Source organism: Mariniradius sediminis (assembly GCF_021491425.1).
Lineage (GTDB): Bacteria > Bacteroidota > Bacteroidia > Cytophagales > Cyclobacteriaceae > Mariniradius > Mariniradius saccharolyticus.
Map to the genome: position 1 here is coordinate 1 of NZ_JAKEVZ010000020.1, position 57,671 is coordinate 57,671.

Consider the following 57,671-nt stretch of genomic DNA (forward strand, 5'->3'; position numbering starts at 1 on the left):
TCATAGCTTTAAGTGTGTGAAGGTATCCCGAAAAAGTTATTTCCGTAATTTTTCCAGGCCTTTCAAGGGGCCGAAAAATTCCAGAATAACTTTTCCCGCCAATTACACACTTATCGGGACGCTACCCAAGGGATGAGGTTGGCCCATTTTTACCACCAAGAAAAGAAAACTGAATTCAGTGAACAGACAAAAGGCATATAACTTAATCGCCGTTGTTTCGATTATGGGAATACTGGCATGGATGGTGACCGACTATCTCGGAGGAATGATTATTTTCCTTCTTTCTTATGCGCTTTTTATTGTTCCCATTTTCATCCTTTACATCGTTTCACTTGGCGACACTCTTGTATCAATTGGAAGAAGAGGCTTTAAGCAAAACAAGATCAAAATCATTTTTCATGGACTTGTCATTCTAGCAATTATTATGACCAATGTTTTCCAATCTGACCTTCTCAAATCAAAGAGAATTTTAACAGCGACGTTAAAAGACGATCTATTCCATTATACCCTAGTGTTGAGAGAAAATGGGACTTGTGAAAATGAAGTTTCCGGAATATTCGGTTTTCAAAAGGTCTTTCATGGACGATTTGAATTTCAAGGCGATACAATTGTTTTTACCAAAAAGCCTTATGACAATGATTTCATTCCAGACACATTGCTTTTGGACAGAAATGAAAACGTAATCTTTATCAATAGAGACAGGGATGGAAAATTTAACACGACGAAAGAATGGCTGAACCATTTCGAGATTCAATAAAAACAACCATTTCCCCCTGGGAATAATAAAGGTAAAACAGGAATAAGCCGAGTCTCGACAACTGTACAAACTCGGCTTTTCTTTTTTCAGGAATTCTTAATTCTCCATCCCACCCTTCTACAGGAATCATCAATCAAGAAACCAGCGCCCGAACCACCGAAAGCAGCAACAAGTCCGTCCACAGGAAGGCTCGCCAGCGGTTGACCCGGGATAAATCAAGCGCATTTTGAGCTTTTAGTCTTGGATACTGTTCTCATTCAGGAAACTCATGTCCCGACAAATTTGTATATTTATTTAAAATTCAACGCACTATGATACTGGAACGGACAAAAGACGAAATATTGGTAAGGCTTCCGGCAAATTTAGACCTGACAGAGCTTCAAAACATGATCGACTACCTTGATTACAAGGAACAGACGATGTCATCCAATATAAGTCAGGAGGACGTAGCTGAAATATCCAAGGCGGCAAACAAACGTATTTGGGCAAAATTTAAAGCTCAAAGAGGATTGAAATGAAGATTGTCGTTGATTCCAATATTGTGTTCAGTGCGATTTTAAACTCCGAGGGAAAGATTGGCAACTTGCTTATAAACGGTTCAAAGTATTTTGAATTTTTCACAGTGAACCTTCTGAAGGCTGAAATACTGGAGCACAAGAAAAAAATAATCAAAGCCTCTGGGCTGACAGAGAGTCAGTTTGAAAGGATTCATCAGATAATCACAGAAAGGATAACTTTTGTTGATGAGATATTACTCTCAGACACAGACATCGAAAAGGCAATAGAATTGGTTTCGGAGGTTGATGAGGAGGATGCATTGTTTGTTGCACTAACAAATAACCTAAAATCCAAGCTGTGGACTGGTGACAAAAAACTAATCAATGGACTTAGGAATAGAAGTTTTAACAGAGTTATAACAACTGGAGAACTTTACGATCTATTTCTTGGCAAGGAATTGCAAGAAAGCCTGAGGAGGAAGAATAGATAAAAAACTAAGGATAATCCCCCCTTTTGAGCGTAGGTTGGCGTAGGCGCTATGCGTATCACAATGGCCATCGAGGATGCAACTACCCGTTTCCATCATATTTTGAATTTGTAATTCCTCTCCATCCCACCCTTCCACAGGAATCATCAATCAAGAAACCACCACCCGAACCACCGAAAGCAGCAATAAGGCCGTCCACAGGAAAGCTCGCCAGCGGTTGACTTGGAGGAGTCTCAGGATATTTTTCTCCAGGCTTTCCCCTCGATCGATGGCATTGTGAATGGGAATGGCGATGAAAAAGGTATTGATCCAGATACCGCCCAAAAGCAATCCGTCCACCATATAAACGAGCGGGGCAAAAAGGACCTGCAAAGCGATCACAGCGGTCTGGACAAACAACAAAGGCCCCACGAAGTAGAGAATCTTCCGGGTGTACTGCTGGTGCCAGTAGTTCAGTTTTGTGGGGTCGATATACTTAAAAGACGGATAGATGATGACCTGCACCAACCAAATCAACACAAAAAGCCCCGAGTCAACCGACAGACGAATCCACTCCATATGGTTTGATTATTTCTTCCGGCAATATGAACCCATAAAACCTGAACCTCCATCCGAACAAAAACCTTCTAAAACCGCCAAGCAAACCCTACTTTTCCGGTTCATCTGAGTTGCCATTGGGTTTCGGTATGGACTCTTTGCAGGATCAGAAAGAAAGGAACCCACCAAATCAGGTCGTTGGTATACAAGGTATAGCTGAACTCAAAGGGGACTTCTTTTAAGACAAGGTAATTGAACAGGAATCCCAGGGGTCCGAATATCTTTCCCAGAAACCCGACTGCCACGATTGGCCAGTGCTTGAGGGGGTTGTAGCTGGCCCACCAATAGCCTAAGCCGTATACGCCTACGATCATGCCAGTCCCTTGCCAAATAGTAGGATGCTGCAGGGGTGCCATTCCAGTCCACTCGAAAAAGGTATGCGGCCAAATCACCACCCAGGCTCCCCAAAGTATATTATAAATGGCTGCCAATCTGAGGCAGGTAGACATCCAATCGGGATAATTTTTTTCCATGCCAATAAGGACAATCCGTCAGTCAAAAAGTTTGAAAATATCCCCAATCTTTTTTCATCCGGTGAAACGGATGAGCGGATGACCTTCCCTTTCGGGCGTAGATTGGCGGGATAGCGTTTGTTTCAATCCTTGATTATATTTACTTTTTCAAGAACAAAACCTCATCGAGTTATGAAAGCCGAGTTTACCGCCATCATCGAACCTGCACCGGAAGGTGGATTTTGGGCCGTTTGTACAGAAGTGCCTGGAGCCAATGGCCAAGGAGAAACAGTGGAAGAAGCCAAAGTAGATTTGATTGCTGCGGTTAAGTTATTGCTCGAAGATCGGCTCAGCGCCCTACCGAAATAAAGGAACCTCTCGCAATGAAAATCCTGAAAAGGTTAGGTGCCGAGTAAATGTGATTTTTTCGACAATAAATAAGCACAGATAACCCAATCTACAGATTCACATCTGCCTGATAAGTCAAGTACCACTTTCCATTCAAAAGCTCATATTTTCTTCGAAACACTTGACCGAGAAATTCCTTGGATACAACTTCCTCTGTTACCAAAGCAGGCTGGTATTCTATGCTGTAATTGAATTGGGAGGTATCAATTTCAGCGATGGGGAAGAAAACCCAATCTTCCTTTTTCCAATAATAAACAGTGTCGAGAACCGACATTTCATCCGTATTGATTCCTCGAAGTGGAAATATGATGCGGCTTTTTTGGAATGATTCGTCGGTATTGAATTTCTCATAAAAGGAATTGAAATCCTCCGGCGATGCTTGGTTTCCGTGCCCGCAAGCAAAAAGAATAAGTATCGACAACCAACTTATCGGATTCCAAAATTTTGCTTCTGTTGTCTTCGGCCACCCCGTCTTTTTTCGAAAAGATTTCGGTCCTCTGGCAGCTAATTTTATACCTTTCATCATCAATCCATATTCTTCTTTTCTACCACCCATCCCGGGGATTTTGATAGGCCGGGGGTTTTGCCGGCAAAGAGCTTTCCTGCTTCCTTGTCGCCTTTCAGTTGCCACTTGTACCAATGCGTAGCGACCCGGGCAAATTCGCCTCCGTAGGGCTGGCCATAGGTGCCGCCGTGTCCGACATCGAGATTGCCGACGAAAATCGGCACATGGTTGATCCTTGCAAAATCGTCCATGCCGTTGCCATAGGCGATGTCAGACTTCCCGCCCAAGAGGTAGAGCGTGGGCACTTTGATGTTGTTCAGTTGCGCTTTGGTCACTTGGGGCATGCCCGGCATCCCGCCACCGGGATTGGGCAATACACCGCTGTTGAATACGCCCACCGTGGTAATCCTTGGATCGCCCGCGACTTCGAGGGTTTGTAGCCCACCGCAGGACATACCACTCACGGCGATCTTTTTGGTGTCCAGCTTTTGGTAGTAGGGACTCTTGGGATCGGCGTTTTGTGCAATGGCCCAGTCGATGGCATCGAGTAGCTTTTGGGACTTCGAGCGGACTTCCGTTTGCTTGGGCATGGTGCCGATGGCGATGACCAAGAACCCGTGGGAAGCCACTTCATTCAGGAAATTGACGTGCTCCCAAGGCGAATCGAAGCAAGCGCCATTGCCCCAAGCGATAATGGGAAGCTTGTTTTTGTCGCCAAACTTTGACAAATCCTGTGGCTTGAATACCGTGTGTGTGGGAAGCGAGGCCTCGGATACCATGACGGCGGGATAGCTTCCGGTACCGCCGTTTTCAAGGACTTCAGAAAAGGGTTCGGGTTGGAAGAGGAGGTTTTTGGAGAAAAAGGGAAGTGTCTTTGTCCGAATCCTTTCCGCAATCCGGTTGAGATGGTCGCCCTCATAACTTTCGTAGAAATGCGGGATTTGATAGGATTCCAGGACTTCGTGAAGTTTTTTGGTCGCCTCGCTAATGCCTCGGTCCTGCAGTCCGGCATCGAGTGCGATGGCTTTCAGTTTTTTGAGATTGGGGATGTATTGATCCGCAAAGTTCAGCGTGCGGTTGGCAATGATCTTGTTGATCACATCGGGACGCGGTTCGCCGTTTTTGGCTGGAAGGTCCAAGTAAAAAGGTGGATTCTGTGGATTGGGGGCAAATGCGGCCGAAGTGGCAAGGGTAGCAATTTCGAAAAATGAGGCAGTCTGCAATTGGTCAAGAGTGAAACCCTCCAACTTGGTCATCAACTCGGCATTGGTGCTCGCCGCGCCATCCATGCAGCAGGGGCTGAGGGCGTAGATCGCCGCATAGACATCCGGATATTTCATTCCCAAGCGCAGGGTGCCATAGCCTCCCATGGAGTGTCCCGCCAAGCCACGGCTGCTTCTGTCGGCAAGCGTGCGGTAGTTGGCGTCGATATGCCGGACCAATTCCTTGGTGACGAAGGTTTCCCAGTCACCAATCGTCGCCGAACTTGCGTACATACTGCCCTTGAAGCGGTTGTAGGCATTGGGCATCACCACGATCATTTCCTTGGAAAGGCCCTCGGCGATGGATTGCTCGATGACAGTTTGGAGGTTAATCCAGTGGTTTTCCCAGCCAAACCATTGGGAATCGTTGTCTGTAAAGCCATGCAGCATGTACAGCACCGGAAAGCGCCTGTTGGGATTCGCCTGGTATGAAGGCGGGAGGTACACGGTCACGTCCCGGTCAGCCGGATCTCCGATGAGGTTGCCAGCGAGGGCGGCGCTACGGACTTTGATGCGTTCTTTGGTGCCAGTTTGGGCAAATGCCGTGTAAACGCATAGGAAGATCGGGAGGACAAATACAAAAAGCTTTTTCATAGGTTAATGGGTTCAGGTCAGGTAGATGATTTAAGGATTTTTCGGGATTCAGTCTGCGAACTTGAGGTAAAAATCGAAGAATGGCAGCATTTGATTGGGGACGCGGCCGTCTTCGGTGTAGATGTTGTCTGTGTGGGTACCGATATACTCCTCCGCAAAATGTTTAATGCCCACGTTTTCCAGCCTTTGGCTGAACATCTCACACATGATGGTGAATCTGTCGCCCGCATTTCTCCCCCAATCCATCTTGATGGCCTTGAGTTTTTTGAGGTTTTCCAGGTTGTCGTCGATCATGTGGAGCGGCAGGTTGGCATACCATTTTTCCAACACCAAAGGATCGGTCACCAATTGGTTTCCTTCATACCTGAAAGGTAGATCACAGTAAAATGGCGCTTTGTTGGGATTGGGGGACCAGGATCGCCCGAAGGCAACAATGACTTTTCCAAAATAGGTTTTGTTCAGTTCGTCCAGTGTATTTATTCTGGAAAGTTCGCGGAAAGTATCACTGTTTGGACCATATTCCCGGACGATGGTCAGTGCCCCGGGACTGAGGGCGTAGACAGTGCTGAAAATATCCGGATGGTGCATGGCGATTTTCAAGGCCCCGTAGCCGCCCATGCTGTGTCCCGTGATGCCGCGGCTGTCTTTGTGCGGGATGGTTCGATAAGTTTCATCCACATATTTGACCAGGTCAAAGGCCGTGAAATCTTCCCAATTGCCAAACAATCCCGAATTGCTGTAAAAACTCCCGTCGTAGGTGGTCTTCTGGTCCGGAATCACCAAGATAAAGGGTCGTATTTTTCTGGTTTCAATCGCAAAATCCAACAGCCCGGCCATTTGCTGGAGCATGCGGTTATCCGAAAGGAAGCCATGTAAAAAATAGATGACCGGATACCGCTGCGTGCCGATTTGGTATCCAGGTGGCAGATACACGGAAATAGCCCGATTTGGATTTTCGCCCATGGTGTTTTCGAGGCTTTTGGAATAAAGTGTGGTCGTCACTACCTCCCCTTTTCCAGTCTGGACAAAAACTGTGGTGGGATTGAAAGCCGAGCCCCATATCATTAAGATCAGAGCGAACAGTAGAAAGAAAGGCTTGTGCGTTGATGGGATTTTCATTGGTCTACAGGCAGGAGTCATTTGGAGATTTTATTGTCTCATTTTGTGAAAATAGAAAAGAGAAAAATAAAATCCTACCCTTGGCTAGCTGTACGGACAAGGTTTGGTTTGAAAAACCCCAAAGCTTACGCCAAATTCTCCTGCAGGGAACTGATGCTTTCTACCAAGCTCTCCCAAGTGGCGTTGAGGCTTTTTTCCTCGGCCACTACCTTCGCATAGGCATCATTTACTTTGGCGAGTTTTTGGGAATCGGCATAGACCGATTCATCGGCCATTTCCGCCTCAAGGGCTTTTTTGCGGCTCTCGATCGTACTGATTTTCTCCTCCAAAAGCTCCAGTTCCTGCTCTTTTTTCTTGAGCTCTTTCTTGGTCAGGTTGATTTCCTGTTGGGAGATTTCCCGCTTTTTGACGTTGGGTTTTTCCTTGGGCTGTTCTTTGACGGCCACTTGGTTGGCTTCCTGCTGGGATTTCCAATAGGTATATTCCTCATAGGTGCCCGGGTATTCCTTGATTTGGTTGTTTTCGATGTACCAAATCTTGTTGGCGACGCCACGGATGAAGTGTCTATCGTGGCTGACCGTGATAAAAGTGCCCTCGTATTGCTGCAATGCCTGTATCAGGATATTGACCGACTGCATGTCGAGGTGGTTGGTAGGTTCATCGAGCAGGAGAAAATTGGCTTCGGAAATCAAGGCTTTGGCCAAAGCCACCCGCGATTTTTCCCCACCTGAAAGGACTTTGATTTTCTTGAAGACATCGTCGTTGGTAAACAAAAAGCAGCCGAGGACATTGCGCAGCTCGGTTTCGGTCTTGCCACTTCCCTCCTGCTTCAATTCGTCGAGGATTTCGTTGTCGACATTCAGCGCCTCCAGTTGGTGCTGGGCGTAGAAGGATTTGATCACATTGTAGCCGTGTTCGCGCTTGCCTTGGATCGGTTCGGTACCGTCGATGATGCGCAGCAAAGTTGATTTACCCTTGCCATTGGCACCGATGAGGGCGATTTTATCACCCCTTTCGATGCGGGCAGAGGTATTTTTCAAAATCACCAAGTCCCCGTAAGACTTCGAGACATGGTCCAAGACCACGATGTCGCGGCCCGATTTTTGGCTGAATTTGAACTTGAAGTTGACAGCAATATTGTCATCCACGACTTCGGCTACCCTTTCGAGTCGGTCAAGGGCCTTGATACGCGACTGGACTTGGTTGGATTTGGTGGCTTTGGCACGGAAACGCTCGATAAAGCGCTCCGTTTGTTTGATCATTTGTTGCTGGTTTTCGTAGGCATTTTGCTGGATTTCCATCCGTTCCTTTTTCTCCTCTTGGTAGAAGGAGTAATTGCCCGGGTACACGGTCAAGTTGCCGTTGGACACTTCCACTGTCGTCGACACGCAGTTGTCTAAAAACTCCTGGTCGTGGGAAACCACGATGACCGCCCCTTCATAGTTGCGCAGGTAGTTTTCCACCCATTGGATGGAAGGGAGGTCAAGGTGGTTGGTAGGTTCGTCGAGCATCAGCAGGGCGGGCTTCTCAAGCAGCAGCTTGGCGAGCATCACCCGCATCCGCCAACCGCCGGAGAAGGTCCTTAGTGGGCGTTTGAGGTCCGCGGTGCTGAAGCCGATTCCTTCCAGGACTTCCTCGGCTTTGGCTTTGATCGTGTAGCCTTCGTTGGCTTCGAATTGGTCCTGCAAGCGGGCGAGCTTGTTGATGATGGCCTCCGAATGGTCAGTTACCATCTGGTGGAGCACTTCGTCGATCTCATCCTGAAGTCTCAAGGTATCCTTGAATGCCGCCAGCGCGACATCCAGAATGCTTTCGTCCGATTGGTAAGAAAGCAAATCCTGGTTGAGGAATCCGATGGTACAATCTTTGGCCTTTTGGATATCTCCGGCGCTGGGTTGGTAGTCGCCATTGATGATTTTGAGCAAAGTCGACTTGCCAGTACCGTTGAGGCCAACGAGGCCGATTTTGTCCTTGGGCTTGATATGCAGGGAGGCATTCTCATACAAAGCCCTGCCACCGATAAAGTACGAAAGATTGTTGATGGATAACATGCTGCAAAAATAACCATTCTCCCCATTCATCTAGGTTTGGGGCCGATTATTAGATTGAAGGGGGTTGGTTGGTTTGGGGTGGGGAAAATTGAAGCAAGGTGAAGCCACGAATGCGCGAACGAAAAAAAGAAAAAGCAAAATCAAACTATTCGTGTATTCGTGGCCAAATAAATTATTGGCCACCATTACACTTAATTGTGAGAGAATGATGATCTATTTGCTAATTTGAGGACTTATGAGACCTTTTTGAATCCCAAATTTAAACCCATGAATAAATACCTCTTCCTCGTCCTCCTCAGCCTTTTGACCATTGCCTGCCATGGACAGCGCAACGCCAAAAGCGACATCAAGCTAGAAACGATCAAGTTGCCGGCGGGCTTCTCGATCTCCGTTTGGGCGGAAAATGTCCCTGATGCACGCTCGCTTGCCATGAACGCCGACGGCTCGGTGATTTTTGTGGGCAACCGTCAAGGAAAAAACGTCTATGCGCTCAAGGACACCAACGGCGACGGCAAAGCCGACCAGAAGTTTACCCTTGCCGAGGGCCTGAGAATGCCCAATGGCGTTGCGTTCAAAGATGGCGACCTGTACGTAGCCGAAGTCAGCAGGATCCTTCGATTCAGGAACATCGAGAAAAATCTCGAAAAACCGACTTACGAAGTCGTCTACGACAAATACCCTGACAAAGCGCACCATGGCTGGAAGTTTATCGCCTTTGGACCTGATGGCTTGCTCTATGTGCCGGTTGGCGCTCCCTGCAATATCTGCGAATCGGAGGAAATCTTCGCCTCCATCACCCGCATCGACGTCAAGAGCGCGACGCCCAAACCGGAAGTTTTTGCCCATGGCGTACGCAATACGGTTGGCTTTGCCTGGCATCCAAGCTCCAAGGAAATGTGGTTTACGGACAATGGCCGCGACATGATGGGCGACGATATTCCTGATTGCGAACTCAACCATGCCCCAAAAAAAGGGATGCATTTCGGCTACCCCTATTGGCATGCCGGGGATGTCAAGGATCCTGAATTTGGCAGCAAGGGAAAAGACAAATCCGCTTATACCGCTCCCGCTGCCAAGATGGGCGCCCATACAGCACCCTTGGGCATGCGTTTTTACACTGGAAAACAGTTTCCTTCCGCCTACCAAAACAATATTATCCTTGCCAAACACGGGTCTTGGAACCGCAGCAAAAAAAGCGGCTACAACCTGACACGGGTGATTTTGGACGGCAACCAAAAAATAGTAAAGCAGGAAGTTTTTGCCGAAGGCTGGCTCAACAATGAGACCCAAGACGTCTGGGGCAGACCGGTGGACGTCCTGCAAATGCCCGACGGCAGCCTTTTGGTCTCAGACGATATGGCCAATTGCATTTATAAAATCACCTATTCCGGGAAGTAGTCATGGATAGACGCAAAACACTGAAAAAAATTGGCATCGGAGCAGCCGTCAGTTTGGCTGCCCCCTCGCTTTGGTCCTGTAACCGCCCTACTCAAACCGCCACCAGCACCTTGGAATCCGCAAAACCACTCCGATTGTCTTTGGCCCAATGGTCCCTGCACCGTACTTTCCAAAGCGGGGAATTGAATGCGGCTGATTTTGCAAGAATTGCCAAATCCGAATTTGGATTGGATGCCGTAGAGTATGTGAATGGATTCTATCGAGAAAAGGGCACCGACCAGACCTTTTGGAAGGAAATGTTGCAAAAATCCCAAGATCATGGCGTGAAAAACCTGCTGATCATGGTCGACGAAGAGGGCGACTTGGGCAACCTCAATGATACCGAAAGCCAAAAAGCTGTCGAAAACCACTTCAAATGGGTGGATGCCGCAAATATCCTCGGCTGCCATTCCATCCGTGTCAACGCCTTTGGGGAAGGTGCAAAGGATGAGGTCCGAAAAGCCATGGTCCAAAGCCTCGGAAAGCTCTGCTCCTACGCTGCCGATTCGGATATCCATGTATTGATCGAAAACCACGGGTTGTACAGTTCAGACCCATTTTGGATCAAGAGTATCATCGAAGAACTTAATGCCCCCAATCTTGGCACATTGCCCGACTTCGGAAATTGGTGCCTCTCAGCCAAATGGGGCAGCACTCAGGCGGATGATTGCACGGAGGTTTTTGACAGGTATGAGGGAGTAAGGACGCTTTTGCCGTTTGCCAAAGGTGTCAGTGCCAAGTCCTACAGCTTCGACGAAAAGGGTGAACAGCCCAAGATCGACTACAAGAAAATGCTTGGAATCGTGAAGGAATCAGGTTTTGAGGGCTATATCGACATCGAGTACGAAGGCATGCAACAAACCGAACCGGAAGGAATCAGGCTCACCAAGCAATTGATCGAGCGGATTTGGGAAACGCTTTAGCAAGTTGGAACCAAACCTCTCTTCGTCATCCCGAGGAACGAGGGATCTAATCAACACTTATCATAACAATACCCCCATAGATTTCTCCTTCGTCGAAATGACAAAGAGAAGTCTATCCAAAAAAACAACAAGAATCAAAAAGAAAAGGCCCTCGGAATGTCCAAAGGCCTTTTTCTATTTCAACCACTCCGGCTTCGTCGTATCGACATTGGCCTGCAGCTGATTGAGCAAATTGTAAAGACCAAAATAAGTCCTGTTGATGTACAAGCCATGGCGGGAACCACGTGCCTGTCTTGATTTTCTGAACATTTTGTCATTGGAAATCCTATCTCCCAACCGGAAAATCTGCTCAAAGTAGCTGTCGTCCGCAAAGTCAAACCGCTCGACATGGAAGGGTTTGCCCAATAGGGAAATCATTTCCTTGAACACCCCCTTGAAATAGGACTTTTCCTCTTCGGTATCCTTGTCACTGATAAATTCAAGGCCGTAAAATATCGCATTGAGCTCCTCTTCATTGATAAGGAGATCCCTTTTGATCAATGAAAAATACCCACTGTAGAAGTCTTCCGGAATCACCTTTACACAACCAAAGTCGATGATTCCCAACTTCCCGTCCGTTTGGATAATGAAGTTGCCGGGATGTGGATCCGCGTGTACCTGCTTGAGGTTGTGGACTTGGTGGTGGTAAAAGTCCCAAAGCGCCTGCCCTACCCTGTTTTTTGCCTCTTGGCTTGGATTGGTATCGAGCCATTCCTTGATATGCAGTCCATCAATCCAGTCCATGGTGATAATCCTGTCCGAACTCATATCGTCGTAATACTTCGGGAAAGCCAAATCCGTCAGGTGCGCGCAAGCTTGGGATATTTCCCGTGAACGCTTCACCTCCAACAAATAATCCGTTTCCTCCAGCAGCTTTTCTTCCACCTCCGCCATATAGTGGTCAAGTTCGCGTTCGTTCATATTGAGCAGGCGCAAGGCAAAAGGCCGCACCAACTTCAAATCCGAACTTACAGCGTCCGCTACGCCCGGATATTGGATCTTGACGGCTAGCTTTTTGCCACTTTTCGACGCCTGATGAACTTGTCCAATCGAGGCAGCATTGACCGCTGAGCGGGTAAAGGACTCAAAAAGCTGCTCAGGCGTCTTGCCGAAATACTTCTGAAATGTCTTCACCACCAAGGGATAGGAAAGCGGTGGCGCGGAATACTGCGCCATCGTAAACTTATCCTGATAGGCCCTTGGCAATAGATTTTTGTCCATGGACATCATCTGCGCCACCTTGAGCGCCGATCCTTTCAACTCGCTGAGACTGTTGTAGATATCTTCCGCGTTGTTCTGGTGCAGTTCCTCCTTGGTCAGGGAGGGATTCACGACCTTTTTGGCATAATGCCGCACATAATTCCCCCCTACTTTGGCCCCGGTCGTGATAAACTTCGCGGCGCGCTGTACTTTCGATACTGGAATTTGCTGTTGTTCTTTTACTCCTGCTTTCACTTTCCTCCTTATTTATTCTGGTATAAAAACTTCGCAAAGTCCAAAAAGGTATCCAAGGCACTTTTTCCCATCAGGTCAAAGGCCAAGTTCACTGATTTCTCTATGGCGGCGTCCGTCTTTTCAAAATTGACCGAGCTGTCTTTTAACCAAAACTGGAACACAAACCATACCTGCAGCCACAATGCCTCATCATAGCGCTCGGTGATGACCGGCCTATTGGCAATCTCCTCGGTTTCTTTCCCTTCCAAAATCAGCTCATTGGCGAAGTCTTTGAACTTACTGCGGAACGTCTTGACTTCGGCGGGAAGCAAGTTTTTAAGGTCCCGCTTGCCCCCATATAGGGAAAGCAGGTAGGACCGGTTTTTCTTCATTTCCTCGACGAGGGTAAAGAGGAACCCGAGTAGCTTTTCCCGTGCACTGTATTCCTTGTAGACTTCCTGGGACTCGAGATTATTGATCGTGGTGTCAAACAAATGGCCCCAGACGGCGGATTTGATCGCTTCAAAAGAGGTGAAATAGCCGTAAAACTCTTCCTCTTTCATTTTGAGTTCCTTGGCAAATTTGTAGACGGAGGCAGGTTCCTTGCCGTGTTCCAATAAATAATCGATATAGCCTGCGATGATTTTGGACTTAGGTTCCGATTTGGCAGTTTTCTTTGCTGCGGTCTTTTCCATGTTGGTTTTGTTAACTGCAGACATAACCTCGAAAGGTTGTATGAAGTTTAGGAAAGCAGGAAAAATTGGGTGGGATTTTGGGGAAATAGGTAAACTACAGAAAAAACCCTCCAATATACCTAGACTCGGCTCGGTTGTCGGTTTACCTCGGCCTGAAACGGAGGTGAAAAGGGGCGGCTGCGCCACCTTTTTCCCCTCGCCATTTCTAAAAACCGAACCCGATGCACAAACTAAGCCGAGACCGTTTCAAAAAAAAGCCAGGACTTGTTATTTTTAGATCAAATAAGGTTTCTGCTATTAAAAAAAAAACCATGCCCCAACGCCCACTCTCAGAACTCACAGACTCTGAATTATTGAAGGAATCAAAAAAGCTCAAGTCAATCCAGATTACCAATGCCTTTTTGGTTGGATTCCTGATTGGCATCATCGTTTACAGCGTTATGAACAATAGCCTGGGATTTTTATCCTTGATACCGCTTTATCTGATCTACAAGATAGTGAATGGGGCAAAGTATGAAAAGGAAGAGCTAAAAAGGCTCCTAAAGGAACGGAATCTGAAGTAAAACCGAAGGATACCCAGTGATACTTTTATGTGATTTTCTGACAGGGCACATAACTATCTCTCAGATCTGGGAGTGGAGAGTATTTATCAGAAATCAATACCCTTCCAGTTGATCACTTAAATAACCAAAGATCATGTCAACTTTCTTTCACGATCTGATCTCTGTCGACATAATCCGAAGTCCCTACTTCACCACTTTTTCTACAACCAGATTATGGTTGGTATAGATGCAGACGTCGGCGGCGATGCCGAGGCTTTCGCGGACCATCTGCTCAGCCGTGAGTTGGGGGGCAAATTTCTTCAACGCCCGGGCAGCGGATTGGGCATACATGCTTCCTGAACCAATGGTGGCGATCTCCATGTCGGGCTCGATGACATCACCCGTACCGGAAATAATCAAAATATCCTGACTGTCCGCGACGATCATCATGGCTTCCAAGCGGCTGAGCATCCTGTCCATTCGCCATTCCTTGGCGAGCTCGACGGCTGCACGCTTCATGTTGTTGCCATAGGCGCCTAGCTTTTCTTCGAATTTGTCCAACAAGGTAAATGCATCTGCCGTCGATCCCGCAAAACCCGTGACAATCCTGCCACCCTGAAGTTTACGGATCTTGTTGACTGTACTTTTGGCAACGGTGTTGCCCATGGTAGCTTGGCCATCTGCTCCAATGACCACTTCTCCGTTGTGCTTGATCGCGACGACGGTGGTTGATTTTATTTTTTCCATATTTTCTAGATGTGAGATATGAGACTCCAGACGTGAGACCATCCGTAGTAACATTCAACTTCGTAACGTTTTAACATTCTAACCTTTCAACTTTTCCCAACGTCAACAACCATACTAAACCAAAAAGTCCTGCGAAAACAGGACTTTTTGGCATATATGAAGGTTTTTTTAAACCAGCATTCTAACCGGATCTTCCAAAAGACCTTTGAGGGTTTTGAGGAAGGCGGAACCAACCGCTCCGTCCACTACCCTGTGGTCACAGGAAAGCGTCACTTTCATGACATTCCCGACCTGCATTTGGCCGTTTTTCACAATCACAGTCTCTTTGATTCCGCCGACTGCCAAGATGCAGGCATCAGGCGGATTGATGATGGCCGTGAACTCTTCGATGCCGAACATCCCCAAATTGGAGATCGTGAAGGTATTCCCTTCCCAATCCTTTGGTTGGAGTTCCTTGTTTTTGGCTTTTGCACCTAAGGTCTTGGCCTCGTTGGAGATTTGGGAAAGTGACTTGTTGTCAGCAAAACGGATGACCGGAACCAACAAACCTTCCTCGACAGCTACCGCCATTCCGATATGGATGTGGTCGTTGTAGCGGATTTTGTCGCCGAGCCAAGATGAATTGACTTTGGGATGCTGGCGCAAAGCTGCTGCAGCCGCCTTGATGACCATATCGTTGAAAGAGATTTTCACTGGGGAAACCTCGTTCATGCTGTTTCTTGCCTCTATGGCCTTGTCCATGATGATTTCCATGGTCAGGTAGAAATGCGGCGCTGTGAACTTGCTTTCCGCCAAGCGCTTGGCAATTACTTTGCGCATTTGAGAAACCTTTTCCTCACGGAAGGATTCCTGGCCTATGGCAGGTGCAGCAGCAACAGCTGGCGCAGCGGCGACTTGCGGTGCGGCGACCTTCACAGACGCCGGATCGAAGGTTTCCACATCTTTTTTGATAATTCGACCGCCTTCACCGGAACCCTTCACCAAGGCAATGTCAATCCCCTTGTCCGCAGCCATCTTTTTGGCGAGCGGAGAAGCTTTCAATCTGCCATTATCACTGCTTGAGGAACTTGCATGAACTTCTTGAACGACCGGAGCGGCTGCCTTGGATACTTCCGCCACTGGGGCCACCGGTTCGGCTGCCACGGGCGCTGCCGCCTCAGGCGCTGGGGAAGCACCTGCGCCACCTGCGTGGGCTTCTAATAGCGTCTGATAATCTGCCCCTTTTTCACCGATGATGGCGATGACGCCGTCTACGGCGACAGAATCTCCGGCTTCCACGCCAATATAAAGCAAGGTGCCATCTTCATAAGACTCGAGTTCCATGGTGGCCTTGTCTGTTTCGACCTCAGCCAAAATATCTCCCGACTTTACTGAATCGCCTACCTTCTTCAACCAAGCCGCGATGGTACCCTCTGTCATGGTGTCACTCATTTTAGGCATGGTAATGACCGTGGCATTGATACCAGAGGTATCGATAGTCTCGGTTGCTTTGGCGGCTGGCACAGCTTCCGCTTTAGCCGGCTCTGGTTTGGATTCAGGCTGGGCTTCTACTTTTGGCGTAGGAGCACCGCCGGCAATTTCCTTTAGAATTGCGTCTATATTTTCGCCTTTGTTGCCAATGATTGCAATTACGCCATTGACAGCTACGGCATCTTTTTCTTGTACTCCAATGTACAGCAACACCCCCTCTTCATAAGACTCCAATTCCATGGTCGCCTTGTCGGTCTCCACCTCGGCCAATATATCTCCGGGCTTCACGGTATCTCCAACTTTTTTCAACCACGCTGCAATCACCCCTTCTTCCATGGTGTCGCTCATTTTGGGCATTCGTATGATCTCGGCCATATTTTTTAGTATATCCTGGTCAAATTTTAGGAGTCCAAAAATAGTTCTTAAAATGACTTATTTCAAATTTAAACCTAGTATTTTCAGGTTTTGAAAACACGGGAAACCAGATTTTGTTCGGGAATGCCAATCATCAAATCTACAGAATACGAGTACCCAAAATGGCTTTTCAATGGCCATTTGCAGACGATTGTGCCAGGCTTATTTCGGGACAGCCATCCCTTACCCTTTGAGAGAGAACGGGTTGACACCCCTGATGGGGACTTTCTTGATTTGGACTGGCTACGCAAAAAATCTCAGGACCTCGTGATCATCAGCCACGGCTTGGAAGGAAACAGCAGGAGACCTTATATGTCGGGGATGGCGCGCCATTTTTATACAAACGGCTTCGATGTGCTCACCTGGAACTTTCGGGGCTGCAGTGGAGAATTGAACCGAAAGCCGATTTTCTACCATTCTGGTGCGACTTACGATCTGGATTTTGTAATCCAACATGCGGGAAAAGAATACACAAATATCTTTCTTGTCGGTTTTAGTCTTGGGGGAAACCTCACACTGAAGTACCTGGGAGAAAAACGGGACCGCGGCCCGAAAATCAAAAAAGCCGTAGCGATATCGGTCCCGCTGCATCTCGAAAGCAGCTGCGTGAAGATTTCGACCGGAGAAAACATCGTATACGCGAACCGCTTTCTAAAAACCCTGAAGGAAAAGGTAGTCCAAAAAGCCAAGGTTTTCCCAAACGAGATTCCTACGGGGATCCTTCGGAAAATCAAAACCCTGCAGGATTTCGACGATCATTACACCGGTCCCTTGCATGGCTTTAGGGATGCACACGACTATTATGAGCAGAATTCCTCGCTGTATTTTCTTGAAAACATCGAAATCCCCGTGCTGATCCTCAACGCCCAAAACGATCCTTTCCTAAGCGAACGCTGTTTCCCCGTTTCGCTCGGAAGGCAACTAGACCAAGTTTGGATGGATTTCCCGAGATATGGGGGCCATGTTGGGTTTTCGCCGAGAAAAAAGGAAGACATCTATTGGTCTGAAAAGCGGGCGTTTGAATTTATCACGGGAGAACAGTAATTTTCAAGAAAAATAGGAAACCATGTGCGGCAGATATTCCTTGGGAAAACAAAAATTTGAATTGGAAGACAGGTTCCAGGCGGAAATGTTGGTGGACTTCAAGCCCCGGTACAACATCGCCCCTTCCCAACTGGTGCCTGTGATCACATCCGAGAGCCCCAAGGGTTTTTCATTTTTCTACTGGGGAATTACCCCGGATTTTGCCAAAAACAAGCCCGTAAGCCAGCAATTCATCAACGCGAAAGCTGAAACGGTGCACGAAAAGGTTTCCTTCAAATCCTCCTTCCAACGGAGACGTTGCCTGATTCCAGCCGATGGATTTTATGAATGGAAAAAACTTGGCAAGAAAACCAAAATCCCCTATCGCTTTGCCAGGCCAGATGAAGGCTTGTTTGCCTTTGCTGGTATTTGGGAGGAATACGAAAACGACAAGGGTGAAACAAACCATACTTTTTTGATTTTGACAACGGCCCCCAGCCCATTGGTCTCCGAGATCCACGACCGCATGCCGCTGATCCTAAATCGGGAGGATGAAAAGAAATGGCTGGACAAATACACCTCTGAACAAAGCCTTAAAAGTATCCTTGCAGGTCATAGCGGGGACGAACTGGTGAGCTACACTGTTTCACCCTTGGTCAATTCAGTCCAAAACGACAGTCCGTCGATCATCCGCAAGAGCTCTCCCGCAGATCAATTTGGAAATTACACACTATTCGGCTGATGGCAGACATCAGAATTTTGGACCTTCGATTCCAAGGCGCTTCAGAAGCAATAGCATCCTTTCTTGTTGAAACAGACGCCGGGCCCGTGCTTATAGAGACAGGGCCGGATAGCACGTTTGCCAACCTTGAAAAGGAACTTGCAAAGTTTGGATACCTGCCTGAAGATATCAGGCACGTGCTATTGACCCACATCCACTTTGACCATGCAGGGGCAGCTTGGAGGCTGGCCATAGGCGGAGCGAAGATCTATGTGCATCCTGCCGGTGCGGTTCACCTTGTCAATCCGGAGCGACTTTGGAATTCCGCTTCACAAATTTATGGGGACGATATGGAAAAGCTTTGGGGACAAAGCGGATCCATTCCAAGCGATCAGGTGATCGAAGTGGAAGATGAAGCAGTTTTGGAAATCGGTAATTGCCGCTTCAAGGCCATTCATACGCCCGGCCATGCGGTTCACCACATCGCTTGGAAACTCGGAGAGTCGATATTCACGGGAGACATTGCTGGTGTGAAAATTGAAAATGGTCCGGTAGTACCCCCCTGCCCGCCTCCGGACATTCATATCGAAGCATGGAAATCATCTCTTGGGAAAATCAAGGCTGAAAAGCCCTCTTTCCTATTCCTGACTCATTTTGGAATTATTGAAAACGTGGATTGGCATTTGGATTCGCTTTCATACATATTGGATGATTGGTCAGAATGGATGAAATCACGTTTTGACCAAGGTGTACCCCAAGCAGATGCTGTGACTGATTTCATTTCCTATACCCGACATTTTTTGGCAGCACAGGGATGCTCAGAAGCTTTGATCGAGGTTTATGAAAAGGCAAATCCAAGCTTTATGTCCGTGGCAGGGCTTTACCGATACTGGAAGCTGAAGCAGGAAGGTAGGCTTAGGTAGAGGCATTTTTTTGTTGATCATTCTTTTTCATCACATAAGGTTCCCAAGTTTTGCGAATGCCGAAAGAAGGCAGATATTTGTATGCATAGCATACCAATTTAGACTCAGTTTTTCCCAAAATAACTTTCTGACATGTACAAATCGCGCATCAAAGGCATTGGCCACTACGTACCGGAACGCGTCATCACCAACGAATATCTTTCAACGATCATGGATACCAACAACGACTGGATCGTTGAGCGGACGGGTATCCATGAGAGGAGGTGGTTTGTACCTGGAAAAGACACCGTCACCAGCATGTCCAAAGCGGCCGCTGAAATGGCAATCCAACGGTCGGGGCTTGACACCAAGGAAATCGACTTTATCGTATTTGCGACCATTACGGCGGATTATTTTCTGCCCGGAAATGGGGTTCTTCTTCAAAGGGAATTGGGTCTGAACGGCATCGGCGCACTCGATATCAGGAATGCGTGCTCGGGATTTATCTATGCACTCTCCATCGCCGACCAATATATCAAGACGGGGATGTACAAGAATATCCTTGTGGTTGGTGCAGAGATCCAATCTTCAGCCTTGGACAAAAGTGATGAGGGCAGATCAAGTGCAGTGATTTTTGCGGATGGTGCCGGGGCGGCGGTTGTTGGAAGAGCCAACGAAGGCCACAAAGGAATCTTATCGACGCACCTCCATGCGGATGGGGCACATGCGGAGGAACTGTATTGTATTGGTCCAAGTTCCAGCAAAGAAGTCCGGATTTCCCCAGAATTGATCGAAAGCGGAGAGTTTTTCCTTAAAATGAACGGAAATGCTGTCTTCAAGCATGCGGTCGTGCGCTTCGCCGAAGTAATTCAGGAAGCTTTGGATGCCAACGGCAAATCAAAGGAAGAAATTGACCTCCTTGTGCCCCACCAAGCGAACCTCCGCATCAGCAATTATATCCAACAGAAATTGGGCCTTCCGGATGAAAAGGTCTATAACAACATTCAGCGCTTAGGAAATACCACAGCTGCGACGATTCCGATTGCACTGAGCGAGGCTTTTGAAAAAGGATTGCTGAAAGAAGGGGATTTAGTCTGCCTAGCAGCATTTGGAAGTGGATTTACCTGGGCCTCCGCCTTGCTGCACTGGTAGGCGATGGAAGGAAAGATTGACCTTGACCTCTGCGGCAACAGTCACCTGTTCCAACTAATCAAAACCCAATCGGACCTTTTTGTCGAGATATTTCATCGGCTTGCCGAAGAGTTCCCACATAGTCGTTTGCTCGAATTCCATCATCAAGCGAAAGGAAGCAAGGTTTCAAAAGGCTATCGCCTCGAAAACTGTCCATACGAAGTGTTGGACCTGGTAAGGGACTTTGATCCGAAAACAGGCTTCAATATCAGGATACTTCAGTGGTGGGGCCACGGCTTATATTTTTTTGTCCAGGTCGGATCAGCGAATCCCCGAAGATCGAAAGTGTTTTCCCAAAAACAGGTCGATTTTTTCATTTCAGATCACCCTGACCCATGGGAATATGCCAAAGTACTGTCTACAAAGAAAAAATTGGAAAATCAGGTTTTGCTTGATAAGGGCCCCGCAATGCGACTTTTTCAAATTTTCAAAGAAATCCCGTTGCAGGAAGACCCCGATAAACTACTGGAAGACTTAAAACGTGAAATTTTGTTAATCATGGATAATCATAATTAAACCTTTCCTAATTTCACATTTTAAGCTAATTTAGAACCGCAATCCCAACCATTCGTTATTTATCCAAAATAGCACTCCTTCATCCTATGAAATATATTTTTGGGGTTTTATGCCTCTTCTTTTTATATCAGCAAGCATTCTCCCAAGATACTCCTAACCTTGTTTCTATCTATAATTCAGATTCAACCTTAGTGGGTACTGGAGTACTTAGAAACGGCGCAATGCAAGGCCTTTGGAGATTCCAAAACCCAAAGACAAACGCGCTGATACAAACAATCAACTTTGACAACGGGGTCAGGTCGGGATTAGCCACCTCTTTTTACCCAAACAACAACAAACACATCGAAGCGGAATACCAGATGAATAGGCTCAATGGTATCTACCGACAGTTCGACAGAACGGGGGCCCTGAAAATCGAAATGGTTTATAAAGACAGTCTGGCTGTGGGGCCTTATAGGGAATTTTTTGGACGTGAGGGTCAGGATGATTTTACCAACCCCCGTCAAGTCAAAACAGAAGGCCAGTATTCGAACGGAAGGAAAAGCGGAAAATGGGTCACTTTCTATCCTACCGGTGATTTGGCATTGGTGGAGAATTATGAAAATGGAAATCTATCAGGACCTTATTTGGAATATGCAATCACGGGCGAGCTGATGGTACAAACTTCATTTAAAGATAACCATCCGCATGGCCCTTTTACAAGGTATTCGTTCCAGTCGATCGTAGAGGAAAAGGGCGAGTTTAGCAACGGAGACAGAATTGGACAATGGCTAACCTATTTCCCGGGTACCAGTATTGTTGAATCCGAAAAGTACTACGATAATGACGGCAACAGGACTGGCGAGTGGAAATTCTACTATGAAAACAAGCGAATCGCTAGGATCGAACGCTACGAAAATGATATCCCGGTTGGAGTTTGGGAGGAATTTTTCCCCAACCGCTCCATTGCAAAAAGAAAAACCTATGAATTGGGCCTCCCTATCGGCCAATACATAGAAAACCACTCCAACGGAAAGATTTCGGTAGAGGGACAGTATACCAATGGCATGAAGGACGGTTTATGGAAAAGCTATTTTCCGGAGGGCAATCTCTATTCTATCGGAGAATACAAAAACGATCTCAAAACCGGGCTTTGGAAGTACTTCAACAAAATTGGAATCCTGATTGCTGAAGGTGAATACAGCCTTGGACTGGAAAACGGCCAATGGTTTTACTACTATGATGGAGGACAATTGAAATCCGTCGGAAGCTATTTCCTGGGATTTGAGGATGGACTTTGGGGATTGTTTTATGACAATAAGCAACTCACCCAAGAGGAATCCTGGTCGAATGGAAGACTTTTGAATGTGGGCGACTATTTTTCCTATGATGGAAGCAAGACTTTGGATAAAGGAACCTTAAAGGACGGAAATGGCACCAGAAATACCTACTATGTTACTGGAACCATAGAATCCCAGGGCAATTATGTCGACGGAAAGGCAAATGGGATCTGGACGTATTTCCACGATACGGGCAAAAAAGCTTCAGAAGGCCAAATGAAAGAAGGCAAGAAAGAAGGACCATGGAAATATTACAATGTCAGCGGTCGTCTCGAACAAATTATCAATTACCGCGAGGATGAGATTGTAGAGGAAAATACCCCTGTCAATCCAATGGGATTCAGGTTTGAATAAAACAATTTCTTGAAAGAACGGTTCGGATAATTGGGCAAACAGCACCGGAAGCATTGTCCAAAAATTATTACAAAATCTGAAAACATGTTCGGTCTATTCAAGAAAAAAAGTGAGTTGGAAGTGCTTCAGGATAAGCACAGAGAATTGCTCAAAAAGGCGTTTGAAACTTCCAAAGTCAACAGGCAGGAATCTGACCGGCTGATGGCCCAGGCAGAGGAGATCGCCAAAAAAATCGAAATTGCGAAAAAGGGACAGGGAATCTAGTCCCTTTTTTTATTTCCCGTTGGCCAAAATCCCTTTCGGGATATTTTGGCAAAGGAAACAAAGTCATAATTCACACGATTAGGCACATATTTTGATTTGAATGAAAGGAAGTTGGCTATGAATGGTCTATCAGGCCAAAAATCAAGCAATTCCGTCCATTTTTTGAAGCCCATTCCCCAAAAATAAAATTCTGAAATTCCAGAGTTGAAAATCTATTTTTAGAATATTATTTTGCTAAAACGTTTTTATAATATTTTATATTCTTTATTTTTAATATTTCATAAAACATTATTCTATTTTTTACCGTAGAACTACCCAAGAACTAAACCTCAGAACCATGAAAACTTCATCTATGATTCGCAGCCTCGCTATCTTGGTCGCAATGATCGGGATGCGCATTTCGGAAGCTTCGGCAGCTTCTCCCCCACCCATGTACGGAGTTTCATTTCAGGTTTTCTACAACGAACTAAGTCCATACGGAGATTGGGTGATGGATCCCCAGTTTGGATATGTCTGGGTTCCCTTTGTAGAAGCAGGCTTTCAACCTTACTTGACCAATGGGTATTGGGCGATGACCGAATTCGGCAACACATGGGTTTCAAACTATGCTTGGGGATGGGCACCATTCCATTATGGGAGGTGGTTTTGGAACAATTTCTATGGCTGGGCTTGGGTGCCTGACTACGAATGGGGTCCAGCTTGGGTAAGTTGGAGAACCGGGGGGGGATACTATGGCTGGGCTCCCTTGGCTCCTGGATTCAATATCAGTGTCGGATTCTACGCTCCTGCTGCGCATTGGGTGTTTATACCGCAAAAAAGATTCAGACACCCACATTTCCACCGTTACTGTGTTCCCAATTACCACGCGGGAAGGATTTACAACAGAACTACGGTCATCAACAATACCTACGTCTACAATAACCAAACCTTCTATACTGGTCCCTCCAGACGTGAAGTGGAACGCGTAACCAACTCAAGAGTGCCGGTCTATCAGGTCCGGGAATCGTCTAGACCTGGAAGAACTGTGGTGCAACAAAACAGCATCAATGTATACCGTCCTGAAGTACGGAGCGCGAGAAATTCAAATGAGGAAGCAAGACCTTCCAGGTCATTTACGCCTGAGGAATACCAAGAAAGAAGGCAATCAGGAAGGTCAGTGTCGGAAAGCCGTGGTGCATCCCAGCCTAAACAATATGAAAATCAACGGAACGCAGGTATTCGGGACGGTAACGGACAACGTGGCGCCAACGACTACGAACGAAAGGAAAACCCACGTCAGGAAGTCAGCGTCCCCAGATACGGTAGCCGTGAGGCCAGTATGCCAAGGACAAGTCAAGGCAGGGAAAACACGCCGACCCATGAAGCTCCACAAAGAAGACAGGAAAATGCACCTAGCTACAGTAAGCCTGCATACAGCAGAGAAACACATGCAAGACCTGAATCTAGGACTCAAAATGCGCAACCGAGGCAACAACCCAATCCGCCACGGCAACAGCCTCAGGTAGAGCAAAAGCGAAATTCAGCGCAGAACCCGAGGGTTTACTCCGGGAATCAAAATGGCAGACAAACGCAACAAAATCCGCCATCCCAAAGAGGAAACTCAGGGTCAGAACGCTCAGCCTCAGAATCGCGAGGTTCGAAACGAGGAGTAAACTAAAGGAAAAGCCCGCGAATGAAAGCGGGCTTTTCTACATTTTTCTTGCTTCACTATCAATAGATAAAGATTGCCAAATTCAACATTCGAATTTACCTTTTCGAATCCACCCGGAAATCCTAGGCTAAACTCTCGAAAAATCATCCTCCAACCTGACTATGTCATCTTCGTCGGAAGGCCGTTCCGGGTCGGTATGTATCCATATCTCAGCCACGATTCCCCACTCGCCTTTCCCTACGAGCCTGTGGCGTTCGCCTTTTCCAATTTGGACATATTGCTCGACAGTCAATTTCTCTTCCCCACCTTGAATGTCAGTTTTGCTTTTGATGACACTCGCCTTTCCGAATACCAACTTCCAAATTTCTGCCCTTCGGCGGTGGAATTGCCAAGAAAGGCGCTGGTGTGGGGCGACAATCAACAGCTTAGGGCTTAGTTTGAGATTTTTTTGTTCCTCAGAAAGTTCCAATCCTGGGAAAAAAATCCCGATGAATCTTTCTACATGTTTTTCAGATAAAGAAAAATAACCACCCCAAGGCTTCTCATTGTCTACCACGACGATTTCAAATCCCAGTGCGCGAAGTATTTGATGGATTTTTCCAAAAACCTCTGTTTTACTTTTTTCTTCTTCCAATATTCTCCAATCTGATTGCATGGCGGGATTTTGAAACCGGCCCGAAAGTTAAAGTTTTCTGAATGGAATCTAAAACACATTTCGAAAAGCATTCAGTTTTTCAAAATCTTTTCGATTGGATCGCTTCAATGGCTAACCTCACTCATTTATTTCAGTAATCATCCGCCCAATAATTGATTTTTTTCATGAAGCACTTTTGATATTCTTTAAAAAATAATTTAATTGCCTTAATCAAACAGCGCGCATGAATCTTATTGACCCCAAAAAAAACCTTGAAAAAATCAGCGGCGTCGTAGAGACCAAGAGCTATATCAACAAACTGAAGCTGATCAAAAACCTCTTTACCAAGGGAAGCAACACGGCAGGGGAAATATGCAATGAAGTGGGAATTTCCCTTCCTACTGTCAATTCGCTCCTGAGCGATCTGATGGCTTCCGGCGAAGTAATCAAAAATGGGCGCGCAGAATCCCAAGGCGGTAGAAAACCCGATCTGTACCAACTTGCCACAGATGCGTTTTATATTTTGTCGGTAGATATCAACAAATTCCGCGTAAGGGTTGCGATCTACGACAGTGCAAATACAGCGGTGACGGAGCCTGCCATATTGAAAATTACACTTAACAACGAAAAGGAAACCTTCGATCGGATTTGCGATTTTGTGCTCGAGCACAAGGACAAATCAGGCTTGGAGAATGATAAAGTCATTGCCGTGGGGATTTCCATGCCTGGTCTGATTGATTCGATCAACGGAGTGAACCATACCTATTTGAAATTCGGAAAGAAAAGCTTGGTGGAAAACTTCGAGTCGAGGTTGGGCAGGAAAGTCTTTCTCGAAAATGACGCACGCGCCATGACCTTGGCGGAGTTTAAGTTTGGACACAATGACAACTACAAAAACGTATTGGGCATATTCATCGGCTGGGGGATTGGTTTGGGTATCTTGATTGATGGAAAGATTTATCAGGGAGCTTCCGGGTTCGCGGGAGAGTTTAGCCACTCCCCGATTTTTGACTCGAGCGACATTACCTGTTCTTGTGGAAAAAAAGGCTGCCTGGAATCTGTAGCATCCGGTACGGCAATTGTGCGCATGGCGAGACAGGCGATAGCGACAGACAGTGATTCCATTTTGGCGCGCATGACAAGAGACAACAACGATGAAATCGAGCCTTATTTGGTTGTCGACGCGGCCTTGGCAGGAGACCAGAGAGCGATCACTATCCTTTCGGAGGTAGGATTGGACTTGGGTAGAGGGATTTCGATTTTGATCCAATTACTCAATCCAGAGCTAATAATCATTGGTGGTTCGGTGGCAGAAGCGAAGCAGTATCTGATTACGCCCATCCAACAGGCCCTAAACATCTACAGTATGGCCAAGGCAAGGGAGAATACCCAACTTACCCTTTACAAATTGGGTAAGGAAGTCGGTCTTCTAGGCGGAGTTGCAGTCGTCAATGAGAAAATCTTCGAAGATGTATTACTCTGATCACCTCGATCTTAAATTGTTGAAAAAGTAAAATCCAAACTGGCATGGAGTGTTTGAAGAAAATGGAAGTTTGGGCACTTTGCCTCTTGGCTTTTATTGGGTTTTCTTCCCAAAAACAAAAATCCGCAGCGTTTGAACTTTTGCCCGCCAAATCCACCGGAATATCATTTAACAACCGTCTTAAGGAAGACCAAGCAAATAATATCCTTCGCTACGAATACTTCTACAATGGTGGCGGTGTAGCTGTTGGCGATATCAACAATGATGGCTTGGACGACATATTTTTCACCGGAAATATGTCGGACAACAAGCTTTACCTCAATCAAGGAGACTTTAAGTTTAAGGATATCACGGGTTCGGCCGGGGTGAAGGGAAAAAATTCTTGGACCACAGGTGTCTCGATGGCCGACGTAAACGGTGACGGGCTGTTGGATATCTATGTCTGCTACTCCGGAAAGGGAAATCTGGAAAGTCGAAAAAATGAATTGTATATCAATCAGGGTGATTTGACCTTTAAGGAAGACGCAAAATCCTTCGGCCTTGATGACGCTTCCAATAGTACCCAAGCCATGTTTTTTGATTTTGATAAGGACGGTGACTTGGACATGTTTTTGCTCAACCACAATATCACGGTCATCAATGAAATCGAATTTGACCATGCACGCAGTATGCGCCATCCAACTGCCGGGGACAAACTCTATAGAAACGAAGGTGGAAAATTCACGGATATCAGCGAAAAAGCAGGCATAAAGGGAAACGCGATGGGCTTTGGTCTCGGCATCACGGCCTCAGACCTCAATGGCGACGGATGGATCGACATTTACGTCAGCAACGACTACATTGAAAATGACTACATCTACATCAACAACGGTGACGGGACGTTTTCCGAAAAGATGACAGAAATGCTGCAGCATCTCTCCCATTTCTCTATGGGTTTGGATATCGCGGACATGAACAACGACGGCCTTGTGGATATTTTCACTTTGGACATGCTTCCCGAGGACAACAAACGCCAAAAACTCCTCTACGGCCCAGAAAATTATGAGCAATACGCCTTGATGGTAAATCGCGGTTTTTATCACCAAAACATGCGCAACATGCTCCAACTCAACCAAGGCAAGGGCATGTTCAGCGAGGTCGGGCAATTGGCGGGAATATCCAATACCGACTGGAGCTGGTCGGCGCTTTTTTTTGACGCGGACAATTCTGGACACAAAGACCTTTTCGTAAGTAATGGGTACTATCGAGACTACACAAACCGGGATTTTTTGAAATATAAGGGCGATTACTATTTCAAAGCAGCAGTCGCCCGTGAACCAGCCGACACGCTTCACCTGGTCACAAGTATGAGTTCCACGCCCGTGTCCAATTACATGTTCCGGAATGGGGGAAACTTGGTTTTCGAAGATCAGACCAAAAACTGGGGCCTGTATTTGCCCAATTTCTCGGCCGGCGCTGCCTATGCTGATTTGGACAACGACGGGCAATTGGACCTAATCGTAAACAATATCAATCACCCCGCTTTCATCTACCGCAACAGACTCCGGGAAACCACTGGCAAGCAAACAAATTGGATTCAAGTCAAACTGAAGGGTGAAGAGGCCAACACAAGTGCCATTGGCGCGAAGATTTTTTCATACAATGAGGGTAAAGGTCAACTTGTCGAACAAATGCCGACGCGGGGATTCCAATCTACCGTCAGCCACCGACTGCATTTGGGACTGGGTGAAAACGGCAAGCTCGACTCTCTCGTTGTCGTCTGGCCAAATGGTAAATCGATAATACTCCGAAACCCAGACGTCAACCAAATTCTTGAAATCGAAGAAATAGCGAATGGGAGTCTATTTGCCAAATATGAGCCAAAGACTCATTTTGAAGCCCTCGAAAACTCCATTCCATTCAAACACCAAGAGTATGGATTCAATGATTTCAAAAGACAGCCCTTGCTGCTTGAGATGCCATCCTATGTCGGACCTGTCATGGCAGCATCACCCGCGTTGGAAAATGGCAGTCAACTCGTTTTTGTTGGCGGGACAAAAGCCTCTCCAGGCAAAATGTTTGAAGTCAAAAATGGAATTTGGAGCGAAACGAAGGGATTCAAGTCCGAACCTGAGTTTACGGATTCAGATGCTGTTTTCTTTGATGCCAATGGTGATGGACATTTCGACTTGTACGTCTGCAGCGGCGGCTATCACGATTATCTATCGACCGATGAATCTTTACAAGATCGTATCTACATAAATGATGGGAGCGGGAATTTCAAATATTCCGCAAATTCCCTGCCTTCCATGTTGACAAGCTGCGCTACGGTTGTTGCAGCTGATTTCAACGGGGATGGACTGCAGGACCTTTTTGTGGGCGGTAGGATAGTCCCAGGGAAATATCCGCTCACGCCGAGCAGCTACCTTTTGATCAATCTCGGAAACGGGAAATTTGAAGACAAATCAGTTTCTTTCCTTCCAAAATCCGGTAAACTGGGAATGGTAACGGATGCAGCAGCCATCGATATCAATGGCGATGGTACTACCGATTTGGTTTTGGTCGGAGAATATATGCCAATCACTGTTTTGATAAATCAAGCAGGTAAACAACTCACAGACCAATCGGCTCAATGGATAGAAAACGGTGACGCAGGCTGGTGGCGGTCTCTGGCAGTTGCTGATTTTGATAGTGATGGGGATTTGGACTTTGTAGCCGGGAACTTCGGGCTCAATTCGCAATTCAAGCCATCGGCGGAAGAACCATTGACATTGTATTTCGCCGATTTTGATGAAAATGGCTCTATCGACCCCATCTTGGTTTCTTATATCCAAGGCCAACCTTTCCCCTTTCCAACCCGCGATGAACTACTGGATCAAATGTATAGCATGAGGCCAAAATTCACGGATTATGCGAGTTATGCAGAAGCAAATTTGGAAAAAGTCCTTGGGAAAGAACAGCTTGAAAAGGCGCAGATGCTGACTGCAACCGAACTTCGTACTTCTTATTTTGAAAATACCGGATCAAAACTTGCGGGAAGACCAATGCCAATTGAAGCCCAAATGGCACCTGTACAAGCCATCCTTCCTTTGGATTACAACAATGACGGAAACCTGGATTTGGTTCTGGCAGGTAATCAAAACTACATCAGAATTCGGCTTGGTGTCATTGACGCGAATTTGGGACAGTTATTTGAGGGGGATGGAACGGGAAATTTCAAACTTGTACCACAAACTATATCAGGGTTCTCGATTTTGGGGGATGTGAAATCAATCTTACAGCTTCCCTCCGATCAAGATCGCATCCACTTCGGGATCAATAACATGGGTATCAAAACCTACCAATTGAAAAAAATGCCATGAAATACCTAACCGCTTCATATCTCTGGATTTTCGTGGTTTTGGCTCCATCCGTGGCGTTCGGTCAGAAGGCCAAAGAAATCCCAACGGATTTTTATATCGACAATCTTTTTCACATTACCGAGGTGATGGTGACGGATGTCGCTTCACCTCCTGCGGCCGCCAGGTTCTATGCCTACACCACGCTAGCGGCACATTTGGCTTGGGAAACAGCTAATAATCCAACAGATGCGAAAACTTTGTTGGCAAAATCGAATATAGAATTCAGTGATTTCCCGAAAGCCGAACCCGAAATTGTACCTGAATTTGCCGCCATTTACACCATGCTCGAGGTCGGAAAGAAAATCATGCCCTCCGGTAAACTGCTAGAATTGAAACAGGAGGAATTGCTCAGGGAATTTTCAAAAAATAAACTGGTTTCTAAAAAGGCATTTGCAAAAAACATTGCATTTGCAGAGGCTTTCGCTTTATCGATGGTGGCAATGGCAAAGGCCGACGGCTACAACAAACTGAGTACTTTCACCCGCTACAGCCCAAAGGCAAAAGAGGGACATTGGTACCCAACTCCGCCCGCATACATGGCGCCTGTCGAGCCGGAATGGCGTACGATACGCACTTTTTTCATAGAAAAAATTGAGGAATACAAGCCGGAACCTCCGGCAGCGTTTGACCTCGGCGACGGGTCCCCATTCAAGCTGCAATTGGATGAGGTGTGGAAAACAAGCAAAAATCTTACGGAAGAACAGGAGTTAATCGCGAATTTCTGGGATTGCAATCCTTTCAAGGTCGACTTTTCCGGCCATATGGCGATTGGAATCAAGAAAATTTCCCCTGGAGGACATTGGATCGGCATCACAGGTATTGCCAGCAAAAAAGCAAAGCTTGACTGGAAAAAAACCCTATACGTCCACGCATTGGTTGGCATGGGACTGCATGATGCATTTGTGAGTTGTTGGGAGGAGAAATATGACTCCGACCGCATTCGGCCCGAATCCGCCATCAATAAATACTTAGATCCTGCTTGGAGACCTATTCTCCAAACCCCGCCTTTTCCCGAATACACCAGCGGACACAGCGTCATTTCGAGGACAAGTGCCGAAATACTCACCGCTTTTTTTGGAAATGATTTTGACTTTGTGGATAGCTCGGAAGTCTATTTCGGATTGCCGGAAAGGCCTTTCAAATCCTTTTTTGAAGCTTCAGAAGAAGCTGCAATATCACGCCTGTATGGAGGAATCCATTTCCGGGATGCAATCGAGCAGGGCTCAAAGCAAGGCGAGAAAATCGGCAAATACATTGTCGAGCGCGTCCGCTAATCCAAATTGACCAAATTACCATCCAAGCCAACCGGAATTGCAAAGGGATTCAGTAATCTATCCACTAACACCGCGACTTGGGCCCTGTTGAGAATATTTTTTGGGTTAAAACCTGAACCAAATTTTGCGGCATCCCAAGCGTATTCTACCTTATTCAGCGTAATTTTTTTATCGATTACCACAAGGATTTCCAAAAGTCCCTCGCCTGTCAATGGCTCGCCCGAAGCCGACCAGTATTGTGCCAATTGCGGATAGATCGGCCGAAGTCCCTCCACCAACTCAAACTGGGATATCTCCCTCCCAGGATAAAACCACGTTTGGTTGGCCCATTTGTAAGGGACACCATGGCCTTTCAGGATGCCAGTTGCGCCAATCCTCTGAATCGACTGAAAATGGGAATCATTGGCCTTCACGTCAATATAAGGCATGATGTAGGCGTTTTTGTCCAATAATGCCTGCTGAACCTCCCTAACCCCAATCTCTTGCAGCGACTTGTTTTTCAACAAGGCAGTTCCAGCCAATGCTCCAGCGGCTTGACCAATACCCAATACAACAGGCTGCAGTCTCGAAGCGCCATTCACGATGTTGGAAACACCTATGCTCTTCTCCGCCACGATGAGATGCGTCGAGTTTTTCGGAATCAGACTTCCCAAGGGAACATTGTAAGACGGTACACGGATTTTGATAAAATCAATCGCAGGTGCCTTAGGATTCATCTTGTGATGATGGTCAATGGTGTAATCACCCACAGCAACCCCAGTACGGTAAAGCGGATTGTCCTGTGAAAAAGGATCCAAAACATGCGGCAAAGTAAACATTGCCTCCGAGACCATTCTCCGCGACTCGCGGTGGTAAGGAATCATGGGCAATTGATCCTTGGTTGGAAACTCATCATCCGCAAGACCCAAATGCTTGAATCCCAACTCGGTCTGGATATAGTAAATGAACCGCAGTGAATGGAGTTTTGCTTCTTCCAAAGCCTTGCTGCGATCTTCCTTTGAAAGTTCCACGATATTCATGTAGATATCATTCCCACAATTTGGCCAATTTATCATGTACTTGCCGTTGGGCAAGCGGCCATAATTCAGCATCTTTTGACAATCGCTTTGGGGGTTATCAAAAGAAATCGGATCAGCATGATCACAAGCGCATCTGAACATATCAGGATCGTATCCCTTTGGCTTGGGAATAGTTTTGTCCTTACCCTCTCCATAATCCTTCAAAATCACCACATAGGTCAAGTCCTGAACGATGTCGTTTGCAGATTCCGGTGCGAAAATTTCCCCAAACCGATCCCGACTATCCATTCCGACATAGTAATCAAGTCCCAAGGAAGCTGCCACGTCCCCCAATTCTGTGGCATCAATGAGCATTTTTGCATTGATTGTTTTTTGCTTGCCTTTTTCCAAATAAGAAACCGTCCACCGGCCGTTTTCAAAGTCAGCTTTTGTCCATGTCGTTTGAAACAAAACCGTGATATTGGGTTCATTCTTTACCCATTCCTGAAAAATCCTGTTACCGACCGAAGGTTCAAAAAGCGTATGGCTAACCCAACCTGTCCCGACCGCCTGGGGACCTCCATAATGCGCATATAGTTTCTCGCGAAATTCTCCCCAAATGCCTGAAGGCAACTCGTGGTTTCCGTCAATTGCAGATACGCCGGCAGAAGTCAGCATTCCACCGAGCCATGTTGTCTCCTCCAAAATCGTGACTTTGACTCCCATCCTTGCAGCATGAATTGCCGCCGAGGTGCCACTTGCACCGCCACCAATGACTAACAAATCGGTAGACTGTTGACAAAAAGTTGGATTACAGAAGATCAGCGAGCAGAAAATGATCGATAGGTAAGGTAAAAATCTCATGAGTCTCATGGATAATTTTTTTGAAGTTTGTGTAACTGCAAGATAGGCCTGCAAACCTTACGGGGAAAGGCTTTTATGAAAGTCTTCACCGTAGATTCGGGAAAAATGTGGCGTTACGCGGTATTGAAGAAGTTTGGATTTACTTTGAAAAGTATGAATTTAAAGAGAGTGCATTCCCGCGTTTACCCAGTCAAACGAAACCCTAAGCTTACTTGTCACCTTTTTTGACAGAAGAGCCGCGCGGATGTAGTACCGTGGGGAGCACTTCCCGGATGACCGCTTTCTGGTTTCCATTTTCTTTAAGAAGCTCCAGCATGCCCTCCATCAGCCGATCCGCAATTTGGTGCAGGGGCTGCTCGATCCCGGTGATATTGGGTTGAAATAGGCTGAAAAAATAGTGATCATCAAAAGAAACGACAGCCAAATCATCCGGTATTCTTTTCCCCAATTGCTGAATGGCTCTCAACCCTTCAAATGCCAGGTAATTGGTCGAGAAAAATACGGCATCCAACTCAGGATTGGTCTTTAGAAATCCAGTTATTTTCTCAAGCTCCTCATTTTCAGAATAGTTGTGAAATGGCACATGTAGCACATGCTCGGCTAAACCATATTTCATGACTGCTCTTCGATAACCGGCGAGTCTGAGCTTCATCTGCATTTGATCTGACTCAACATGTATCAATCCAATATGCTTGCATCCCTGCATGACTAAGTGCTCGGTTGCTTCAAACGCACTCTGTTCATTTTCAACGATCACATAACTGCAATCAACCTCCGGCATCCACCTGTCAAACAAAAGCACCGCGAAATCTTCCTCCAAAAGTTCCGAAATGGTGGATTCCAAGTCGGGAGTCGGCGTAATCACAAACCCATCCACATTCCTGACTTTGAATGTCCCTATCAGTTCCTTGGCCTTTTTGGGGTCATTTTCGGTGCTGCAATAGATTATTTTGTAGCCATTTTCGAATGCCTTTTCTTCAATCAGCCTGGCAATCGATGCAAAAAAATGGTTGGAAATATCCTCCACCATGAATACGATTACCTTGGATTTGCCCAATCTCAAGCTCTGTGCAAGATGGCTGGGCCTGTACCCAGTTTCCTGGATATAACTCTCCACCCGGGCTATCAACTCGCTAGAAATCCGCTTCTCCTTTGCCTTTCCATTGAGGATAAAGGACACTGTGGTAATTGAAATATCCAATGCCTTCGCAATGTCTTTGATGGATATTTTCTTTTTCGCCATTTGCAGATTGGGGGTATTTTGAACCCGCAATATGGCTAAAAATGGGAATTAATCCATCAAGCTGCTTTCTATTGGGATTGAAATGCCTTGTACAGCGCCGTGAGTAAGGTGCGGTCTTTTGAATCTTCATGATACTCCCAGAACATACCGCCCGCCAAGCCTTTCTCCTTGATAAACTTTACCTTGGCTTCTAGAGATTGGGGATCTTCAAAGGTCACGAAAATGGAATCTTTGGCGTTCCAGAGATAGGGTGCTTGTGCCTCTTCATCCCAATGTCTCGAAAAATCAGGGTTCTTCATAAGTTCTGAAATCTCCAAAAATGGGTATCCCTTTGCCCCTTTACCTGTCTGACCGAGCCCATTATTTTCAGGGTTTACGGATTCCCATGATCTTCCATAAAAAGCCATACCCATAACAAGCTTGCTCGCGGGCACGCCTGCTTGGATATGCTCATCCACTGCTTTTGAGGCCGACCGATTTGAATATTTACTTGCAAACAAGTTGGTATGATGCCCCGTGGTATCCCTTACTGATTGGACGATGAAATCGTAGGTCATGATATTGATGAAATCCAAGTATTTCTGGGCTTCGCCAAGATTATTGACCTCCACAAACTCTGTGAATCCTCCCGTTGCAATGGTCTGAAGGTACGGTTTCCCAGTCACTCTCGTGAGACTGTCCAATGCATGTCTGACCGATTGTAGCATTGATACGAAATTCTCCCGATCCTCGGGTCTGTAGGGATTGTTGTCGCCGGGAAGCGCCGGATACTCCCAATCGAAATCAAGCCCATCTAGGTCATGCCGTATGAGGTAATCTATAGCGGATGCCGTATACACCTTCCGTCCTTCGGGAGTCAGCACCGCGTCCGAGAACCCTTTAGACCAGGTCCATCCACCGACGGAAATGAGAATCTTCAAATCAGGATTTTTGCCTTTGAGGCTCCTCAAAAGTGCGAGATTCGCTTTATCCTGCTCTTCCCTCCCCTCGCCTTCTCTCACCTTCCCATCGATGACGTTTGCAAAAGCGTAATTGATGTGTGTGAGCTTGTCGGCATGGATGAGGCTGGTATCCACTCCTTTCCAGCCGGCGATATAGCCGATGATTTTGTATTTCTCGGGTGCAACGTTTTCTACATTTTCAGCACTTGGCCGGCAGGATATCGCGGCACACATACCCGCCAAAAGGATCAGTCGATAAGCAAGTTTTTTCATTTCAAAGCAAATTTTTCAAAAGAAAAAGGTGCCAAGAGGCACCCTTTTCAAAACAACAATTAACCAAAATCAATTAATTTCCTCCATCCCACCAAACCTTCGTCATGAGATTGTCGCCGCCCATTCTGGACCTCGCAGCCTCATAGTTTTGTGGATTCGCACCGATCTCAGATTCCCAGTAACGAAGGCGTCTTGGAATCTCATTGGCTTCAAACCTGTTTGGATCTTGGGTCGGAGTCAAAGCTGGGTAGCCAGTTCTTCTCCAATTGGACCAAGATTCGATATCATTGAGCCATGTCGCAGCCCAATACTCTTCACCGATCAAGCGCAATTTGTCTGCATTAGATGCTGCCGCAAAGCCCCTTCCGGCAATGTATGTGTTTACCTGATCCGCAGTTCTCGCAAATGAAGCATCAAACGCAGTCCAGGAATTGATCGCAGCTGCGACACCGTTTGAGAAATGTGTATTTGCATCGGTAGAAATCCACCCTTTCACGGCAGCCTCTGCTTTCATCAACTCCGTCTCTGCATATGTGATCAAGATATAAGGATCTTCCCAATCCAAATATTTGAGATTCAACATGGAAAACATTCTGTTTCCTCTTGCATTGAAATCGTCCAAATCCGCTCCTGTGAGGATAGTCCGGATGGTCGTTGAGTTGTAGCCGTTTGGCATACCTCTTTGTGCAGCTGGATCAGTCACCCAGGTTGAAGGATCTGCCGGTGTGCCGATTCCGCCTGAGATGATCATCAAACGAGGATCGTTGTTGGCTTTCATCCAATCGATGAAGGTCTTGCTGATTTTACAGTCATTGGAATACTTATACGTGTTCCAATAGCCATCATTCAAACCGTTACGGTTCACGCCAATAGGGCCGACGGTGAATTTGATGTATCCGTTATCAGCATTGGATGTGAATGTACCACTGTTATTCGCTTCGATAAATACTTCCCTTGCCTTGGCAGCATCAACGTTACTCATACGCATTGCGATTCTCATCAAAAGCGCGTTAGTGAATCTTTTCCACTTATCAATATTGCCACCGTACATGAAATCCTGCGCACCCAACGAACGAGCGGAAGCCGAGAACTTATCTCTCGCAGCCCTCAATTGGATCACCATGTCGTTGTAGATATCCCTTTGATTATCATACTGCGGAAACCAGTTTTCCTCGCTTTCCAATCCCCTGCCTGCTTGAAAGTACGGAATATCACCATAGAGGTCAGTCATTCTATGGAGGTCAAAAATATTCAATACCGTAGCCGCTGCGTTCACATTGGCTTCTGCTGGATTGTCCTTTGTCTGATCGATAACGACCGCAAATGCCCTGATTACATCTGTATAGTGACGTTCCATGTAGGCGCCACTGTATTGGGCATTATAGAAATACTTATCCCCGCTGAAATATCCCGCCAAAGAAGAAGTATGCTGGATCATCGTCGCGGAGTAGAGCATATTTGCCCTCGTATTCTCATATTCACCTGCTATTCTCAGCATCGACAGTGAAAACAAATACTGAGGGTCCATTTCGGTCACAGCATTGGGGTCTACGTTGAGATCAAACAGATCCTGCTCATTGCACGAAGTGAAACTCAATGTCAGTGCGAGCAGAAGTCCAGATATTTTATGAATTTTTTTCATGTTCGTTTCAGTTAAAATCAGGAAACAGGATTAGAAGTTAAGGTTGAGATTGAAACCGAAATTTCTGGTTGTAGGAGATGCGAAGAACTCCAAGCCTTGCGCATTGCCGCTAGTGGTGTAAGCAGACTCTGGATCGATGTTGGGAACATTAGACCACAAGAGGAACAAATCCCTGCCGACAAATGAGAGTGAAGCAGAAGTAAATGGCGTTTTATTCAGGATTGTGCTAGGGAATGTATATCCCAAGGAGAATTCCCTTAGCTTACCGAATGAAGCGTCATATACAATGTTCTCTGTGATCAGAGCATAGTTGCTATAGTAGTTGTCAATCAGGAACTCTGCCGGATTCCCAGGATTCGCAGGAATATTCCATGTCCTTGCTTCACCATTTCTTGTTACACCTGATACGGTTAAACCATTTTCCCGACCATTGAGCGTTTCGCCATGCAAGCCATAGACATAGGCGAAGTAATTGGTTCCTGATACCAAGTGGCCACCGCTTCTGAAATCGATCAGGAAGCTCATTCGCCAATTTTTGTAGGAAAGGTTGTTCAAGATGCCACCTGAGATTGGATGTCTTCCTTCAGCGATTGTCTCCAAACCATTTGTTGGAACTGGCAAGCCCTGATCGTCATAGACTTTTTGTCCATCGATCGTCAAATGCTTGAAGCCAGCGATCATACCCAATGGCTGACCCACAATGTGGCGGATTCTTTCTCTTCTAAGCCTGGATTCATCCAAGTTGATGAACTCAATCGGTTCGCCCTTGGCATTGGTACCCAAGTCAAGCACCTTTGCACGGTTGTTGGCATAGTTGAACGAGATATCCCATTTGAAATCTCTCTTTTGCAATACAACAACGTTCAACAACAACTCAATACCCTTGTTCTCCATTTCTCCGATATTGACCAAAGTGGAACCAAAACCAGAGGTAGCAGAAATACCCAATGGCAAAATGTCGCCGCTGGTTCTTCTGTTGTAATAAGCAACATCCAATCCAACCTTGTTTTCGAAGAATCTCAAATCAAAGCCAAATTCATATTCTTTGGACCTGTAGGGTTGTAGGTTTGCATTTGGGATCGAACCGTTATTGATTTGACCAAGGAAACCTCCTAAGTGTCCTGACCCAACTAGACCGTACGTAAGGTTCAGCAGATAAGGCGAAGGTGCCCCTCCACCCGTCTCACCATAAGACGCCCGGACCTTACCGAAGGTGAAAAATTGAGGCAAAGTGAACGCATCCGAGAACACAAAACTGGTTCCGACGGATGGATAAAACAGTTTGGTGTTTGCTGGATCAAAACTAGAGCTACCTGCAGCATACAGCGTAGAGAACTGGTCTTGTCTTGCTGTCAGGTTAAGGAACAACATGTTTTTGTACCCTAAATTGGCGTAACCAAACACTGAATTGATACCCCACTCGTTGAATCCATATCCAACTTGGGGTGCGGCAACGTTCCTCAAACTGTGGACAAATGGAATTACTAGATCGTTACCACCGCCACTCAATACCTCTGTCCCACGTCTCATGCGGTTACCACCGATCAATGCATCGACAGAGAAGTCACCGAATTGCTTTTGGGCACCAATGAAGAGATCAAGGTTGTCTTCACGAATATTTGTCTTATTAGTGAAATAATCTCCTCTAGGCTTAAATGCGGTACCCCATGGAGTGTAGCTGTGGTCAGTACGTGCCTGAAAATCAGTACCCGCACGGCCCATAATGTACAACCAATCAGTGATGTCATAACGGAGTGAAACCTTACCCAAAATACGGTTGGTCAAATCCTCCCTGAAAAACTGGTATGCTGCCCAGTACGGGTTAGTTTGGAACACATTCTGCTGAAACCTCAATTCGTTCCCATCTTCCAAAGCCCCCAACTTGTCGGTAGTCCCTTTCATCACGTCCAAAGGCAGTGTGCCAGGCTTGGTCATAATAGCGAAGTTGGCATTACCAGGAGAATCAGAAAGTCTCGGCCGGTTTTTGGCAAGTTGCTTGGTGTATTGGGCACTGAAATCCAAGGTCAAACGCTTCAATTTGCTGTTGATATTGACGTTCAACACATCTCGATTGAAGCCCGCATTTGGCATGATGTCCTTATTGTCAAGCCTTGAATAAGCCAAACGGTAAGTACCGGTTTCATTTCCACCGCTCAAGGCTACAGAGTTATTCAGGGTCGTACCGGTTCTGTAAAAGTCATTCAAACCCTCTCCCGTATGCTGGTAAGGTCTTGAAACACCATCGAATTGGATCACGTTTTGGTTTCCATAACGCGAACCCCAATGGGTCTGACCAATTTCGAGTGCTTCGCCAGCCGTGGTTGCCACTACGCCATCACGTCCAGGCCCGTATGACCTTTGGTAGTCGGTGAAATCCCATACATTGTCAAAAGTAACGTTTGAATTGAGTGCAACACCGATACCTTTTCTTGCTTTACCAGACTTGGTGGTGATCAAAATCACACCGTTTGCTGCCCTAGCACCGTAAAGTGCCGCAGCGGCATTACCTTTCAATACAGAAATACTTTCGATATCATCGGGGTTGATAGCCGCCAAGCCGTCACCAGCATCGTTACCGCCCCACATACCGGCACTACCAAGGTTGCCAGATTCGATAGGCATACCGTTAACCACATAGAGTGGCTGGTCATTGCCTGTCAGGGATGAACCACCACGGATGACGACCCGCGTAGATCCACCGGCACCTGTCGCTGGCGGGGTCACGTTCACACCGGCAATCTTTCCGGAAAGTGCGTTTCCGACGTTGATCGCCCTGGATTCCGTAAACCGTTCACCACCGACTTGGGTCACGGAGAAACCCAAAGCCTTCTTGTCCTTTTCCATACCAAAGGAAGTCACGACCACCTCAGACAAGTCTGAAACGTCTTCCGCCAACGTCACATTGATACTGCTTTGGTTGCCTACCAGAAATTCCTGGTCCTTAAACCCGATGAAAGAAAATACCAACACAGAATTGCTGGTAACAGAAATCGAATAATTACCATCCAGGTCAGTGGTGGTACCGGTATTTGCGATCCTATCCAGGACGTTTACCCCTGGAATGGGTTCACCGGCACTGTCGACGACCTTACCGGTTAGCACTCTCGTTTGGCCATACACCTCAAATCCCGAGGCGAAGAGTATAACCAAAGCCAACATCAATTGTACAACTTTGTTCATAGGAGTTAATTTAGGGTTACTTCATTTTTCTTGTCGTTAAAATCAATTGGTTTTGAAACAATAAATCCTATGGCTTTTGACATGTGCACGGTTTTAAAATATGATGGCTTAAAATGATCAATAAACAGAATTTTATACCGCACTTTCTGGCCAGCCTAGTATTTGCTATGTGTAAATATATTTATAAAAAATTATTCCAGAAAGCATTTATTAATTTTTTTTAAAAAGTATCGGTATCTTTCAATATTTATTAGAATTAGTAAATCGGTTTAGCAAATAAAATGTACGAATATTTGTACAGGATCTAAGTTTTTAGAATATTTTCAACAAGTTATACATCTAATTCAAGTAAATTATACCTACTATACGAAAATAATATACATAATTTCACCAAAAAAAGTGATTTCATGGACGGACGTTTATGATTTTTTGAAGATAAAACAACATCATTCCAAAACTGTAAAACAGGTACCAATCAAACCAAACAGCAAAAAAAAACCGCCCGAAGGCGGTTTTTGACTTTCATAAAAGAACTGTTATCATTTGATAAACAGCATCTCGCGGTATTTCACTAGCGGCCAGAATTCGTCATCCACGAGCAACTCCAGCTTGTCAACTGCATATCTGATCTTCTCGAAGAATGCGTCCTTCACAGCTGAACTGTAGCCTTTTGCCCTTTCCGCTACATCCTCCACCTTGTTGAGACGCTTGCGCTCCTCTATCATAGCGTGAACGTTTAGCTTGAGCGATTCCAGGTGCTTACTGATTTCCTTGATCGTTTCGATGGCTGCCTTGTTGTCCAAGCCAAGCCCTTTCAATCCGTTGGCATTCTCGATCAGCTTATTTTGGTACTGAATAGCAGTAGGAATGATATGATTCAGCGCCAGATCCCCCATCACCCGGGACTCAATTTGAACTTTCTTGATGTAGTTCTCCAACATGATCTCATGCCTTGCGTGCAGTTCCTTTGGATTGAGGACTGCATGCCTGTTGAACAAGTCGGCAGTCTTCTTGTCATGGTAGATGTCCAAAGCTTCAGGAGTGCTCTTTTTGTTGGATAGACCTCTTTTTGCAGCTTCCTTCTCCCACTCCTCTGAATATCCATCACCCTCGAATCTGATCTTCTTGCTGTCCTTGATGTATTTTCTCAATACGTTGACGATGGCAATCTTTTTCTCCTTGCCTGCGCTAATCTCCTTTTCGATGTCTTTGGCAAGCGTGCGAAGTGTTTCAGCCACGATAACGTTCAAAACGGTCATTGGACCAGCCACGTTTGCACTTGAACCAACCGCACGGAATTCAAACTTATTCCCTGTGAAAGCAAAAGGAGATGTACGGTTTCTGTCGGTGTTGTCCAATATGATTTCTGGTATCTTGCTGATGCCCAGTTTCATGTACATATTGTCACCTTTTTCGATCTTGATGTTTCCGTTTTTCTCCAACTCATCCAAGACGTTGGAAAGCGTAGATCCAAGGAACACAGACATAATCGCAGGTGGCGCCTCATTGGCGCCCAAGCGGAAATCGTTGTTTGCTGACGCGATACTTGCCCTCAACAGGTCCGCATAGTCGTACACCGCTTTGGTGGTTGCCACTACAAATGTCAAGAATTGAAGGTTTTCCCTTGCTGAATTGCTAGGCTGGAACAAGTTCACCCCTGTATCGGTGATCAGAGACCAGTTGTTGTGCTTACCACTACCGTTGACTCCAGCAAAAGGCTTTTCGTGGAAAAGAACCTTTAGGTTGTGTTTCTCGGCCACTTTGTCCATGATATCCATGAGCAATTGGTTGTGATCCGTAGCCTTATTGATTTCTTCAAAAACAGGGGCCACCTCGAACTGTCCTGGGGCAACCTCATTGTGTCTTGTAGAAACCGGAATGCCCAATTTGTGGGCCTCGATTTCGAAATCCATCATGAAGTCTTTTACCCTTGTGGGAATTGTACCGAAATAGTGGTCTTCCAACTGTTGGCCTCTTGCAGGGCTATGTCCAAAAACGGTTCTTCCGGACATCACCAAGTCAGGCCTTGTTGCGTAAAGTGCCTTGTCAATCACAAAATACTCCTGCTCCACACCCAAGGAAGGGGTTACTTTTCTTACGTTTCTGTCAAACAACTGGCAAATCTCAACGGCCGCACTGTTGACAGCCTCCATGGACTTCAACAATGGTGTTTTGTAATCCAAGGCCTCACCTGTGTAGGACACGAAAATGGTCGGGATACAAAGTGTCTTCTCGAAAATGAATATCGGAGAAGAAGGATCCCAAGCAGTATATCCCCTCGCCTCGAAAGTCGACCTGATACCACCATGTGGGAAGGAAGATGCGTCTGGCTCCTGCTGTACCAACGCCGATCCTTTGAATTTCTCAATCCCTGCGTGGGCATCAAAAAACGAATCATGCTTTTCCGCAGTAGAGCCCGTCAAAGGCTGGAACCAGTGGGTATAATGCGTGACACCTTTCGAAAGCGCCCATACTTTCACAGCAGACGCAATCTCCTCTGCAGTCGCCGGATCGATTTTGGTACCTTTATCGATGGCTTCCATTACTTTTTTGAAAATGGAAGGGGCGAGTGATTCTTTCATTTGTTTTGTCCCAAAAATCTGGCTACCAAAGTAGTCCGAAATCTTAGGGGCTGGGGCTGTGACGGCAATTCGCGGGCGAGCTGTAGCCATCAATAGAGCTTTTTGTCTTAAAGTTGCCATTTTTCTACAATAAGTGGTTTGATTTAACACCCACAAAAATATGAAATAATATGAATTTGAAAGCGAATGGGTATCAATTGAGCCAATAATTAGAAAAATTTACATTCTTTTTAAAAAAACTGATCCTATTTGACATACTTTGATTGAAAAAATATGGTTTTCTATCCGAAAAATAGAAAATTGAAAACCAAGCCATAATTTTTAACTTTGCAGCCTGAATAAAGAGATATCGGTGAAAAAAGTAGCGTTTTATACGTTGGGTTGCAAATTGAACTACTCGGAAACCTCAACCATCAGCAGGATGTTTGAGGCAAAGGGCTATCAAAAAGTCGAGTTTGAACAAAACCCGGACATTTTTATCATCAACACTTGCTCCGTCACCGAAAACGCCGACAAAAAGTGTAAAAAAATCGTCAAAGAGGCCAAAAAAATCTCCCCCAACTCCTATGTCACAATTATTGGGTGCTATGCGCAACTGAAGCCCCAAGAGATTTCAGAAATTGAAGGTGTCGACGCGGTATTGGGTGCAGCAGAGAAATTCCGACTCTTGGAACTGTTGGATGGTTTTGCAAAAACCCAGGAAACAAAAGTCCTCGCCTCCGAGATTCAGGAAGCCAACATATTCAACAACGCTTTTTCCATCCATGACCGTACCCGTACCTTTCTAAAAGTACAGGATGGTTGTAACTATGGCTGCGCTTTTTGCACGATACCGCTTGCCCGTGGCAAAAGCAGAAGCGACAGCATAGAAAACATCCTGAAATCAGCCCGTGAAATTGCCCAAACAGAAGTAAAGGAAGTCGTTTTGACCGGTGTCAATATTGGCGATTTCGGAATCCGGGAAGGAAAAAGGCAAGAAAGGTTTTCTGATTTGGTCTTTGCCTTGGATGAAGTGGAAGGTATTGAGAGATTTAGAATATCTTCCATCGAACCTAACCTGCTGACCAACGACGTAATTGAGTTTGTATCAAAGTCCAAGCGCTTTGTGCCTCATTTTCATATCCCGCTGCAATCAGGCTCAAATACCATTCTGAGGGCCATGGGTAGAAGATACCTACGGGAACTGTACGAAGATAGGGTTGATAAAATCAAGACGCTGATGCCGCATTGTTGTATCGGTGTGGACGTCATTGTCGGTTTCCCCGGCGAGACAGATGAACTTTTCCTCGAGACTTACAACTTCCTAAACGAGCTTGACATTTCTTACCTTCACGTATTCACTTACTCCGAGCGTGCAAATACCCGCGCTGTGGAGATGGATGGCATCGTACCGATCAAAAAACGAAACGAGCGGTCCAAAATGCTGCGGATACTTTCAGAAAAAAAACGAAGGAAGTTTTACGAGGAAAACCTCGGCAAAACCTTTACCGTGCTTTTTGAAGAAGATGTCGAGGATGGGAAAATGCATGGATTTACGGAAAACTACATCCGCGTCGCCGCCAAGTATGATCCGCTCTTGGTCAATGAACTCAAGACGGTGACCCTTACATCAATCAATGAAAAGGGAAATGTGGAAGTCGTGGAGCCTGAATTGGTCTACGAAAACCACACCTAAGCGCTATTGGGACTTTTTGAGTACGACCTTTGTCTTGTCTGAACGCTCCACTTTGGATAGGAAATCCCGGTAAGGCTGGTATTGAGAAGCTTCATAGACTCCATCGCGCAATTCAAAATTCCGCTTGTAGGTCAGCTGATTTCCTTCGACCAAAAACTCAGCCCGGTATACGCCAAACTCGGAATCAATCGAAATTTCCTTCGGCAGATTTTCCACCTCAAAGCCCTCAGGCCAGGCGTACACAATCTCATCAACGTCCACAAACCCCATCTTTCTCTCAAATCTGCCTTTGCGTCCATCCTTGGCCGCAGGCAGGTTGGTAGAATATACATTCAACTGATTGGGTTGAAGAAAAAACCGATTTCCCGATTTACCCGCCATGTTTTTGACAATCAGGTCAGACTTCACGATCACGACCGGAATGGGCGCATCTTCCAATCCAAATTCATAGGAAACCACTTCAAGGCTTGGCAGACCGAAATACTGTTGAATCCATTTCTTTTTCGTATCCGAGGATGAACGGACCACATCGATCACACCCCCATTTTCTGCTTGGGTCGCCCTGACTTCCAATTCCAAGGATCCCTGTGCATTACCTGATTCCTCGATTTTGAAGATGGCTTTCTGGGTCATTGCGTTTTGGCTGTGGCTGTATTTGGGCGTGCGTACCAACTTGCCGCCTGCTTCGGTCACCAACAGTGCCTGTCGATCGGAGGTGAAATTCCCCAAATATCCGAATGGATTGGATTGGGAAGTACATTCCAGCCATATGGTATCCTTTTCCATTGGTACTGCCAAAATCGCATGGTTGAAGTAACTTTTTGGAAAATCCTCCACAACAAGTCTTTTCCCCTCCCCTCCGTAAATCAATGCGTAGTGGCTTTTGATCCCTGCCTCTTTTAGCAGCGCAGCCATATAGTTAGACAAGGCTTTGCAATCCCCATAGCCATATTTGTCTACAGTCAAGGCATCGAAGGGCATCAGTCCTCCCAAACCCAATTGAATACTCACGTACCGCGTCTTTCCTTGAAGGTAATGGTACAATGCCCGCACCTTCTCCTGATCGGTGCCTAATCCGGAGATTGCTTTCGCCACATCCTGTTTGGTAGCATCCGTTAGGACATCTTTGCCTTTGTTTAATTGATAAATCCAGGAACCCATGTTTTCCCAGCTTTTGAGGTCTCCTTTGAAGCCATCAAAATCAAAATAGGTGGGCGCTGCAAAAAGCACCTTGAGTTCTGATTCGGCAACTGGAACCAGAGGCTCCGGATCGTAGGCAGGAAGGTTTGCCAATTCCCAAACCACCTTGGTCATCCCATCTGCCGTGGTAGAACTCGTTCCCTCGCCTTCAATGTTCTTGGCAAAAAACCGAATGGGATTGTCAGGAAAAAAGGTGTAACTACCTCGTGTAGACATTACGGGATATTTGGGCGTGGCCTGGGGTACCCAATTGGGAATATAAAACAGCGTTCCGATTTCCAATTCATACTCCAATTCCACGGTGTAAGGGAATTCCGTGCGAGTGGCATCGAGGAGCTTCACCCTGGTATCTTCATACACAGAAAAAGAACTGAAATTGCTGTAGTCCTTAATGTCCGAGGCCTTTGATTTGAATATCTGCTTGCCGACAATGTCGTAGGCGTTTGCCGAAATACTTTTCACCTTGATCAGACTATTGTAATCCACCGCCAACACCGCCAAATCCTCAGCGTCCTTCTTGAAGATCGTAACCACGGTCCGGTTTTTCTGGAAAAACCTTCCGGTCTTGTCCACCCTGACTTCCTGGGTACTTTCACGGATGACGGCCGAAGCACCAAGGTATTCCTGGGGAATGCCCGAAATTGAGAAGTTTTGGCAGTTTCCCACAGACACCAAGCCAAGGGCCAACCAAAGGGAAAACACACTACACAACCTGAACATCACCATAAGATCAGACTTTTTTCAACACAATATTTTCCTTTTGTTTCTGGGCAATGGAATCAAAAAACTCCTTGATCTGTGCGTATTGCGATGCTTCAAACAAAGTCTGGTTCACCTGATAGCTGATCATGATTTGGATTTTGTCGGGTGACGGGGAAGATATCCTGTATGAATAAACAAGGCCTTTTTCGTTGAATTGATTGATCAAACCTTTCGGCATTTCTTCGACCACATAGCCTGCGGGCACCTCGATATTGACTACCATTTGCCGTTTTTGTTGGTACATGAAATCTATTGGAAAAATACGCCCATCCAGCTTGAATGGATTTTCGGATAGGTAAACTTCCTCAAAGGGGTTGAAATAGATCCTGTCACCGGAAACTTCAAAGCCTGAGGTCCCGACCAATTCATACTTCTCGACAACCGCCTTATCCTTGGTGTCCAAGTTCTCCCAATCGATCGATTTCAGATCCCAATCCTTGAGCTCATTAGAAAAGCTTTCGGTATACTTCTCTTTTCCGTCAACCGCAATCTTGCCTTTGATCCTCGCAGCACCATAGCCCTGAAAATTCCGCGATACACTTGCATGCAGTTCCTCGTCGACGATCTTCATATTGACCATCATGACTTCGGAATTGACTGCCGAATTGCCAACATTGATCAACTGGGATAGCCCTGGAATCATCGCAAATCCCCTGAAATTGATGGCATGGAGTGGCAGGTAACCGAACTGTAGGGAAGGGTTTGTAGCATCCAGTAGAATTTGTTTTTCCCCGACTACGAGCAATGTGAGCAAATAATTGATCCGATATCGTACAGGATTGGCTGGATTGAGAAACCCTGATCCACGCGTGGAAGTCATCACAGGAAATGCAGAAAGTCCTGCTTGGTTGAGAAAAAGCGTCAATAGCATATTGATGTCCGCTGCGGAACCTTTTCCTTCCTTGTAGGATTTGTCCAATGCCTTCGTAGGATATATGCCCACCCGGTCATCCCAGGTCATTTTCTTGGTGATGTGGTTGTAAATACGGACGGCTTTTTCCTCATCTGAAGCAGCGTCGGCGATCAGTGACTCTACTGTTGTCTTGGCAAAAGCGCCTTTTTGCAGCATTTTTCCAAAATCTTCAGCCTCCAAAAGTTCTTCCGCGAGCTTCTCCCAAGATCCAGTCAGGATTTGCCTGCCGGAATTGGGAAATTGAAGGGACTGAAGCTGAAATTCTACCTTGGTGCAATAGCTCGAGGGGTTGTCAATAAATGGCTCAGGCTCCAAGGCAGGAGCATTCTTGACTGCGTAATGGTATTTGGTCGTATTGTAAGTGACCGAGTTGGACGAAACCTGTGAAGAAACGGTGTAGCCATTGGTTACCCGCTCCTGATTTGTCCAAGCGGCATTTCCGGTACCGCCTTTTTCCTCGTAAATCTCAAACTTCTGGTAGCCCTGAGTCGACTGTGTAAATGAATAATATTCGGGATATTCGAAGGTAAGCTCAGACCATTGTGTAGGAATGTCAGCTTGGAATTCCCATTCTCTGATGTAGCTGAATAGGTCAGAGGTGATTTCATAGGAAATTTCAATCACAGAACCTTCCTTGACATTGGGCGGGGAAATCTTCTTGATGCGGTAATTCTTGTTTACCTCCTCATCGAAAATATGCTCCTTTTCTATTTTTTCTTTGACAATCTTACCATTGACCTCGTTGTAGACAAAGCCCTTGATGCCAAATACATCGTCTTTCCTGCCAGCAATGACATAGTAAGGAATCTCCAAGTCACCATGGGAAAGACCATCTTTGTTGAGGATTTTGGTCACTTTGTGTACCGAATAATTGACCAAAAATCCATCCGACACATGGTAGTCGATCTTGACATTTCCCACATGGGAAAGTACCGCAGCATTCGCCTCAGGATCTGGCGCGTAGGTTTTGGTGGTCACTACATCGTCGGGAATCTTGCCGAATTTGAAGGCTTCATTGGCGGCAAAGGAATGCCAGGATGCAAGCAGGAGGAAGGCTGAAAAGATGGTCAGCCTTGTGAGGAAGATATTCATAGGTTGGGGCGTTAATTCTGAAAAATAAATTATTAATTAACATAAGTCAATACTTTGTTTAAAAAAATAGTGATCAGTCGAACACCGCCCACTTCGTACCTAATCGAAGGACAAACAAAACCGCCTAAAGATCAGATGTTTCCGGCTTTCAGCTGCTTCACGGCATAATCCGCCGCCCTGGCAGTCAGGGCCATATAGGTAATGGAAGGATTTTGGGTACCAGTAGAAGTCATGCAGGCCCCATCCGTGACAAACACATTTTTGCATGCGTGCATTTGGTTCCACCCATTCAAAAGCGATGACTCGGGATCCCTGCCCATACGGACACCGCCCATTTCGTGGATATCCAAACCAGGCGCTTGCTTCGAATCCGAAGTACGGATATCCTTGCAGCCAGCCTTGGAAAGCATTTCACTGCCCTGTTCGAAAAAGTCTTTCAATATCTTTTCGTCGTTGTCGTCATAGTCTACATTCACCTGAAGCAAAGGAATACCCCAAGCGTCTTTTTCATTTGGACTCAGGCTGACGAAGTTGGATTCCTTGGGGATGGTTTCGCCTTGCATCATCATAAACACATGCCAAGGACCAGGAACGGAGTTCTGTTCCTTGAAATCTGCTCCGAATGGCAGGTCCCGCCTTCCGCCCCAGCCACCTCGGCCTGCCGTGTAAAAAGTCATATAACCTCGGAGAAAGTCCATTTCCTGTTTCTTGACGTTGCGGAAATTGGGCATCATCACCGCGGTCGGTCTCCTTCCGAAGTAATATTTGTCCTCCCAGCCTTCAAACGATGCGGAAATATTCCCCCGGTAATTATGGAAGGCGACGTATTTTCCCAATATCCCGGAATCATTGCCCAAGCCATTGGGGAATCTATTGGAAGTACTGTTGAGTAGGATCAGATTCGAATTGAGTGCCGAGGCATTGAGAAAAATCACTTTGGCGAAGTATTCTGAGACCGATTTGGTTTCTCGGTCCACCACACGGACTCCTGTCACTTTTTCTTCCTTGTCATCATAAATGATGGAATGGACCACGGAATCCGGGCGGATAGTCAGGTTACCGGTGGCCGCAGCCGCTGGCAATGTGGCAGCATTTGAACTGAAATAGGCACCGAAGGGACAGCCCCTATAACACTGGTTCCGGGCCATGCATTGTCCACGACCCATTTTCAGGTGATGTTCTTGGGGTTGGGTCAGGTGCGCACACCTGCCAATCATGACATGGCGATCTTGATAGGAGGCGAGGATACGGTCCCTGATTTCCTTTTCCACGCAATTCATCTCCCATGCCGGCAAAAACTCCCCGTCAGGCAAAGTCTCCACACCATCATAATTCCCACTCACTCCGACAAAGCGCTCCACGTAACTGTACCAAGGCGCAATGTCATCATACCTGATTGGCCAATCCACCGCAAACCCATCCCTGCCCGGGCCCTCAAAATCATATTTGCTCCAGCGCTGCGTCTGCCGTGCCCAAATAAGCGACTTACCCCCTACTTGGTAGCCTCTCACCCAATCAAAAGGCTTTTCTTGGAGATATGGATGCTCCGAATCTTTTACAAAAAAATGTTCCGTGTCTTCCTTGAAGGCATAGCAACGGTTGACTACTGGATTCTCGAGACGATCGGCAAGGGGAATCTGGTTGCGGTGGGGCATGTCCCAAGGATTGGAAACCATCGTAGGATAATCCTTTTTGTGCTCCACATTCCTCCCACGCTCCAACACCAAGGTTTTGAGGCCTTTTTCACAAAGCTCCTTGGCGGCCCATCCACCACTGATGCCTGAACCGATTACGATCGCGTCGAAGGTATTTGCTTGGCTCATTTTACTCGTATCTCAAAGACTCAATCGGATCAAGACGGCTTGCTTTGCGGGCTGGAAAATATCCCGAAGCCAAACCAACCACAATACAAACTATGAAGGCCACGAAAATCCAAAGCCAAGGAACAAGGAATCCACCTGGGCCAATCGCGTTGGCCACAATATTGCCGATCCCGATCCCAAACAAAACGCCCACAATTCCGCCGAGAATACAAATGACTATCGCCTCGATCAAAAACTGCTGCCGTATCCGCATCGGTGTGGCTCCGAGGGCTTTTCTGATGCCGATCTCACGGGTCCGCTCCGTCACGGACACCAGCATGATGTTCATCAATCCAATCGAGGCACCCAACAAGGTAATGAAACCAATCCCGAATCCTCCAATCCTCAAATAACCAGCTACCTCCTCCAAACTCTCACCTACAGATTGGCTTTTGGTCAATTCAAATGAATCCTCCTGCCCAACTTTGTCCTGCCTGATCTTGCGCATCAAGCCTGTGGCTTGCCCCATTTCATATTCCAATTTCAGCGGATCAGAGCCGCTTGCCGTGATGGAATAGCGGAATCCGCCCCTTTGGTCCAAACGGCTTGCATTTTCCACCGGGATAAATATCGCTCGGTCCGCACCCGGTCCGCCACCCACCGAGCCCTGCTTTTCCAGTACTCCGATTATTGTGTACCTGTTTCCATACACGGTAAGATAATCGTTCAATGGCTCCTCGGAATCCCCGAAAAGTGACTTCACGATATCTACGCCCACGATACAGACGTAATTTCCGTATTGTACCTCGGTGCGGCTGAAGTTCCTTCCTTTCTCGATCTTAAGGCCCTTGAGTCCAAAATATAGGTCATCTGCACCGGTAAGCCTTACGTTGGGGTTGGTTTTCTTGGAACCTCTTTTGACTTCGGCAGTTCCCGATACGGTGGTGAAGACCGTCGCAGGTCCTGTGTTGGAAAAGGCCTCTTTAAAGGCCAATGCTTCGCGGTACTTCACGACTGGATAGGACTTCTCGGTTTTGCCATCCTGCACGGCCCTTCCGCCGGAAAATCCCCTCGACCGGATGTCGAAATTGCTGGCGCCTAGGCCTGAAAAACTTTCCTCGATTTGTGCTTTGATGCCATCTATGGCGGTAAGCATGCCTACGAGGGACATGATCCCGATGGCGACAATGGTGCCCGTGAGCACAGTCCTCAACAAGTGGGATTTGATGGACTGAAGGGCTTCCTTGATGTTTTCAAGTAAATTCATAATGGTTGGTTGTTAGTTTTCAAAAAAACTGCTGCAAAATAGTCGCTAATAATACGAAAAATGCCCGAATGGTTGAGGCACTGCGATCAAATATTGACCAAATACACAATTCAGATCAATGCATACGGTCTCCGCGAATCTCCAGATTTTTGATCACTTCGGCTTCATAGGCCAGCCATTCCTGCCATCGCGCATTTACTTTTTCCTTGTCATGGTACTTTCTTGCCAACTCAATGAAATTGACATAGTGTCCCGCCTCCGACACCATCAGCTCATAGTAGAACTTCTGGAGCTCCTCATCCTGAATATGTTTGGACAAAAGCTTGAAGCGCTCGCAACTCCTCGCCTCGATCAAGGCATTCATCAATAAGTACTCCACCAATTGCTGGCTGCGGCTTCCACCCTTCTTCACAAACTCGGAAAGCTTCACCACATATTCATCCTTCCTTGGCTTGTCAAATTCCAATCCGCGCTTTCTGATTTGCTCCATCACACGCTCAAAATGGTTCCATTCCTCTGCGACTACAGGCGTGAGTGTGTCGACAAGCTCCTGCAGATCGTGGAATTTGACGATCAAAGAAATACAGGAGGAAGCCGCTTTTTGTTCACAATAGGCATGGTCAACAAGGATATCGCCGATGTTCATCTCGGCAATGTTTACCCACCTCGGGTCTGTGGGTAGCTGCAGGTGCAGCATTTTCTGTTTGGTACTTTCCTCCCAACTCATGGTCTCTAGTCAAATAATGGCCAACTGATTCCAACATCGAGGGTTCTTCGCAGTCCCGTGAAATAAGGCGTCACAAAGTATCCCGGCTCGTTCATCATGTTGATGTTGATATGGTTCATACGCAGCAATATCCGTGTCCGGTTGATACGGGCGTTGAGGAAGAAGTCGATCACAGGATAGGCGTAGACATCGAAGAAGTTTTGGATGTGAAACTGCTGGATTGCCGGATTGTAGAAATCGGCGTAGTTATCGCTGCGGTACCTGCCCTCCAAACCGATCTGGACATACAAATTGCCCTTGAACATCTCGGACTGGTAAAACAACCGCGAATTGACGACCCAACTCGGTATCCGGAAATTGTCCGCCCCGTCGCCGGAACGTTGGGTGTAGTATCCTTCGCCCTCAAAGAACAATTTCTGCCTCAAATTGGCGGAAAATTTCAGTCCGGGAATCACCAAAAACGCCTCCCCGGATGCCTGTACCGCCTGCTGCAAAGTATCAAAGAAGACGTAATTATTGACCCTGTTGAGCGTCAGGCTGGGACGTATCCGCAAAAACGGCAGATCCACCTTGAGGATACCTTTGATTTGATCGACGCCGATATTTTCAAAGTCATTTGCCCATCGGTGGTGGTTTCCGGCATAGAGCAGTTGCATGGCGGTAGGACGGTACAGGGCCTTCGTGTAAGATGCCTCCAAAAACGGCGAGACGAACAGTCCACGGAGCCTGAAAGCTTCCGGCAGCAGGTACTCAGCCTCGGCATCAAATCTCCATTTCTCCCCAATCCTGCCGCTCAACATCCCGCCTACGTACACTTCATCTATTTGCTGCGCATTGCCGACATTTGCGGATTCCACCTCCGCACGGCGGTATTTCAAAAAGGCATTGTAATAGAGTGGACCCAAATCCCCCTTGAACCCGACTTCGTTTCTGAGTTCGCGGAACAGGTTTTGGTTTTTGGTACTGTCGGAGGCAATCAGCCGGGGCGGGTTGAAAATGTTGAAAAAGCTCGAGTCAGAGGAATTCAGGTTGGCGGTAAAAAGCACATTTTGGTGTCGCCTGTCAAATACATGGTAGACCTGCCAGCCTTTGACGATTTCGTATTGGTGGTAAAGATGGTAATCGATCCTAAAATCCTGGGCCACCGAATTTTTCAACCAAACCTTGGCATCTTGGTAGGCAAACAGCTCAGATGTCTCATCAAAATCCGGAGACACGATCCCACCTTGCTCTTCCACCACATGTTTCATCCTGGAAAAATTGGCCAAAAGCAGATACTTGCCGTTTTCGCTTTTGTAGCTCGTGTGCATGGAATAGGCATTTTGGACGGCAAGGTGATCGTCACGGCCAGATGGATTGAGCAATTTGGTCGCTCGAATCGTGCTGAGGTTGAAGCCGATGTTCCACCGAGGATTGATATTCCTGGCAAAGACCAAGTCCAGCAGGTTCCGATTTCCCCCTCCAAAGAATGCGTTCATCTGCGTGTAGGGCGACTTGGTATCATAATACCGCATGCTGTCGGGAGACAGGTAGTACAAGTCATACGCATGGAAGCCCGAACTGACCCCAATCGTTCTGGGCACATCGTAGAAAATCGGCTTCGCGGCGCTACCGACGTTGCCAAGGTCCTGGTACATCCAACCTGACTTGGCGACGGGCTCGTAGTAGTGGAAATTGTCCAAAAGGGTATCGACCTCGACTTTTCTTTCGATATTTCTCTTGATATCCTTTTCCAAAAAATAAAGCGAAGTCTTGGGCCCAAACACCATCTTGGTGCTGTCGTCGATCAATTTTTTCCTGCCACCAGCTTCTTCCTTGATCTCCTTACGCTGCGGCAATTGCTGTCCTTCCTGCGGAAAACCGCTCGGCATCCCCGATTGGGGATTGATGGGACGTATCTGACCGTAGAGGTCAAACCCCAGCAAAACGCCGAACAGGAAGATGAAAAGGAAATGCTTAAACCTCACGTATTTTGAGTTTTTCCTCGATACTTTGCTTGACCCTGGATCGCAAGACTTGGGCATCCGCATCGGAAAGTTTGATATTGACAGGCAGCGCAAAAATCGGAATTTCCGCCAAATATTCACGAAATGCAGGGCTTTTAAGTTTTACCGCATCTTTCTCCGTGGTCAAGACCGCAGCACCCCCATGCTTCTCGGACAATTGCTTGAGTGCGGACATATCGCTCTCCCTGTAGGTATAGTGGTCGGGAAAATCCAATACTTCCAGCACCTCAAACCTCCTCCTGGCTTCCGCAAGGAATAGGCTGTTGTCCGCGATGCCAGACAATGCGATCACTTTTTTTGTTTGGATTCCTTGTTCCTGACCGGAAACAACTTTGGGCGACCCATACCCCAAACCCGCAAACAGGACCCTTGCCTTGCTGTAGCGGGAAATTTCCTTGAGGAACCTCTCTTTTTCAGAAACAAGAAGCTCATTTGGGCACTTTGTCACCACGATGATATCCGCCCTCGCCGCCCCCGCGCGCGACTCCCTCAGGGTACCCGCAGGTAATAGGTGATCCTCGAAAAACGGCCCTTGGAAAGTAGTCAGCAGAATCTTCAAATCGCCTAGGATATAGCGGTGTTGGAATGCGTCATCCAAGATCAAAAGCTGCGTTTCAGTCAATTTGGAAAGGATTTCATGTGCGGCATCTACCCGCTTCTCTCCGACGGCGACGTGGATTTTCTCTTTGTATTTGGAGAAAATCTGGAAAGGTTCGTCCCCGATTTGCTCCGGGCCGGTGTCTTGGGAAGCCAGTAAAAACCCCTTGGTCTTTCGGCCATAACCACGGCTGAGGGTCACCGTGCGGTATTGGTCCGCAAAGGATTCGATTAGGAATTCCACCATGGGGGTTTTTCCCGAACCGCCGACATTCAAATTGCCGACAACGACTGTGGGGATGGGAGGATTGAAGGATGCGAATGTTCCCCGATCAAACAATTTGTTGCGTACCTTGGTGACACCATTATATAGAAGTGCAAATGGATATAACCAAGGGGCGTACCAGCGCATGGGGCTTTTTGCTTATTTTTGAACAAAATAACTGAAAAAAGATGGCATATACCGTCCGTGACTTGGTGAATTATCTCGAAACTGTCGCACCTCCCTCCTATCAGGAATCCTATGACAATGCCCAATTGATCACGGGAAATCCGAATGCCGCTGTCTCCAGCGTGCTTTGTACCCTGGATGCGACGGAGGAAGTGGTGGCCGAAGCGGTCCGGCTAGGCTGCAACGTGATTGTCGCACACCACCCGATTGTGTTCAAGGGACTCAAAAGCCTTACCGGCAAAAACTACGTGGAGCGCACGGTCATCGCCGCCATCAAACACGATATTGCGATCTATGCCATCCATACCAACCTCGACCACGTCCGCCACGGGGTAAACAAAAAGATCGCCGACAAAATCGGACTCAGCCATACCCGCATCCTGCAACCCAAAAAGCAAATCCTGTCCAAACTGACCACCTTTGTCCCCCACGAACATGCCGATGCAGTGCTTTCAGCGCTGTTTGATGCTGGGGCGGGAAAGATTGGAGAATACGCAGGTTGTAGCTTCCTGGCCACGGGCACGGGAACCTACACCGCCTCCGCAGCAGCGAATCCGCATTTGGGGGTAAGGGAAAAACCCCACCGTGAACCTGAGACGAGGATTGAGGTTTTGCTTCCTTCTTATTTGGAAAGAAAAGTTTTGGCCGCTTTGCGGAAGGCCCATCCTTATGAGGAAGTGGCTTATTTTCTCCATCAACTGGAAAACGAAAACCAGGAAGTCGGCGCAGGGATGGTCGGCGAATTGCCCGAAGCCATGGAGGAAAGGTCCTTTCTACTCCATCTGAAAAAGGCGATGGAACTTCAGGTGATCAAGCATACGGCATTGACCGGAAAGCCGATCAAAAAAGTGGCAGTTTGCGGCGGTGCGGGGATTTTTCTGCTATCTGCGGCCAAAAGTGCCGGTGCCGACATATTCATCACAGCCGACATCAAATACCACGAATTCTTTGATGCTGAGAATCAACTGATTGTTTGTGATATCGGGCATTACGAGAGCGAAATTTTTACAAAAGAATTACTCAAGGAATTATTGTCCCAAAATTTTCCTAATATTGCACTCTATTTGTCAAAAGTAGTCACAAATCCCATAACATATCTGTAGTACATGGAAAGTACAGTTACTCAGAAGCTTGAAGCCTTATTAAACCTTCAAAAAATAGATTCCAGACTTGACGCGATTTTTAAAGTAAGGGGAGCCCTCCCCGAAGAGGTCCAAGACCTAGAGGATGAGTTAGCCGGATACGAAACAAGACTTCAGAAATTCCAGGTTGATATTGCTGCCTTGGAAGACGACATCAAGCGATTCAAGGAAAATATCAAAGAGTCCGAAAAGCTGATCAAAAAATACCAAGACCAGCAGATGAACGTCAGAAACAACCGGGAGTACGACGCCATCACCAAGGAACTCGAACTGCAGGATTTGGAAATCCAGGTTTCCAAAAAGAAGATCGGGGAATCGCAGATCAAGATTGAAAACAAAAACGTCGAGGTTGCGGCACTTCAGGAGATCGTAAAAGAGCGCCAAAAGGACCTTACCACCAAAAAAGACGAGCTGAAAAACATCGTCAGCGAAAGTGAAAACGACGAAAACAAGCTGAATACCGAAAGGGAAAAGGCTGTAAAGAAAATCGAAGACAGGCTGTACAAATCCTACACCAAGATCCGCGGCAATGCCAAGAATGGCCTCGCTGTCGTGATGGTCAAGCGTGGTGCTTGCGGAGGTTGCTTCAATGTCGTGCCGCCACAGCGTCAGGCTGATATCCGTGAAAAGAAGAAGCTGATTGTCTGCGAACACTGCGGAAGGATTTTCGCCGGTGTCGAGGACGAGATCGAAGAGGATATCACAAAAAAGAAGAGAACCAGAGCCTAACAATACCAAGAAGCCCGAGCAATCGGGCTTTTTTTTTTTGAGTTTAACGGCGGCAAATCTGGGTAGGATTTTTTGTAATCCGGGGGAAAACCCACAACCGGCAAGATGACAAGGCCCAAGCACCATATTTTTTTCCCGACTCCTTATCGAAGCTCTATCAAGCCCAAGGTATGCCCCTGCCAAAAATAGTAGATCGGGTCATACACGGAATATCATCGGGTAATGGTCGGGCGGCGGTCGGGACACGGTAGGAACGCGGTCGGGACGCTGTAGGAAGGCGGTAGGAAGGCGGTCGGGACGAGAACAGGAGATGTACCAAGTACGAAGTACGATGTACCAAGTGTGCATGCCTGATATAGGTTGACAAAAAAACGTCAACCGTATGAAAAAGCGAGCATCAAAATTGGAGATCAGGAGACACAGGTGTTTTTCTGAGGAATTC

Annotated in this window: 45 protein-coding genes; 20 read left to right on the plus strand and 25 right to left on the minus strand. The window is 46.7% G+C overall.

The window, feature by feature from the left end; genetic code table 11:
* Nucleotides 1-178: 178 nt before the first annotated feature.
* The 3 genes from L0U89_RS18560 (at nt 179) to L0U89_RS18570 (ending at nt 1,745) form a co-directional block, all read left to right on the plus strand.
* Complete coding sequence (locus L0U89_RS18560; protein WP_234862891.1) at nt 179-757, plus strand: hypothetical protein; 579 nt, start codon at nt 179-181, stop codon at nt 755-757.
* A gap of 311 nt (nt 758-1,068) precedes the next feature.
* Entirely contained in the window at nt 1,069-1,275 is a 207-nt protein-coding gene (locus L0U89_RS18565; RefSeq protein WP_234862892.1) for a hypothetical protein, read from the plus strand.
* Nucleotides 1,272-1,745, plus strand: a complete 474-nt coding sequence (locus L0U89_RS18570) for a PIN domain-containing protein (protein WP_234862893.1) — start codon at nt 1,272-1,274, stop codon at nt 1,743-1,745. The genes L0U89_RS18565 and L0U89_RS18570 overlap by 4 nt, the downstream gene beginning before the upstream one ends.
* A gap of 147 nt (nt 1,746-1,892) precedes the next feature.
* Here L0U89_RS18570 and L0U89_RS18575 read toward each other — a convergent pair whose 3' ends face one another.
* Entirely contained in the window at nt 1,893-2,300 is a 408-nt protein-coding gene (locus tag L0U89_RS18575; protein WP_234862894.1) for a hypothetical protein, read from the minus strand.
* A 101-nt stretch (nt 2,301-2,401) separates the two neighbouring features.
* The gene (locus L0U89_RS18580; RefSeq protein WP_234862895.1) at nt 2,402-2,788 is read right to left on the minus strand and encodes an alkyl hydroperoxide reductase; all 387 of its coding nucleotides are present in this window, start codon (nt 2,786-2,788) and stop codon (nt 2,402-2,404) included.
* A 195-nt stretch (nt 2,789-2,983) separates the two neighbouring features.
* On the opposite strand from L0U89_RS18580, the gene L0U89_RS18585 reads away from it, so the two are divergent.
* Nucleotides 2,984-3,160: a type II toxin-antitoxin system HicB family antitoxin gene (locus L0U89_RS18585; RefSeq protein ID WP_234862896.1), complete on the plus strand. Its 177-nt coding sequence runs from the start codon at nt 2,984-2,986 to the stop codon at nt 3,158-3,160.
* Between the two features lie 88 nt (nt 3,161-3,248).
* Here the strand turns inward: L0U89_RS18585 and L0U89_RS18590 are convergent, their stop codons facing one another.
* The 4 genes from L0U89_RS18590 to L0U89_RS18605 form a co-directional block, all read right to left on the minus strand.
* On the minus strand, nt 3,249-3,620 hold the full coding sequence (locus L0U89_RS18590; protein WP_234862897.1) for a DUF4348 domain-containing protein: 372 nt from the start codon (nt 3,618-3,620) through the stop codon (nt 3,249-3,251).
* Between the two features lie 104 nt (nt 3,621-3,724).
* Entirely contained in the window at nt 3,725-5,560 is a 1,836-nt protein-coding gene (locus tag L0U89_RS18595; protein ID WP_234862898.1) for an alpha/beta hydrolase-fold protein, read from the minus strand.
* A 48-nt stretch (nt 5,561-5,608) separates the two neighbouring features.
* Complete coding sequence (locus tag L0U89_RS18600; protein WP_234862899.1) at nt 5,609-6,679, minus strand: alpha/beta hydrolase; 1,071 nt, start codon at nt 6,677-6,679, stop codon at nt 5,609-5,611.
* A 125-nt stretch (nt 6,680-6,804) separates the two neighbouring features.
* A complete protein-coding gene (locus L0U89_RS18605) occupies nt 6,805-8,730 on the minus strand; it encodes an ABC-F family ATP-binding cassette domain-containing protein (protein WP_234862900.1) in 1,926 nt (641 codons plus the stop codon).
* A gap of 267 nt (nt 8,731-8,997) precedes the next feature.
* Here L0U89_RS18605 and L0U89_RS18610 point away from each other — a divergent pair, with 267 nt between their 5' ends.
* Entirely contained in the window at nt 8,998-10,128 is a 1,131-nt protein-coding gene (locus L0U89_RS18610) for a PQQ-dependent sugar dehydrogenase (protein WP_234862901.1), read from the plus strand.
* Between the two features lie 2 nt (nt 10,129-10,130).
* A complete protein-coding gene (locus tag L0U89_RS18615) occupies nt 10,131-11,090 on the plus strand; it encodes a sugar phosphate isomerase/epimerase family protein (protein ID WP_234862902.1) in 960 nt (319 codons plus the stop codon).
* 174 nt (nt 11,091-11,264) lie between these two features.
* On the opposite strand, the gene L0U89_RS18620 is transcribed toward L0U89_RS18615, so the two are convergent.
* Together L0U89_RS18620 and L0U89_RS18625 are read right to left on the minus strand one after the other, a co-directional pair.
* Nucleotides 11,265-12,584: an ABC1 kinase family protein gene (locus L0U89_RS18620; RefSeq protein WP_234862903.1), complete on the minus strand. Its 1,320-nt coding sequence runs from the start codon at nt 12,582-12,584 to the stop codon at nt 11,265-11,267.
* Nucleotides 12,585-12,592: 8 nt separating this feature from the next.
* The gene (locus tag L0U89_RS18625; protein WP_234862904.1) at nt 12,593-13,258 is read right to left on the minus strand and encodes a TetR/AcrR family transcriptional regulator; all 666 of its coding nucleotides are present in this window, start codon (nt 13,256-13,258) and stop codon (nt 12,593-12,595) included.
* Nucleotides 13,259-13,569: 311 nt separating this feature from the next.
* On the opposite strand from L0U89_RS18625, the gene L0U89_RS18630 reads away from it, so the two are divergent.
* The gene (locus L0U89_RS18630) at nt 13,570-13,821 is read left to right on the plus strand and encodes an FUSC family protein (RefSeq protein ID WP_234862905.1); all 252 of its coding nucleotides are present in this window, start codon (nt 13,570-13,572) and stop codon (nt 13,819-13,821) included.
* 183 nt (nt 13,822-14,004) lie between these two features.
* On the opposite strand, the gene hslV is transcribed toward L0U89_RS18630, so the two are convergent.
* Complete coding sequence (hslV, locus tag L0U89_RS18635; protein WP_234862906.1) at nt 14,005-14,547, minus strand: ATP-dependent protease subunit HslV; 543 nt, start codon at nt 14,545-14,547, stop codon at nt 14,005-14,007.
* A 168-nt stretch (nt 14,548-14,715) separates the two neighbouring features.
* Nucleotides 14,716-16,392 (minus strand): pyruvate dehydrogenase complex dihydrolipoamide acetyltransferase, encoded by a 1,677-nt coding sequence (locus L0U89_RS18640; protein WP_234862907.1) that lies wholly within the window; start codon nt 16,390-16,392, stop codon nt 14,716-14,718.
* Nucleotides 16,393-16,515: 123 nt separating this feature from the next.
* Between L0U89_RS18640 and L0U89_RS18645 the strand changes: the two genes are divergently transcribed.
* The 7 genes from L0U89_RS18645 (at nt 16,516) to L0U89_RS18675 (ending at nt 24,378) form a co-directional block, all read left to right on the plus strand.
* Entirely contained in the window at nt 16,516-17,475 is a 960-nt protein-coding gene (locus L0U89_RS18645) for a YheT family hydrolase (RefSeq protein ID WP_008630265.1), read from the plus strand.
* A 22-nt stretch (nt 17,476-17,497) separates the two neighbouring features.
* Complete coding sequence (locus L0U89_RS18650; protein ID WP_008630263.1) at nt 17,498-18,196, plus strand: SOS response-associated peptidase; 699 nt, start codon at nt 17,498-17,500, stop codon at nt 18,194-18,196.
* Complete coding sequence (locus L0U89_RS18655) at nt 18,196-19,098, plus strand: MBL fold metallo-hydrolase (RefSeq protein WP_234862908.1); 903 nt, start codon at nt 18,196-18,198, stop codon at nt 19,096-19,098. The genes L0U89_RS18650 and L0U89_RS18655 overlap by 1 nt, the downstream gene beginning before the upstream one ends.
* A 132-nt stretch (nt 19,099-19,230) precedes the next feature.
* Nucleotides 19,231-20,229: a 3-oxoacyl-ACP synthase III family protein gene (locus L0U89_RS18660; protein WP_234862909.1), complete on the plus strand. Its 999-nt coding sequence runs from the start codon at nt 19,231-19,233 to the stop codon at nt 20,227-20,229.
* A 641-nt stretch (nt 20,230-20,870) separates the two neighbouring features.
* Nucleotides 20,871-22,457, plus strand: a complete 1,587-nt coding sequence (locus tag L0U89_RS18665) for a toxin-antitoxin system YwqK family antitoxin (protein ID WP_234862910.1) — start codon at nt 20,871-20,873, stop codon at nt 22,455-22,457.
* Between the two features lie 84 nt (nt 22,458-22,541).
* Nucleotides 22,542-22,721, plus strand: a complete 180-nt coding sequence (locus L0U89_RS18670; RefSeq protein ID WP_234862911.1) for a Lacal_2735 family protein — start codon at nt 22,542-22,544, stop codon at nt 22,719-22,721.
* Nucleotides 22,722-23,058: 337 nt separating this feature from the next.
* Nucleotides 23,059-24,378, plus strand: a complete 1,320-nt coding sequence (locus L0U89_RS18675) for a DUF6600 domain-containing protein (protein ID WP_234862912.1) — start codon at nt 23,059-23,061, stop codon at nt 24,376-24,378.
* Nucleotides 24,379-24,499: 121 nt separating this feature from the next.
* Here the strand turns inward: L0U89_RS18675 and L0U89_RS18680 are convergent, their stop codons facing one another.
* Nucleotides 24,500-25,027 carry a cupin domain-containing protein gene (locus L0U89_RS18680; RefSeq protein ID WP_008630242.1) on the minus strand — a complete coding sequence of 176 codons (528 nt, stop codon included), beginning with the start codon at nt 25,025-25,027 and terminating at the stop codon, nt 24,500-24,502.
* 223 nt (nt 25,028-25,250) lie between these two features.
* Between L0U89_RS18680 and L0U89_RS18685 the strand changes: the two genes are divergently transcribed.
* The 3 genes from L0U89_RS18685 to L0U89_RS18695 are packed head-to-tail and all read left to right on the plus strand — an operon-like array spanning nt 25,251 to nt 31,143.
* Nucleotides 25,251-26,489, plus strand: a complete 1,239-nt coding sequence (locus tag L0U89_RS18685; RefSeq protein WP_234862913.1) for an ROK family protein — start codon at nt 25,251-25,253, stop codon at nt 26,487-26,489.
* 44 nt (nt 26,490-26,533) lie between these two features.
* The gene (locus L0U89_RS18690) at nt 26,534-29,830 is read left to right on the plus strand and encodes a VCBS repeat-containing protein (protein ID WP_234862914.1); all 3,297 of its coding nucleotides are present in this window, start codon (nt 26,534-26,536) and stop codon (nt 29,828-29,830) included.
* Nucleotides 29,827-31,143 (plus strand): vanadium-dependent haloperoxidase, encoded by a 1,317-nt coding sequence (locus L0U89_RS18695; protein WP_234862915.1) that lies wholly within the window; start codon nt 29,827-29,829, stop codon nt 31,141-31,143. The genes L0U89_RS18690 and L0U89_RS18695 overlap by 4 nt, the downstream gene beginning before the upstream one ends.
* Here L0U89_RS18695 and L0U89_RS18700 read toward each other — a convergent pair.
* The 6 genes from L0U89_RS18700 to L0U89_RS18725 all read right to left on the minus strand — a co-directional run bounded on the left by L0U89_RS18700 (nt 31,140) and on the right by L0U89_RS18725 (nt 42,956).
* Nucleotides 31,140-33,014, minus strand: coding sequence for an FAD-dependent oxidoreductase (locus L0U89_RS18700; protein ID WP_234862916.1), 1,875 nt, complete (start codon nt 33,012-33,014; stop codon nt 31,140-31,142). The two genes, L0U89_RS18695 and L0U89_RS18700, sit on opposite strands and share 4 nt — an antisense overlap.
* Before the next feature lie 199 nt (nt 33,015-33,213).
* Complete coding sequence (locus L0U89_RS18705; protein WP_234862917.1) at nt 33,214-34,248, minus strand: LacI family DNA-binding transcriptional regulator; 1,035 nt, start codon at nt 34,246-34,248, stop codon at nt 33,214-33,216.
* Nucleotides 34,249-34,316: 68 nt separating this feature from the next.
* Nucleotides 34,317-35,462, minus strand: a complete 1,146-nt coding sequence (locus L0U89_RS18710; RefSeq protein WP_234862918.1) for a glycoside hydrolase family 18 protein — start codon at nt 35,460-35,462, stop codon at nt 34,317-34,319.
* A gap of 73 nt (nt 35,463-35,535) precedes the next feature.
* The gene (locus L0U89_RS18715; protein WP_234862919.1) at nt 35,536-37,104 is read right to left on the minus strand and encodes a SusD/RagB family nutrient-binding outer membrane lipoprotein; all 1,569 of its coding nucleotides are present in this window, start codon (nt 37,102-37,104) and stop codon (nt 35,536-35,538) included.
* Nucleotides 37,105-37,134: 30 nt separating this feature from the next.
* Nucleotides 37,135-40,284: a SusC/RagA family TonB-linked outer membrane protein gene (locus L0U89_RS18720; protein WP_234862920.1), complete on the minus strand. Its 3,150-nt coding sequence runs from the start codon at nt 40,282-40,284 to the stop codon at nt 37,135-37,137.
* 539 nt (nt 40,285-40,823) lie between these two features.
* On the minus strand, nt 40,824-42,956 hold the full coding sequence (locus L0U89_RS18725) for a glutamine synthetase III family protein (RefSeq protein WP_008630227.1): 2,133 nt from the start codon (nt 42,954-42,956) through the stop codon (nt 40,824-40,826).
* 262 nt (nt 42,957-43,218) lie between these two features.
* Here L0U89_RS18725 and mtaB point away from each other — a divergent pair, with 262 nt between their 5' ends.
* On the plus strand, nt 43,219-44,541 hold the full coding sequence (gene mtaB, locus L0U89_RS18730) for a tRNA (N(6)-L-threonylcarbamoyladenosine(37)-C(2))-methylthiotransferase MtaB (RefSeq protein ID WP_234862921.1): 1,323 nt from the start codon (nt 43,219-43,221) through the stop codon (nt 44,539-44,541).
* Nucleotides 44,542-44,544: 3 nt separating this feature from the next.
* Here the strand turns inward: mtaB and L0U89_RS18735 are convergent, their stop codons facing one another.
* The 7 genes from L0U89_RS18735 to lpxK form a co-directional block, all read right to left on the minus strand.
* Nucleotides 44,545-46,461 (minus strand): DUF3857 domain-containing transglutaminase family protein, encoded by a 1,917-nt coding sequence (locus L0U89_RS18735; RefSeq protein ID WP_234862922.1) that lies wholly within the window; start codon nt 46,459-46,461, stop codon nt 44,545-44,547.
* A 10-nt stretch (nt 46,462-46,471) separates the two neighbouring features.
* Complete coding sequence (locus L0U89_RS18740; protein WP_234862923.1) at nt 46,472-48,508, minus strand: DUF3858 domain-containing protein; 2,037 nt, start codon at nt 48,506-48,508, stop codon at nt 46,472-46,474.
* 131 nt (nt 48,509-48,639) lie between these two features.
* Nucleotides 48,640-50,331, minus strand: a complete 1,692-nt coding sequence (locus tag L0U89_RS18745; protein WP_234862924.1) for a GMC oxidoreductase — start codon at nt 50,329-50,331, stop codon at nt 48,640-48,642.
* Nucleotide 50,332: 1 nt separating this feature from the next.
* Nucleotides 50,333-51,577: an ABC transporter permease gene (locus L0U89_RS18750; RefSeq protein ID WP_234862925.1), complete on the minus strand. Its 1,245-nt coding sequence runs from the start codon at nt 51,575-51,577 to the stop codon at nt 50,333-50,335.
* A 115-nt stretch (nt 51,578-51,692) separates the two neighbouring features.
* Nucleotides 51,693-52,304 (minus strand): MiaE family protein, encoded by a 612-nt coding sequence (locus tag L0U89_RS18755; RefSeq protein WP_234862926.1) that lies wholly within the window; start codon nt 52,302-52,304, stop codon nt 51,693-51,695.
* Nucleotides 52,305-52,309: 5 nt separating this feature from the next.
* Nucleotides 52,310-54,271, minus strand: a complete 1,962-nt coding sequence (locus tag L0U89_RS18760) for a putative porin (RefSeq protein ID WP_234862927.1) — start codon at nt 54,269-54,271, stop codon at nt 52,310-52,312.
* A complete protein-coding gene (gene lpxK / locus L0U89_RS18765; RefSeq protein ID WP_234862928.1) occupies nt 54,261-55,319 on the minus strand; it encodes a tetraacyldisaccharide 4'-kinase in 1,059 nt (352 codons plus the stop codon). Before lpxK ends, L0U89_RS18760 begins: the two co-directional genes overlap by 11 nt.
* Nucleotides 55,320-55,360: 41 nt before the next feature.
* Here lpxK and L0U89_RS18770 point away from each other — a divergent pair, with 41 nt between their 5' ends.
* Both L0U89_RS18770 and L0U89_RS18775 read left to right on the plus strand, forming a co-directional pair.
* Nucleotides 55,361-56,461, plus strand: coding sequence for a Nif3-like dinuclear metal center hexameric protein (locus tag L0U89_RS18770; protein ID WP_234862929.1), 1,101 nt, complete (start codon nt 55,361-55,363; stop codon nt 56,459-56,461).
* 3 nt (nt 56,462-56,464) lie between these two features.
* Nucleotides 56,465-57,229 carry a zinc ribbon domain-containing protein gene (locus tag L0U89_RS18775; protein ID WP_008630205.1) on the plus strand — a complete coding sequence of 255 codons (765 nt, stop codon included), beginning with the start codon at nt 56,465-56,467 and terminating at the stop codon, nt 57,227-57,229.
* Between the two features lie 198 nt (nt 57,230-57,427).
* Here L0U89_RS18775 and L0U89_RS18780 read toward each other — a convergent pair whose 3' ends face one another.
* Nucleotides 57,428-57,577 carry a hypothetical protein gene (locus tag L0U89_RS18780; protein WP_234862930.1) on the minus strand — a complete coding sequence of 50 codons (150 nt, stop codon included), beginning with the start codon at nt 57,575-57,577 and terminating at the stop codon, nt 57,428-57,430.
* Nucleotides 57,578-57,671 lie beyond the last annotated feature (94 nt).

What these genes read in the sequence shown, in the direction of transcription:
- L0U89_RS18565 (WP_234862892.1), top strand. Translation starts at nt 1,069, where the DNA reads ATGATACTGGAACGGACAAAAGACGAAATATTGGTAAGGCTTCCGGCA.
- L0U89_RS18570 (WP_234862893.1), top strand. Translation starts at nt 1,272, where the DNA reads ATGAAGATTGTCGTTGATTCCAATATTGTGTTCAGTGCGATTTTAAAC.
- L0U89_RS18575 (WP_234862894.1), bottom strand. Translation starts at nt 2,300, where the DNA reads ATGGAGTGGATTCGTCTGTCGGTTGACTCGGGGCTTTTTGTGTTGATT.
- L0U89_RS18580 (WP_234862895.1), bottom strand. Translation starts at nt 2,788, where the DNA reads ATGTCTACCTGCCTCAGATTGGCAGCCATTTATAATATACTTTGGGGA.
- L0U89_RS18585 (WP_234862896.1), top strand. Translation starts at nt 2,984, where the DNA reads ATGAAAGCCGAGTTTACCGCCATCATCGAACCTGCACCGGAAGGTGGA.
- L0U89_RS18595 (WP_234862898.1), bottom strand. Translation starts at nt 5,560, where the DNA reads ATGAAAAAGCTTTTTGTATTTGTCCTCCCGATCTTCCTATGCGTTTAC.
- L0U89_RS18600 (WP_234862899.1), bottom strand. Translation starts at nt 6,679, where the DNA reads ATGAAAATCCCATCAACGCACAAGCCTTTCTTTCTACTGTTCGCTCTG.
- L0U89_RS18605 (WP_234862900.1), bottom strand. Translation starts at nt 8,730, where the DNA reads ATGTTATCCATCAACAATCTTTCGTACTTTATCGGTGGCAGGGCTTTG.
- L0U89_RS18610 (WP_234862901.1), top strand. Translation starts at nt 8,998, where the DNA reads ATGAATAAATACCTCTTCCTCGTCCTCCTCAGCCTTTTGACCATTGCC.
- L0U89_RS18615 (WP_234862902.1), top strand. Translation starts at nt 10,131, where the DNA reads ATGGATAGACGCAAAACACTGAAAAAAATTGGCATCGGAGCAGCCGTC.
- L0U89_RS18625 (WP_234862904.1), bottom strand. Translation starts at nt 13,258, where the DNA reads ATGGAAAAGACCGCAGCAAAGAAAACTGCCAAATCGGAACCTAAGTCC.
- L0U89_RS18630 (WP_234862905.1), top strand. Translation starts at nt 13,570, where the DNA reads ATGCCCCAACGCCCACTCTCAGAACTCACAGACTCTGAATTATTGAAG.
- hslV (WP_234862906.1), bottom strand. Translation starts at nt 14,547, where the DNA reads ATGGAAAAAATAAAATCAACCACCGTCGTCGCGATCAAGCACAACGGA.
- L0U89_RS18640 (WP_234862907.1), bottom strand. Translation starts at nt 16,392, where the DNA reads ATGGCCGAGATCATACGAATGCCCAAAATGAGCGACACCATGGAAGAA.
- L0U89_RS18645 (WP_008630265.1), top strand. Translation starts at nt 16,516, where the DNA reads ATGCCAATCATCAAATCTACAGAATACGAGTACCCAAAATGGCTTTTC.
- L0U89_RS18650 (WP_008630263.1), top strand. Translation starts at nt 17,498, where the DNA reads ATGTGCGGCAGATATTCCTTGGGAAAACAAAAATTTGAATTGGAAGAC.
- L0U89_RS18655 (WP_234862908.1), top strand. Translation starts at nt 18,196, where the DNA reads ATGGCAGACATCAGAATTTTGGACCTTCGATTCCAAGGCGCTTCAGAA.
- L0U89_RS18660 (WP_234862909.1), top strand. Translation starts at nt 19,231, where the DNA reads ATGTACAAATCGCGCATCAAAGGCATTGGCCACTACGTACCGGAACGC.
- L0U89_RS18665 (WP_234862910.1), top strand. Translation starts at nt 20,871, where the DNA reads ATGAAATATATTTTTGGGGTTTTATGCCTCTTCTTTTTATATCAGCAA.
- L0U89_RS18670 (WP_234862911.1), top strand. Translation starts at nt 22,542, where the DNA reads ATGTTCGGTCTATTCAAGAAAAAAAGTGAGTTGGAAGTGCTTCAGGAT.
- L0U89_RS18675 (WP_234862912.1), top strand. Translation starts at nt 23,059, where the DNA reads ATGAAAACTTCATCTATGATTCGCAGCCTCGCTATCTTGGTCGCAATG.
- L0U89_RS18680 (WP_008630242.1), bottom strand. Translation starts at nt 25,027, where the DNA reads ATGCAATCAGATTGGAGAATATTGGAAGAAGAAAAAAGTAAAACAGAG.
- L0U89_RS18685 (WP_234862913.1), top strand. Translation starts at nt 25,251, where the DNA reads ATGAATCTTATTGACCCCAAAAAAAACCTTGAAAAAATCAGCGGCGTC.
- L0U89_RS18690 (WP_234862914.1), top strand. Translation starts at nt 26,534, where the DNA reads ATGGAGTGTTTGAAGAAAATGGAAGTTTGGGCACTTTGCCTCTTGGCT.
- L0U89_RS18695 (WP_234862915.1), top strand. Translation starts at nt 29,827, where the DNA reads ATGAAATACCTAACCGCTTCATATCTCTGGATTTTCGTGGTTTTGGCT.
- L0U89_RS18700 (WP_234862916.1), bottom strand. Translation starts at nt 33,014, where the DNA reads ATGAGACTCATGAGATTTTTACCTTACCTATCGATCATTTTCTGCTCG.
- L0U89_RS18705 (WP_234862917.1), bottom strand. Translation starts at nt 34,248, where the DNA reads ATGGCGAAAAAGAAAATATCCATCAAAGACATTGCGAAGGCATTGGAT.
- L0U89_RS18710 (WP_234862918.1), bottom strand. Translation starts at nt 35,462, where the DNA reads ATGAAAAAACTTGCTTATCGACTGATCCTTTTGGCGGGTATGTGTGCC.
- L0U89_RS18715 (WP_234862919.1), bottom strand. Translation starts at nt 37,104, where the DNA reads ATGAAAAAAATTCATAAAATATCTGGACTTCTGCTCGCACTGACATTG.
- L0U89_RS18720 (WP_234862920.1), bottom strand. Translation starts at nt 40,284, where the DNA reads ATGAACAAAGTTGTACAATTGATGTTGGCTTTGGTTATACTCTTCGCC.
- L0U89_RS18725 (WP_008630227.1), bottom strand. Translation starts at nt 42,956, where the DNA reads ATGGCTACAGCTCGCCCGCGAATTGCCGTCACAGCCCCAGCCCCTAAG.
- L0U89_RS18735 (WP_234862922.1), bottom strand. Translation starts at nt 46,461, where the DNA reads ATGTTCAGGTTGTGTAGTGTGTTTTCCCTTTGGTTGGCCCTTGGCTTG.
- L0U89_RS18740 (WP_234862923.1), bottom strand. Translation starts at nt 48,508, where the DNA reads ATGAATATCTTCCTCACAAGGCTGACCATCTTTTCAGCCTTCCTCCTG.
- L0U89_RS18745 (WP_234862924.1), bottom strand. Translation starts at nt 50,331, where the DNA reads ATGAGCCAAGCAAATACCTTCGACGCGATCGTAATCGGTTCAGGCATC.
- L0U89_RS18750 (WP_234862925.1), bottom strand. Translation starts at nt 51,577, where the DNA reads ATGAATTTACTTGAAAACATCAAGGAAGCCCTTCAGTCCATCAAATCC.
- L0U89_RS18755 (WP_234862926.1), bottom strand. Translation starts at nt 52,304, where the DNA reads ATGAGTTGGGAGGAAAGTACCAAACAGAAAATGCTGCACCTGCAGCTA.
- lpxK (WP_234862928.1), bottom strand. Translation starts at nt 55,319, where the DNA reads ATGCGCTGGTACGCCCCTTGGTTATATCCATTTGCACTTCTATATAAT.
- L0U89_RS18770 (WP_234862929.1), top strand. Translation starts at nt 55,361, where the DNA reads ATGGCATATACCGTCCGTGACTTGGTGAATTATCTCGAAACTGTCGCA.
- L0U89_RS18775 (WP_008630205.1), top strand. Translation starts at nt 56,465, where the DNA reads ATGGAAAGTACAGTTACTCAGAAGCTTGAAGCCTTATTAAACCTTCAA.
- L0U89_RS18780 (WP_234862930.1), bottom strand. Translation starts at nt 57,577, where the DNA reads ATGCACACTTGGTACATCGTACTTCGTACTTGGTACATCTCCTGTTCT.